General features: G+C 47.3%; 65 protein-coding genes and 1 other annotated feature (1 of these 66 only partly in view). Of the genes, 9 read left to right on the top strand and 56 right to left on the bottom strand.

The genetic code is table 11. The features are described from left to right. The 11 genes from minD to copZ all read right to left on the bottom strand — a co-directional run. Positions 1 to 569, bottom strand: the 5' portion of a protein-coding gene (minD, locus tag AN618_RS05795; RefSeq protein WP_066353086.1) for a septum site-determining protein MinD. It extends 238 nt beyond the left edge of the window; the window shows 569 of its 807 coding nt (coding positions 1–569); it begins with the start codon at positions 567 to 569; its stop codon lies off the left edge, out of view. Positions 570 to 600: 31 nt separating this feature from the next. Then, complete coding sequence (gene minC / locus AN618_RS05790; RefSeq protein WP_245628420.1) at positions 601 to 1242, bottom strand: septum site-determining protein MinC; 642 nt, start codon at positions 1240 to 1242, stop codon at positions 601 to 603. Positions 1243 to 1309: 67 nt separating this feature from the next. Beyond that, entirely contained in the window at positions 1310 to 3400 is a 2091-nt protein-coding gene (mrdA, locus tag AN618_RS05785; RefSeq protein WP_066353084.1) for a penicillin-binding protein 2, read from the bottom strand. Between the two features lie 18 nt (positions 3401 to 3418). Beyond that, complete coding sequence (mreD, locus tag AN618_RS05780) at positions 3419 to 3931, bottom strand: rod shape-determining protein MreD (protein WP_187694889.1); 513 nt, start codon at positions 3929 to 3931, stop codon at positions 3419 to 3421. Further along, on the bottom strand, positions 3924 to 4772 hold the full coding sequence (mreC, locus tag AN618_RS05775) for a rod shape-determining protein MreC (RefSeq protein WP_066353079.1): 849 nt from the start codon (positions 4770 to 4772) through the stop codon (positions 3924 to 3926). The genes mreD and mreC overlap by 8 nt, the downstream gene beginning before the upstream one ends. 15 nt (positions 4773 to 4787) lie before the next feature. Continuing rightward, positions 4788 to 5822: a rod shape-determining protein gene (locus AN618_RS05770; RefSeq protein ID WP_066353075.1), complete on the bottom strand. Its 1035-nt coding sequence runs from the start codon at positions 5820 to 5822 to the stop codon at positions 4788 to 4790. 41 nt (positions 5823 to 5863) lie between these two features. Further along, complete coding sequence (gene radC / locus AN618_RS05765; protein WP_083515078.1) at positions 5864 to 6556, bottom strand: RadC family protein; 693 nt, start codon at positions 6554 to 6556, stop codon at positions 5864 to 5866. A gap of 15 nt (positions 6557 to 6571) precedes the next feature. Then, positions 6572 to 7162: a Maf family protein gene (locus tag AN618_RS05760; RefSeq protein WP_066353074.1), complete on the bottom strand. Its 591-nt coding sequence runs from the start codon at positions 7160 to 7162 to the stop codon at positions 6572 to 6574. A gap of 7 nt (positions 7163 to 7169) precedes the next feature. Then, positions 7170 to 7700, bottom strand: a complete 531-nt coding sequence (locus tag AN618_RS05755; protein WP_066353073.1) for a Gx transporter family protein — start codon at positions 7698 to 7700, stop codon at positions 7170 to 7172. Between the two features lie 23 nt (positions 7701 to 7723). Then, positions 7724 to 8107, bottom strand: a complete 384-nt coding sequence (locus tag AN618_RS05750; protein WP_066353072.1) for a NusG domain II-containing protein — start codon at positions 8105 to 8107, stop codon at positions 7724 to 7726. A gap of 135 nt (positions 8108 to 8242) precedes the next feature. Then, the gene (gene copZ / locus AN618_RS05745) at positions 8243 to 8452 is read right to left on the bottom strand and encodes a copper chaperone CopZ (RefSeq protein ID WP_066353070.1); all 210 of its coding nucleotides are present in this window, start codon (positions 8450 to 8452) and stop codon (positions 8243 to 8245) included. A gap of 192 nt (positions 8453 to 8644) precedes the next feature. Between copZ and AN618_RS05740 the strand changes: the two genes are divergently transcribed. From AN618_RS05740 to cysK (AN618_RS05730), 3 genes are all read left to right on the top strand, one after another. Next, positions 8645 to 9202, top strand: a complete 558-nt coding sequence (locus tag AN618_RS05740) for a biotin transporter BioY (protein ID WP_066353069.1) — start codon at positions 8645 to 8647, stop codon at positions 9200 to 9202. 169 nt (positions 9203 to 9371) lie between these two features. Beyond that, on the top strand, positions 9372 to 10703 hold the full coding sequence (locus tag AN618_RS13065; RefSeq protein ID WP_187694888.1) for a HesA/MoeB/ThiF family protein: 1332 nt from the start codon (positions 9372 to 9374) through the stop codon (positions 10701 to 10703). Between the two features lie 30 nt (positions 10704 to 10733). Beyond that, on the top strand, positions 10734 to 11672 hold the full coding sequence (cysK, locus tag AN618_RS05730; protein WP_066353068.1) for a cysteine synthase A: 939 nt from the start codon (positions 10734 to 10736) through the stop codon (positions 11670 to 11672). A 22-nt stretch (positions 11673 to 11694) separates the two neighbouring features. Here cysK (AN618_RS05730) and AN618_RS05725 read toward each other — a convergent pair whose 3' ends face one another. Beyond that, the gene (locus AN618_RS05725) at positions 11695 to 12912 is read right to left on the bottom strand and encodes an MFS transporter (protein ID WP_066353066.1); all 1218 of its coding nucleotides are present in this window, start codon (positions 12910 to 12912) and stop codon (positions 11695 to 11697) included. A gap of 401 nt (positions 12913 to 13313) precedes the next feature. On the opposite strand from AN618_RS05725, the gene AN618_RS12635 reads away from it, so the two are divergent. The 3 genes from AN618_RS12635 to AN618_RS05715 are packed head-to-tail and all read left to right on the top strand — an operon-like array spanning position 13314 to position 14366. Beyond that, a complete protein-coding gene (locus tag AN618_RS12635) occupies positions 13314 to 13490 on the top strand; it encodes a spore coat associated protein CotJA (protein ID WP_083515077.1) in 177 nt (58 codons plus the stop codon). 26 nt (positions 13491 to 13516) lie between these two features. Then, the gene (locus AN618_RS05720) at positions 13517 to 13774 is read left to right on the top strand and encodes a spore coat protein CotJB (RefSeq protein ID WP_066353064.1); all 258 of its coding nucleotides are present in this window, start codon (positions 13517 to 13519) and stop codon (positions 13772 to 13774) included. A gap of 16 nt (positions 13775 to 13790) precedes the next feature. Beyond that, on the top strand, positions 13791 to 14366 hold the full coding sequence (locus AN618_RS05715; protein WP_066353062.1) for a manganese catalase family protein: 576 nt from the start codon (positions 13791 to 13793) through the stop codon (positions 14364 to 14366). 131 nt (positions 14367 to 14497) lie between these two features. Here AN618_RS05715 and AN618_RS13310 read toward each other — a convergent pair whose 3' ends face one another. From AN618_RS13310 to AN618_RS05705, 3 genes are all read right to left on the bottom strand, one after another. Continuing rightward, complete coding sequence (locus AN618_RS13310) at positions 14498 to 14653, bottom strand: LDCC motif putative metal-binding protein (protein WP_187694887.1); 156 nt, start codon at positions 14651 to 14653, stop codon at positions 14498 to 14500. Between the two features lie 14 nt (positions 14654 to 14667). Continuing rightward, the gene (locus AN618_RS05710) at positions 14668 to 17067 is read right to left on the bottom strand and encodes a heavy metal translocating P-type ATPase (protein ID WP_066353060.1); all 2400 of its coding nucleotides are present in this window, start codon (positions 17065 to 17067) and stop codon (positions 14668 to 14670) included. Between the two features lie 133 nt (positions 17068 to 17200). Beyond that, complete coding sequence (locus tag AN618_RS05705) at positions 17201 to 19444, bottom strand: spermine/spermidine synthase domain-containing protein (protein ID WP_066353059.1); 2244 nt, start codon at positions 19442 to 19444, stop codon at positions 17201 to 17203. A 229-nt stretch (positions 19445 to 19673) separates the two neighbouring features. On the opposite strand from AN618_RS05705, the gene AN618_RS12630 reads away from it, so the two are divergent. Both AN618_RS12630 and AN618_RS13965 read left to right on the top strand, forming a co-directional pair. Then, positions 19674 to 19850: a YHS domain-containing protein gene (locus AN618_RS12630; protein WP_083515076.1), complete on the top strand. Its 177-nt coding sequence runs from the start codon at positions 19674 to 19676 to the stop codon at positions 19848 to 19850. A gap of 206 nt (positions 19851 to 20056) precedes the next feature. Next, positions 20057 to 20236 carry a four-helix bundle copper-binding protein gene (locus AN618_RS13965; RefSeq protein ID WP_083515075.1) on the top strand — a complete coding sequence of 60 codons (180 nt, stop codon included), beginning with the start codon at positions 20057 to 20059 and terminating at the stop codon, positions 20234 to 20236. Between the two features lie 66 nt (positions 20237 to 20302). Here the strand turns inward: AN618_RS13965 and AN618_RS05700 are convergent, their stop codons facing one another. From AN618_RS05700 to AN618_RS05635, 14 genes are all read right to left on the bottom strand, one after another. After that, a complete protein-coding gene (locus AN618_RS05700; RefSeq protein ID WP_222926345.1) occupies positions 20303 to 20560 on the bottom strand; it encodes an SHOCT domain-containing protein in 258 nt (85 codons plus the stop codon). Between the two features lie 98 nt (positions 20561 to 20658). Then, positions 20659 to 21402 carry a prolipoprotein diacylglyceryl transferase family protein gene (locus tag AN618_RS05695; RefSeq protein ID WP_066353058.1) on the bottom strand — a complete coding sequence of 248 codons (744 nt, stop codon included), beginning with the start codon at positions 21400 to 21402 and terminating at the stop codon, positions 20659 to 20661. A 14-nt stretch (positions 21403 to 21416) separates the two neighbouring features. Further along, positions 21417 to 22157, bottom strand: coding sequence for a cytochrome c biogenesis CcdA family protein (locus AN618_RS05690; protein WP_066353052.1), 741 nt, complete (start codon positions 22155 to 22157; stop codon positions 21417 to 21419). 9 nt (positions 22158 to 22166) lie between these two features. Next, complete coding sequence (locus tag AN618_RS05685) at positions 22167 to 22667, bottom strand: hypothetical protein (RefSeq protein ID WP_066353050.1); 501 nt, start codon at positions 22665 to 22667, stop codon at positions 22167 to 22169. Further along, positions 22660 to 22917 carry a DUF2933 domain-containing protein gene (locus AN618_RS05680; RefSeq protein ID WP_066353049.1) on the bottom strand — a complete coding sequence of 86 codons (258 nt, stop codon included), beginning with the start codon at positions 22915 to 22917 and terminating at the stop codon, positions 22660 to 22662. The genes AN618_RS05685 and AN618_RS05680 overlap by 8 nt, the downstream gene beginning before the upstream one ends. 108 nt (positions 22918 to 23025) lie before the next feature. After that, positions 23026 to 24174, bottom strand: coding sequence for a bifunctional cystathionine gamma-lyase/homocysteine desulfhydrase (locus tag AN618_RS05675; RefSeq protein WP_066353047.1), 1149 nt, complete (start codon positions 24172 to 24174; stop codon positions 23026 to 23028). Between the two features lie 2 nt (positions 24175 to 24176). Beyond that, positions 24177 to 25106, bottom strand: coding sequence for a cysteine synthase A (gene cysK, locus AN618_RS05670; RefSeq protein WP_066353045.1), 930 nt, complete (start codon positions 25104 to 25106; stop codon positions 24177 to 24179). A 29-nt stretch (positions 25107 to 25135) separates the two neighbouring features. Beyond that, on the bottom strand, positions 25136 to 26143 hold the full coding sequence (locus tag AN618_RS05665) for a uroporphyrinogen decarboxylase family protein (RefSeq protein WP_066353043.1): 1008 nt from the start codon (positions 26141 to 26143) through the stop codon (positions 25136 to 25138). Continuing rightward, positions 26140 to 26856: an ATP-binding protein gene (locus AN618_RS05660; RefSeq protein WP_083515074.1), complete on the bottom strand. Its 717-nt coding sequence runs from the start codon at positions 26854 to 26856 to the stop codon at positions 26140 to 26142. The genes AN618_RS05665 and AN618_RS05660 overlap by 4 nt, the downstream gene beginning before the upstream one ends. Next, positions 26820 to 27485, bottom strand: coding sequence for a 2Fe-2S iron-sulfur cluster-binding protein (locus AN618_RS05655; protein ID WP_245628422.1), 666 nt, complete (start codon positions 27483 to 27485; stop codon positions 26820 to 26822). The genes AN618_RS05660 and AN618_RS05655 overlap by 37 nt, the downstream gene beginning before the upstream one ends. Next, positions 27406 to 28122, bottom strand: coding sequence for a uroporphyrinogen decarboxylase family protein (locus AN618_RS13690; RefSeq protein WP_066353037.1), 717 nt, complete (start codon positions 28120 to 28122; stop codon positions 27406 to 27408). The genes AN618_RS05655 and AN618_RS13690 overlap by 80 nt, the downstream gene beginning before the upstream one ends. A gap of 74 nt (positions 28123 to 28196) precedes the next feature. Continuing rightward, a complete protein-coding gene (locus AN618_RS05645) occupies positions 28197 to 28421 on the bottom strand; it encodes a hypothetical protein (protein WP_066353035.1) in 225 nt (74 codons plus the stop codon). Further along, a complete protein-coding gene (locus AN618_RS05640; RefSeq protein ID WP_066353033.1) occupies positions 28411 to 29439 on the bottom strand; it encodes an MtaA/CmuA family methyltransferase in 1029 nt (342 codons plus the stop codon). Before AN618_RS05640 ends, AN618_RS05645 begins: the two co-directional genes overlap by 11 nt. An 11-nt stretch (positions 29440 to 29450) precedes the next feature. Next, the gene (locus tag AN618_RS05635; RefSeq protein WP_083515072.1) at positions 29451 to 30113 is read right to left on the bottom strand and encodes a corrinoid protein; all 663 of its coding nucleotides are present in this window, start codon (positions 30111 to 30113) and stop codon (positions 29451 to 29453) included. 157 nt (positions 30114 to 30270) lie between these two features. Between AN618_RS05635 and AN618_RS05630 the strand changes: the two genes are divergently transcribed. Next, on the top strand, positions 30271 to 30897 hold the full coding sequence (locus AN618_RS05630) for a class I SAM-dependent methyltransferase (protein WP_066353032.1): 627 nt from the start codon (positions 30271 to 30273) through the stop codon (positions 30895 to 30897). Between the two features lie 66 nt (positions 30898 to 30963). Here AN618_RS05630 and AN618_RS05625 read toward each other — a convergent pair whose 3' ends face one another. From AN618_RS05625 to AN618_RS12605, 27 genes are all read right to left on the bottom strand, one after another. Then, entirely contained in the window at positions 30964 to 32001 is a 1038-nt protein-coding gene (locus AN618_RS05625) for an RnfABCDGE type electron transport complex subunit B (protein ID WP_066353031.1), read from the bottom strand. 25 nt (positions 32002 to 32026) lie between these two features. Beyond that, positions 32027 to 32611, bottom strand: coding sequence for an electron transport complex subunit RsxA (rsxA, locus tag AN618_RS05620; protein WP_066353030.1), 585 nt, complete (start codon positions 32609 to 32611; stop codon positions 32027 to 32029). A 15-nt stretch (positions 32612 to 32626) separates the two neighbouring features. Then, positions 32627 to 33241 (bottom strand): electron transport complex subunit RsxE, encoded by a 615-nt coding sequence (gene rsxE / locus AN618_RS05615; RefSeq protein WP_066353029.1) that lies wholly within the window; start codon positions 33239 to 33241, stop codon positions 32627 to 32629. Then, positions 33241 to 33783 (bottom strand): RnfABCDGE type electron transport complex subunit G, encoded by a 543-nt coding sequence (locus tag AN618_RS05610; RefSeq protein WP_066353028.1) that lies wholly within the window; start codon positions 33781 to 33783, stop codon positions 33241 to 33243. The genes rsxE and AN618_RS05610 overlap by 1 nt, the downstream gene beginning before the upstream one ends. Then, the gene (locus AN618_RS05605) at positions 33780 to 34703 is read right to left on the bottom strand and encodes an RnfABCDGE type electron transport complex subunit D (RefSeq protein WP_066353027.1); all 924 of its coding nucleotides are present in this window, start codon (positions 34701 to 34703) and stop codon (positions 33780 to 33782) included. The genes AN618_RS05610 and AN618_RS05605 overlap by 4 nt, the downstream gene beginning before the upstream one ends. Before the next feature lie 82 nt (positions 34704 to 34785). Continuing rightward, positions 34786 to 36102, bottom strand: coding sequence for an electron transport complex subunit RsxC (gene rsxC / locus AN618_RS05600; RefSeq protein ID WP_066353025.1), 1317 nt, complete (start codon positions 36100 to 36102; stop codon positions 34786 to 34788). A gap of 254 nt (positions 36103 to 36356) precedes the next feature. Next, entirely contained in the window at positions 36357 to 38108 is a 1752-nt protein-coding gene (locus AN618_RS05595; protein WP_066353024.1) for an NADH-dependent [FeFe] hydrogenase, group A6, read from the bottom strand. A gap of 20 nt (positions 38109 to 38128) precedes the next feature. Continuing rightward, entirely contained in the window at positions 38129 to 39922 is a 1794-nt protein-coding gene (nuoF, locus tag AN618_RS05590; RefSeq protein WP_066353022.1) for an NADH-quinone oxidoreductase subunit NuoF, read from the bottom strand. 30 nt (positions 39923 to 39952) lie between these two features. Next, on the bottom strand, positions 39953 to 40318 hold the full coding sequence (locus tag AN618_RS05585) for a (2Fe-2S) ferredoxin domain-containing protein (RefSeq protein WP_066353107.1): 366 nt from the start codon (positions 40316 to 40318) through the stop codon (positions 39953 to 39955). 12 nt (positions 40319 to 40330) lie between these two features. Then, positions 40331 to 40879 (bottom strand): ATP-binding protein, encoded by a 549-nt coding sequence (locus AN618_RS05580; protein WP_066353021.1) that lies wholly within the window; start codon positions 40877 to 40879, stop codon positions 40331 to 40333. Positions 40880 to 40884: 5 nt separating this feature from the next. Next, positions 40885 to 41373 (bottom strand): NADH-quinone oxidoreductase subunit NuoE, encoded by a 489-nt coding sequence (gene nuoE, locus AN618_RS05575; protein WP_066353105.1) that lies wholly within the window; start codon positions 41371 to 41373, stop codon positions 40885 to 40887. A gap of 61 nt (positions 41374 to 41434) precedes the next feature. Next, positions 41435 to 42190, bottom strand: a complete 756-nt coding sequence (locus AN618_RS05570) for a PHP domain-containing protein (RefSeq protein ID WP_066353020.1) — start codon at positions 42188 to 42190, stop codon at positions 41435 to 41437. Beyond that, entirely contained in the window at positions 42184 to 42534 is a 351-nt protein-coding gene (locus AN618_RS05565; protein ID WP_066353019.1) for a DRTGG domain-containing protein, read from the bottom strand. The genes AN618_RS05570 and AN618_RS05565 overlap by 7 nt, the downstream gene beginning before the upstream one ends. A 21-nt stretch (positions 42535 to 42555) precedes the next feature. Beyond that, positions 42556 to 43875, bottom strand: coding sequence for a [Fe-Fe] hydrogenase large subunit C-terminal domain-containing protein (locus AN618_RS05560; protein WP_245628418.1), 1320 nt, complete (start codon positions 43873 to 43875; stop codon positions 42556 to 42558). 24 nt (positions 43876 to 43899) lie between these two features. Beyond that, positions 43900 to 44709, bottom strand: coding sequence for an ATP-binding protein (locus AN618_RS05555; RefSeq protein WP_066353016.1), 810 nt, complete (start codon positions 44707 to 44709; stop codon positions 43900 to 43902). Further along, complete coding sequence (locus AN618_RS05550; protein WP_066353015.1) at positions 44706 to 45338, bottom strand: redox-sensing transcriptional repressor Rex; 633 nt, start codon at positions 45336 to 45338, stop codon at positions 44706 to 44708. The genes AN618_RS05555 and AN618_RS05550 overlap by 4 nt, the downstream gene beginning before the upstream one ends. A 107-nt stretch (positions 45339 to 45445) precedes the next feature. Continuing rightward, the gene (locus AN618_RS05545) at positions 45446 to 46477 is read right to left on the bottom strand and encodes an FAD:protein FMN transferase (protein ID WP_066353013.1); all 1032 of its coding nucleotides are present in this window, start codon (positions 46475 to 46477) and stop codon (positions 45446 to 45448) included. A 116-nt stretch (positions 46478 to 46593) separates the two neighbouring features. After that, complete coding sequence (locus AN618_RS05540; RefSeq protein ID WP_066353011.1) at positions 46594 to 46830, bottom strand: DUF2508 family protein; 237 nt, start codon at positions 46828 to 46830, stop codon at positions 46594 to 46596. Between the two features lie 65 nt (positions 46831 to 46895). Then, positions 46896 to 48197, bottom strand: a complete 1302-nt coding sequence (locus AN618_RS05535) for a glutamate ligase domain-containing protein (RefSeq protein WP_066353103.1) — start codon at positions 48195 to 48197, stop codon at positions 46896 to 46898. Between the two features lie 36 nt (positions 48198 to 48233). Next, positions 48234 to 50882, bottom strand: coding sequence for a valine--tRNA ligase (locus AN618_RS05530; RefSeq protein ID WP_066353009.1), 2649 nt, complete (start codon positions 50880 to 50882; stop codon positions 48234 to 48236). A gap of 325 nt (positions 50883 to 51207) precedes the next feature. Then, positions 51208 to 52896, bottom strand: a complete 1689-nt coding sequence (locus AN618_RS05525; protein ID WP_066353008.1) for an IS200/IS605 family element transposase accessory protein TnpB — start codon at positions 52894 to 52896, stop codon at positions 51208 to 51210. 6 nt (positions 52897 to 52902) lie between these two features. Then, a complete protein-coding gene (locus tag AN618_RS12620; protein ID WP_083515069.1) occupies positions 52903 to 53043 on the bottom strand; it encodes a MerR family DNA-binding transcriptional regulator in 141 nt (46 codons plus the stop codon). Positions 53044 to 53154: 111 nt separating this feature from the next. Beyond that, positions 53155 to 53368: a binding site (T-box leader), on the bottom strand. Positions 53369 to 53469: 101 nt separating this feature from the next. Next, the gene (locus AN618_RS12615) at positions 53470 to 53784 is read right to left on the bottom strand and encodes a HEPN domain-containing protein (protein WP_222926343.1); all 315 of its coding nucleotides are present in this window, start codon (positions 53782 to 53784) and stop codon (positions 53470 to 53472) included. Continuing rightward, complete coding sequence (locus AN618_RS05515; RefSeq protein WP_245628417.1) at positions 53756 to 54118, bottom strand: nucleotidyltransferase domain-containing protein; 363 nt, start codon at positions 54116 to 54118, stop codon at positions 53756 to 53758. Before AN618_RS05515 ends, AN618_RS12615 begins: the two co-directional genes overlap by 29 nt. Positions 54119 to 54351: 233 nt before the next feature. Further along, positions 54352 to 55701: an alkaline phosphatase gene (locus AN618_RS05510; protein ID WP_066353006.1), complete on the bottom strand. Its 1350-nt coding sequence runs from the start codon at positions 55699 to 55701 to the stop codon at positions 54352 to 54354. Between the two features lie 210 nt (positions 55702 to 55911). Next, complete coding sequence (locus AN618_RS12610) at positions 55912 to 56388, bottom strand: CPBP family intramembrane glutamic endopeptidase (protein WP_083515068.1); 477 nt, start codon at positions 56386 to 56388, stop codon at positions 55912 to 55914. A gap of 89 nt (positions 56389 to 56477) precedes the next feature. Beyond that, positions 56478 to 56580, bottom strand: a 103-nt coding sequence (locus AN618_RS12605) for a transposase (RefSeq protein ID WP_157081637.1), incomplete at its 5' end; no start/stop codon positions are given.

Raw genomic sequence — 56580 nt, 5'->3', positions numbered from 1 at the left:
TCGTCAATATCCATCATGTCGCCGCGTTTTACCATATCGGGCCTTATGCGGTTAATTATCAGCTGAGGTTCTTCAAAGCCTGCAGCCTCAAGAAGTCCTATGACTCTGTCGGCGTCGCGAACGGCAGAGACTTCCGGCGTCGTAACTATAATGGCTTTCTCCGCCCCGGCTATTGCATTTTTAAAACCTTGCTCAATACCTGCAGGACAATCCACCAGCACATAATCGAATTCTTCCTTCAGTTGGTCGCACAAATTTTTCATCTGCTCCGGCGAAACCGCCGTTTTGTCCTTCGTCTGGGCAGCAGGCAAAAGGTAGAGGTTTTCAAAGCGCTTGTCTCTTATGAGAGCCTGTTTTAGCCTGCACACACCTTGTACCACATCGACGAGATCGTACACGATGCGGTTTTCCAATCCCATAACCACATCCAGATTCCTAAGTCCAATGTCAGCATCGATCATCACTACCTTCCTGTGCTTTAAAAGAGCAAGACCCGTCCCTATGTTGGCAGTCGTGGTGGTTTTCCCCACGCCTCCTTTCCCAGAAGTAATTACAATTACCTGACCCATTGCTTCCCCTCCTGTCAATCATAAACCGTCTTTAATGTAAATAATAGGGTTCGATAACTATGACACCGTCTTTCAAACGGGCCACTTCCGGCACCTGGGGAACGGCACTTTTCCCCTCCGGTGGCCTTGCAATCACGCCGGCTATCCTGAGCTGAGTAGGCTGCAACCTGTACGCCGCTACTATCGAGTTTGCATCTCCTTCCGCTCCTGCATGGGCCATACCCCGCAGCGCCCCGAAAACCAGGATATCCCCTTTTGCTATTACTTCGCTTCCCGGATTTACGTCGCCTATTACGACCACATTGCCGCCATACGAAATCCTCTGTCCCGAGCGCAGGGTTTTTTTCAAAATTAGGGTTTCTGGCAGCGGGGGAGTCGGAAAAGGAATGGTATAAAGCGGATGGTCTTTCTTAAGATTTAAGCCGTATTCCTTCAACATCGTTTCCAGCTGTTCCATCTCTTCCTGGCTTATGTGCCCTTCTTTGACTAACAGGCGCGCCTCGCCACCTTTGAAAAAGTCGCCTCCCTTTTGGAGTTTTTCAAGGATGGTATTCCTTATGGTTTCAAAATCCGAACGGCGGCGCAATATTATTGAAATTCCATCTCTTGTACCTTTTATTACCACCATCTTTTGACTCATCGAAGTTCCCTCCGCAGCTTCGTCTTTTATCAATATTCTTCAAAAAAAAGCCAATTCCTGCTTGTTAAAACAAAAAAACCAGAATCTTACAGATTCTGGTTCATTCCCCAACTTCCTGATGTGCCGTCTCTTTTTCACCGTCATCTTCCAAATCCAGATTAAAATAGGCACTCAATACGGCCTTAGCCACGGGACCCCCCGTGGTTCCCCCAGACCCGGCCTGCTCTATGAATACCACAACAGCCACCTCGGGGTCCTCAAAAGGTGCGAAAGCCACAAACCAGCCGTGAGGCGTCTTTTTTACATCCCACTGGGCTGTTCCAGTTTTCGCTCCGATAGCAACGGGGAAATCAGCAAAAACCGAGTAAGCCGTCCCTCCCGGCAGCACGACCCCCCTCATACCCCTTTTTATGATTTCAAAAGTCTTCTTCGACACCTGAACTTTACCCGCAACCTCGGGTTTCCTCTCATAAATCACATTTCCTTTTGAGTCCACAATGCTTTTCACAAGGTATGGCTTCATCCAGTAACCCTCATTGGCAATGGCAGAAATATAAGTCGCTATTTGAAGGGGCGTGTACTGGTGGTAACCCTGACCTATCGCCGCATCCAGGGTTTCGGCAGGATACCATATCTTGTCCTCGGCTCTATTGAAGACCTTTTGCTTGTATTCCCTGCTTGCCACGTTTCCCGCTTTTTCACCGGGAAGTTCTATGCCGGTCGGTTTCCCCAAGCCGTACATTCTCGCGTATTTTTCTATGGTATCGATGCCGAGCCTCCTTCCCATTTCGTAAAAATAAATGTTGCAGGATTCGGCAATGGCCTTTACCATGTCGACGATGCCGTGCCCTCCGGGTTTCCAGTCTTTTTTCGGCGCTATCGTCCAGTATACTCCCCGGTCGCGAATCTTCTCATTTTCATCGGTCACCTTTTCCTCCAACGCTGCTGTGGCCGTGACCATTTTAAAAACCGAACCGGGCGGGTATACTTCCGATATAGCTATATTTAACATGGGCCTCAAGGGGTTGTTGGCCAGGCTTTCCCACTCCTTCTGGGTTATCCCCCTAGCAAACATGTTGGGGTCAAAGCTGGGGTAGCTGGCCATGGCCAGCACTTCTCCCGTTTTGACATTCAATACCACAACGGCCCCTCTTTTGGCGTTGGGCAGTGGATTTCTTTTGTTCGTCTGAAGCTTTTTAAGCTGTTCCTCCAGAGCCTTTTCCGCCACTTGCTGCAGTTTCAGGTCGATGGTGAGATTAACCGTGGCCCCCGGAGTCGCCGGTTTTTCTCCGAGGGTGCGTATGGGTTTTCCCGTCGCCGTTACCTCCACCTGCCGGCCCCCATCCTCGCCTTTTAAATACGGCTCCAATACCTTTTCCAGCCCCATCTTGCCCACCAGATCCCCGGGCCGGTACCCCTTATCCCTGAGGGCTTTCAGCTCTTCCTGATTTATTTCTCCCACGTAACCGAAGACGTGGGCTGCCAGACTTCCGTAGATGTAATTCCTTATAGGTTCCACTTCGATATAAACGCCAGGAAGCCGTCTTTCCTCGATTTTGGCCACCGTCTCCATGTCTACGTTGGTCTTCAGCCTGACCGGCATGTACTTTTTATATCCCAGGTCCCTTATTTTATTCTTCAGGGTGTGATAAGAGTATGAAACGAGCACCGTCGCATCTTTAGGGGCATCGAGAATTACCTTGCCGGTGGAGACCTCGATGCTCTTTATGCCGACGCCTTTCTGTGTTCTTTCGTCAATCACTTCAATGTCGCCCGCATCCACCTTTCCGTCGCCGTTTACGTCATGCAGCGGGAGCTTTTCCAAAACTATTTCTCCATTTTCACCCACAGTGTACTTTTCTTTTACCACATGGGTGATTTCGGGGATGTTTAAAATCTCACTCAATACTTTGAATACCCTTTCCTGTTCTTCAGGGGTTGAATTTACGTTCATGTAAGAAACAGTATAGCTCGGTTTGCTGTTAACCAGTTCATTCCCGTTTCTGTCTTTAAAAACTCCTCTCGGCGCCGTGACAGGCACTATCCTGATTCTATTTTCCTGAGCGAGTTTTTCGTACTCAACACCGTGGACTATCTGGAGCATGAACAGGCCTATGCTTAGAAAAAGGAAAACTCCCACCGCAACCCACGTGAATATGTGCAACCTTTTCTCCATTTTCTTAACATCCACGGCAATTCTCCCCTGGATTTAATATTTCGTCTCAAAATAAAAATTCAGAAATTTTTCCAACCTCATAACAGCCGCGTACATAAAAGGAGCTATCAGCGCGTTATAAAAGGCCGAAGATACCGCTTTCGGCACCAAAAGGCCGGTGGTGTACCCGGGGACGAAAACCCAGCACGCTACCAAAAATATCAGATTGTAAAGCAGCGTCCCAACGAAAACAAAGCCCATGGTCAACGCCACGGGACCTTTAAATAAATCTCTCGTTCCGTAACCTACCACATAACCGGTCAGGAACTTTATCAGTGCGTTAAATCCGAGAAAATTTCCGTAAACTATATCCTCGAGAAGTCCTATTGTAAGGCCGTATACGGCTCCCGCATTCTCTCCCTTAATTAACGCCACGCAAAGCACCAATACCAGTACGAAATCGGGTTTAATGGTGCCGATTTGAAAAAGCACCCCCAGGGTGGACTGGGCTGCCATCAGCAAAACAGCTATCGCGAAATAGGCAAGTACTCTCAAGCCGCTATTCACCCCCCGGCACGGCCCTTTGCCCTTTGATGACGAAAACTTCTTCCAACTTTTGAAAATCCACCGCCGGCTTTACGATTGCGTACTGGGTCAAATTATCCGATTCTTTTTTTACTTCCACTACTTCTCCTATCAATATACCCTTGGGCACTATGCCTCCCAAACCAGAGGATATGACCACATCCCCTTTCACGATGCGGGCGTCGGCCGGCAAAAAAACCATTTTGGCGCACCCGGGCGGAGCCGGTGCGATATTGCCCTTGAGAATGCCGTTATCCCTTGTCCTCTGTATCATCGCGCTCACCGACATTCTGTTGTCCAAAAGCATGAGCACCTTAGCCCAATCATCCCCCACGTCCATCGTGTATCCTACCAGGCCCCTTTCGGTAACGACGGCCATATTTTCCGTTACACCGTTTTTCCTCCCTTTATCGATGATTATTACGTTAAACCAGTTGCCGGGGTCCCTACCTATTACTTCAGCAGCCACCATATCGTACTGAGAATTTTTTTCCCTGAATTCCAGCATCCTTCGAAGCCTTGCATTTTCTGCGCTGTATTCCAGAAATTTGTGTTTGTATTCCAAAAGCTCTTGTAGCTCTTCCTTTAAAGCCTCGTTTTCCCTTTTAAGGTAAAACAGCTGGGAAACCGAAGTCACGGTTTCCCTCACCCTGTGAGATATCCATGAAAAAGCTTCATGAACGGGTTTCACCACGAAAATCACGGGATGCTCCAGCACACCGAATAAAGACCTGTTGTGCACCGTAGCATTTACTGCAAAGCTCAGGGCAACCACTATCAATATCAGAAAAAAAGCTTTTTTATATCTCCTAAGGTGCAGCAAAAAGCACCACACCCTTTAAACAACTTTTTTCGATAAGACCTGCACGCGCTTTAAAAGGTCCAGTTCCTCAAGGGCTTTTCCCGTTCCTAGCGCCACACAGTCCATGGGATTTTCGGCAATATGAACCGGCATTCCCGTTTCGTGGTTTACCAGCTTGTCAAGGCCGTAAAGCAGCGCACCGCCGCCCGTCATGACGATTCCTCGGTCCATTATATCCGCGGCAAGTTCGGGAGGACTTTTTTCAAGCGTGACCTTTATCGCGTCCAAAATGCTGTTTACTGGTTCCGCCAGGGCCTCCCTTATCTCCTCGGAGTTCACCTTTATCGTCTTTGGAAGGCCCGTCACCAGGTCTCTTCCCCTTACCTCCATGGTCTCTTCTTTGGGTTTGGGAAAAGCAGACCCAATTGTTATTTTGATTTCTTCCGCGGTTCGCTCACCTATCATGAGGTTGTATTCTTTTTTGATGTAGTTTACTATTGCTTCATCCATCTCGTCTCCGCCCACACGGATGGACTTGCTGGTCACAATGCCTCCAAGGGATATGATGGCAACTTCCGTAGTGCCGCCGCCGATGTCCACTACCATATTGCCTGTGGGCTCCTGCACCTCGAGCCCCGCTCCTATGGCCGCCGCCATGGGTTCTTCGATGAGATATGCTTCCCGGGCTCCTGCCTGCAGCGTTGCGTCTATGACGGCCCTCTTTTCCACTTCGGTAACACCGGAAGGTATACCGACTACCACGCGGGGTTTCACGAAGCTCCTCGTCTTTAAGGCTTTCGAGATGAAATGCTTCAACATTGCCTGGGTTATATCGAAATCAGCAATTACGCCGTCTTTCAGCGGGCGTATGGCCACTATGTTTCCGGGGGTTCTACCTATCATGTGTTTTGCCTCTTCGCCCACCGCTAAAATGGCTCCCGTATCCCGCTGAATAGCAACCACCGACGGCTCTCTAAGCACTATCCCTTTTCCCTTCACATGCACGAGCGTGTTGGCCGTGCCAAGGTCTATTCCTATATCTTTCGAAAGAGCTTTGAAAAGTCCAAACATGTACTGCTACTCCTTTCCACTTTTGGTTGAATTTTTCTTTTTTAAAGAAGCCCCTTTTCTTTGAAACTAAGGTAATCCGGGTTGCCGAAAATTATGTGGTCCAACACGTCTATCCCGAGGATTCTGCCCGCCTCCACCAGCCGGCGAGTTATTTCCACATCTTCCCTGCTCGGCGTGGGATCTCCGCTAGGATGGTTGTGGACCAATATAACGGCCGCACTGCTCCTTTTTATGGCAGGCTTGAACACTTCTCTCGGGTGAACGATAGATGAATTAAGACTGCCTATCGAAATATTTTCCACCGATATGACGCGGTTTTTCACATTGAGCAGGACTATTTTGAAATGCTCCCTATCTAAAAAACGCATCTCTTCCATTAATAATTTTTTCACGTCAGCCGGTGAGGATATTACTATATCATCCTCCCTGAAACAGGATGAAATCCTGCGCCCCAATTCGACGGCCGCTTTAATCTGCACTGCTTTTGCAAGGCCGATTCCCTTAATTTTCGACAGCTCCTCGATGCTGGCTCCGGCCACAAATTCCAGCCCAGCTTTTCCGCCGTCGCCCTTTAAAACCCTTTGAGCCAGCACCAAGGCCGATTCGGCTCTGGTGCCGGTCCTTATCAGGAGGGCAAGAAGTTCCGCATCGCTCAAGGCAGCGGCCCCGTATTTTTGCATGCGTTCCCGCGGCCTTACCTCTCGGGGCAGGTCCTTTATCTTCAAAGATGACACGAAAATTCCTCCCGGTCAAAGAATTTTCACGCCAAAATGCGAAAGTACAAGGCTCAACCTGAAAAGCGGCAGTCCCACGATATTATAATAGCACCCTTCTATCTTCTCTACAAGCAATGCCCCTTTTCCTTGAATTCCGTAAGCCCCTGCTTTATCCATGGGTTCGCCGGTTCTTATATAATTTTCTATTTCAACCGAAGAAAGGTTTTTAAACTTCACCCGGCTCTCTTCATAGTCCGTAACTTTTTTTGAGGACGAACTGTCGATCACCGCGATGCCCGTAAAAACCCGGTGCCACCTGCCGCTGAGTCTTTCGAGCATCTTCCTTGCTTCCTCCTCATCCTTCGGCTTTCCCAAAATGCTATCGTCCAAAGCGACCACGGTATCGGCGGCTATTACTATGCCATCCTTCAGGCGACGCGCCACATCGATAGCTTTATTTTCGGCCAGTTTCACCGCTGCTACATCCGGTGCAACCCCGGGCGGCACTGTTTCATCGATGGAACTCGGGATGATTTCAAAATCGAGCCCAATCTGTTTTAAAAGCTTTTGCCTTCTTGGAGAAGCCGAAGCCAAAATCAACCTCGGACGAAAGTTACTGCACACCTGCGACTCATCTCCTCCTGTCAACCGTTTCCATAAGGCCGAGACTTCCGGAAAGCTTGTCCTTTGCAAAATTTGCCGCAAGCCCGGTGAAGACCCCCGTGAAAAGTCCCACCACCATTAAAAAAGGCAGGTAGGAATATAGTCCGAAGGTGGAAAGGATGACGCTTGCCACAGTCACCTGGGCAAAATTATGGGTTACGCTCCCTAATATGCTCACGCCGACGAGGCTGAAGACATTTTCAAAGTACTTAACGGCTATTCCCATTACCAGAGTACTTGATACTGCTCCCGAAAGGCTGTAAATCAGGCTTGACATCGAACCTCCCAAAAACGAACCTATGAAGCACCGCAAGATATTTACCTCCAACCCTTCTCTAGTTCCGTAAAGAACTATCGCCAGCAGAGAAATAATGTTGGCAAGGCCGAGCTTTGCGCCGGGCACGGGAAACGGTACCGGTATCATGCTCTCTACCATGTGGAGGGCAACTCCTCCGGCTACCAGCAACGACAGATATACTATTTTTTTGGTTTTAGCCATAAACATCATCCTCTAAATAATGCTTAAAAGCTCACGCCATCCAAGTCGCTCGTGGATTCCCGGTTTTCTATCTTTACAACGACTCTATTGGGAAGGCACACCAGCGTTTGTCCCGGACGGGACACCCAACCCTGCCGAATGCAATCCTTGTCAGGGCAGTCCGAAGATACCACCCTAACCCTGTCCCTGTCAATTTCAAGCACAACGTCACCGATAACTCCCGGTACCTTCAATTGCATTTTCGGGCCATCTTTTCCAAGAGTAATCTTTTGATATTCTTTTCCATTTATTTCTATAACAGCATAGGTTTTCCCGCCAGTGAAGCCGTAAATTTGAAATCCCGTAAAAATTGCAAAGGCTAACAAAAGTACCGTTGCAATTAAAATCTTATCGCCTTTGGTCAGCATAAATACCGCCTTCCTTCACATTATTTATAGTGTACCATATTTATTCGGAGCAAGACAAGTGGAAAATACCCCTAGTTTTAAAGCAATAAAAAAAGATTTTATGCCCCGAAAGGAGCATAAAATCCGAACCGTCAATTACCTTTCCACATCGTACCCCGCATCCTCGATGGCGGACGTAATTTGTTCAAGGGAAACTTTTGAAGGATCAAAGGAAACTTCCACTTTTCCTTCCTCAACCTTAGCCTCCACTTTCTCTATTCCGGGCAGGGCCTTCACCGCCGATTCGACGGCGTGTTTGCAGTGCATGCAGGACATGCCCGAAACCTTCAAAGTTATATCCAACATTTTCAATTCCCCCTTTGAGTTTTCTTTAGAAACCCTCTTTTTATTTTACCTTATTTTAATTATTTCTAACAGGGATTACATAATCAATTATACAATACAATATGTCAACTATTACTTTCATTTAGGTTGACATTTTCTGTAGCATATATTAAAATATCCTTAAAAATACCGGAGAAAGGAGTTAAGAACTCTATGAATAAAGGACTTTCGGCAGCGGATATGGTCCTTTGCTCTCTCTTTGCCGCGCTCACGGCGGTCTTCAGCTACATACGAATTCCCCTCCCTTTCAGTCCCGTTCCCATAACATTGCAGACGCTGGCTGTCATGCTGGCAGGAAGCCTTTTACCACCTAAAACTGCTTTTTTAAGCATGCTGGTGTATATACTTATGAGAGTTGCCGGGTTGCCATTTTTCGCCCCGGGTCCTGCCGGGTTTGGAGTACTGCTAGGTCCTACCGGCGGGTATATAATGAGCTGGCCTTTTGCGGCATATATAATAGCTTCTTTGCTCAAAAAAGGAAATCCAACTTTGACGAAGCTGTTACTTTCTAATATATTGGGAGGCATTGTCCTTGTCGACGCCGTGGGCACTTCGTACCTTGCATTCGTAACCGGTATGGATATGATTGCCGCTATAACCGCGGGGATGCTGCCTTTTATCCCCGGCGACATTGCAAAAGCAGTGCTTGTATCTCTCATCGCCTTTTCTTTGAGAAAAAATAATCTCTTTCAAAGGTTTTTGAATAATTAGCGAACTATTCGAGAACCTTCCAAGCAGGTTCTCTTTTTTTGTTTGACAACGCATCTAGCTAACTATATAATTAAAGTATAATTTTATCAGTTTACCCGGAATTATTTTGAGGGGTGGTGCTGTGATCCTCCCAAAGGAACAAATAACAAGGTACATGAGACATATTATCATGCCTGAAATCAGCGGCGCCGGGCAAAAAAAACTGCTGGAGTCGAAAGGTATAGTGGTCGCCGATTCCGTTGAAGAAATCCTTTCCCTGCTTTATTATCTGGCCGCATCAGGAATAGGGCATCTCCACGTGATTTTGAAGAAAAAAGAAGACTTTTCCGAACTCAAAGCAGGCCTGCTGGACCTAAATCCTGACCTGGAATTGGAGTTTTACAGCGATATTCCGAATTTTAAAAATATGGAAAAAATCGAGTTTGCGGTCTTTGCGGACGGCTTTGAGGAATCGGAGCATTTAAAAGGAGTACCTAAAATCTTTAACCTCATCCGGCCCTGGGCTGGATGCTTAATGACGGCAAGAGACACCGAAAGTAATAAGCTTGCTTTCTCCCAAAAAATGAAAGGTCCTTACGAAAACTCTACGGGCCTCGTATTTTCCCGCTTTTTTGCGGGGACAATTTCGGCCATAGAGGCTATAAAAATTTGTTTGAACCTGGGAAAGGTATTGGAAAACCCTCTTTATTACAACCTGCTCGACATGGAATTTAAATCCATAAAAGACTTTGAAGCCGTTGGAGAAATAGCGATGGAAGACCCCCTTAAGGGTAAAGACCTTTCCACTTTGAAAGTCCTCATAATCGGCAGCGGCGGACTCGGCTCGCCGGCGGCTTTTTCCCTCGCGTTGGCGGGGGTTAAAAATATCGGGCTTGTGGACAGCGATATTGTAGAGATGAGCAACCTGAACAGGCAAATTCTTCATTCCACTTCCCGCATAGGAATGCCGAAAGTTGAATCCGCTGAAATGTTTTTGAAAAAAATAAATTCCGGAATCGATATTGAAAAGTACCACATACGGTTCAGCAATAAAAACGCCCTTGAAATAATAAAGGATTATGACATCATAATCGATGGCGTCGATAACCTACCTACCCGCTACCTTTTAAACGACGCCTGCGTCCTTGCAGGAAAGCCTCTCGCCGAAGCTGCCGTTTTGAGATTCGAAGGAATTGCCATGACCATCTTGCCGGGCGAAGGTCCGTGCTACCGGTGCGTTTTTCCGAAAATGCCGCAAGCCGGCGCCGTTCCCTCCTGCTCTGAAGCGGGCGTGTTAGGGCCCGTACCCGGGGTCATGGGAACGCTGGAGGCTGCAGAAGCCATAAAAATTTTCGGAGGCTGTGGAAGGCTTTTGTCCGGGAGGTTCTTGATCTTCGATTCTCTGGAACTTAACTTTATGACCCCCGTTCTTTCGAAAAATGAAAAATGCCCTGCCTGCGGCGAAAATCCCTCTATAAAAGACCTGAGCGGAAATTACGATTTTATATGTGAAAATACCTGATAAACTGAAAAATGGAAAGGATGAGGACTTATGGAACGGGCATACCGCATATACGATTCCATTCTCGACCTTATCGGAAGCACCCCTATGGTGAGACTGTCGAAGTTATCACCCGAAGGCGGCGCCACCATCGCAGCAAAGCTCGAATCCTTTAACCCCGGGGGGAGCGTAAAGGACCGAATAGCCTACAATATGATATTAGATGCCGAAAAAAAGGGGATCTTAAAACCCGGCTCTACCATAGTGGAACCCACCAGCGGCAATACGGGCATCGGCCTTGCCATGGTATGCGCCGTCAGGGGCTACCGATTGATACTGGTGATGCCGGCCTCAATGAGCGTAGAGCGGCGCAGGCTTTTGAAGGCCTACGGCGCCGAATTTGTCCTAACTCCTCCGGAATTGGGCATGAAGGGAGCGGTAGAAAAGGCCTTGGAACTAACAAGGGAAATCAAGGACTCCTTCATGCCCCAGCAATTCGAGAACCCGGCCAATCCTGAAATACACGAAAAAACTACGGCATTAGAAATATTAGAGCAAACTGGAGGCAAACTCGACGCTTTCGTAGCAGGGGTAGGCACCGGAGGCACGATAACCGGTGTTGCCCGGGTATTAAAAAGAGAAATTCCCAACCTGAAGATAGTGGCGGTAGAACCGGCATCGTCACCGGTGCTGTCCGGCGGAAAACCCGGAATCCACAAAATTCAGGGAATAGGCGCCGGATTCATACCGAAAGTATTGGACCTCGACCTGGTAGATGAAATTATAACCGTTACCAACGAAGAGGCCTTCGAAACCACCCGCGAACTTTCAACAAAAGAGGGAATTCTGGCCGGGATTTCCGCCGGCGCTGCGGTTTTTGCAGCCCAGAAAGTGGCCCGGAATTTAAAACCCGGCAATCTGGTAGTAACGGTACTTCCGGATACAGGAGAACGTTATTTGAGCGTTGAAGGGCTCTTCCCTGCCGAGTGAATAATTAAAAAAAAAGAGGGATTCATCCCTCTTTTTTTATTAACTGGAAAGTATTTTTTTTTGGCACCATAAAAATTGCTGTTAAAACAAAAGCTATGAGACTTATAGCGCCTGCAGCCAGAACGACAGTTTTAAGGCCATACCTTTCGGAGAAGGCATAAACAGGGGGTGCCACCGCAACCCCGAAGAACCTTAGACTGCCGTAGAGGCAGGTTATGATGCCCCTGCGTTTTACGCTGCAGGAGCCGGTCACCAGGGCATTTACCGGCGTCATTATAAGGCCCACTCCCGCTCCGAGAATCAAGGCTGAAATAAAATGCATCCAGAATTCCAACACCAGCGAAAACATAAAATGCCCTGCCGTTATCAGCATGAGTCCCGCAAGTATAAATATTTTTAAACCTTTGTTCTTCCATTTTTCAAGAAGTATACCCAGTACAAACGAAAGCAAAGCCATTACAAACACGGGCCCTGAAATAATGAATCCTTTTTTGAGCCCGAAAATGTGGTAATTTTTTTCAAGTATGTCCGAGTAGAGGGAAAGGATGCCAAAAAGTGAAAACAGCGCCGCCATCCCGTCAAAAAAACTGCAAAAAAGACCTGCCGCTTTTTTTTGGAAAATAGCCTTTACCGCCCGGATATAGTCTTTTACGGATTGTCTTTTAAATTTTTCCTTTTCTTTGATAAAAAAATAAAGGATTATACCCACCGGTATGGCAAGGATACCGTATGCGAAAAAAGGAAAGAACCATGCAATCATCGCAAGGCCGGCCCCCAGTATGGGGCTTACAACTTTGCCCAGGCCGTTAGAGGCTTCTAAGAGTCCTAAGGCCTTGCTCCTCTCTTCGGAAGAAAAAGTGTCCCCGACTACCGCCATGGCCAGCTGGTACGTGCCGCCTGCGCCAATTCCCTGAATCATCCTTCCTGCAAGAATCCCCCAATAAGGATTCTCTGAAAAAACCGAACTTAATCCGGCCACCACCCCTCCCAAACCGTATATGATGAGCGCCGGAGCCATTACCTTCTTTCTACCTATTTGGTCCGACAGCATACCAGCCAGAGGAATCACAAGCCCAGCCGGTATCGAAAAGGCCGTTATGAGAAGACTCACCCAAAACTGACTGATGCGAAGGCTTTCTTTTATCCTCGGCAGCACCGGAATCAACATGGAATTACCCAGAACCATTATAAAAGGAACAAGGCTTAAAAGGGCAAGCTGGATGCCTGTACTTTTTTTCACGGTCTTTAAACCCCTTTCAAACTCAGCGATATAAAGATAAAAAATCTCCTGAATAATAGTATTTATAAAAAGCCCAGCTCTTATAATCGCTTTCCTGTAACCTGTGCAACATCGCCCACATATAATGGTATTGAAAATCAAGGCAAGGAGGGATATAAATGGGAGAAATAGCCGGAGGCGGTTTCTTCGATGGCCGTGATCGCCGCGACCGCCAGGCTTTTATAGTATTTTTGATACTGATACTCCTGCTTATGGGAGACTGGTGGTTATAAACCGGAATGTTAAAGCCGTGCCTTAAGGCACGGCTTTAACGCTTTTTAGTAACGGAAAGTGTAAAACGTTCATAGTATAATACCGAAACAATACAAAATCGAAAAAACTCCCTTAGGAGGTAATAATAAATGACCAGAGCAGAAAATATGTCCAAGGGGTATCAAGGTGGAATGAGGCTTGCAGAGGTTTATATTCCGATTCAAACTTACGGCGAAACTTTCGACCTGAAAAACGCTCTGATGTACGGAACCATTTTCCCCGAATTATACAGGCCGTACCGGCCCGTTCACAGGAACCCACAATAATCAGCGTTATTGCGAGGTGAAGTGGGATGCATGATTACAGGTCAATGGTGGAGTTGCTCAAGGAAATCCAGGCACTGGAATTTGGTGTTTATGAACTTGCCCTGTTTTTGGATACCCACCCGGGCGACAGGAGAGCATTAGAAGACCACAACCGACTCGTAAGTAGATTAAATCAGCTCAGAAAAGCTTTTGAAGATAGATACGGGCCGCTTAGACTCGACTCCGAATCTCCCTATCCCTATCGCTACATCAACGACCCGTGGCCCTGGGAAATCCAATATTGAGCAGGAGGTGGCAAAAATGTGGTTTTACGAGAAAAAACTGCAGTACCCTGCCAACGTGAGGCGCTGCGATTTAGCCATGGCAAAATTCCTCTTCGCCCAGTACGGCGGCCCTGACAGCGAACTTTCCGCCGCGGTGAGATACCTCACCCAGCGATATACGATGCCGATACCCCAGGCTAAGGCCCTCCTTACCGACATCGGAACCGAGGAGATGGCTCACTGGGAAATTATAGGTACGCTCATATATAAACTTACCGAAGACGCCACACCCGAGCAGTTGAGAGAGGCCGGCCTTGGGGACCATTTCGCACAGCACGACAAAGCCCTTTATCCCCATGACGCTGCCGGAGTGCCCTGGACCGCCGCCTATATCCAGGCTACGGGAGATCCAATAACCGATCTCCACGAAAATTTGGCTGCCGAACAGAAAGCCCGCACAACATACGAACACCTTATCTCCCTCACCGACGACGACGGGGTTATTGCAACGCTCTCCTTCCTCAGGGAAAGGGAAGTAGTCCACTTCCAGAGATTCGGAGAGGCGCTGATGCAGGTCCAGGAGCACTACCAGCACAAACACATATTTTGCTAGCCACGGCGCAAAAAAAAGGCCTCTTTTGCAAAAAAGAGGTCGTTTTTTTAGCGAAAAAGAGCCCCTTTTTTTAAAGAGGCTCTTTGACACGCCGAAAATAAATTTATAACTTACAGCTCCGATATAATGAATCATTTTTTATTCTTATTATTATGCGCCGTGTTATTATGCACCGGGCGTTTTTCCTGAGTTCGATGTAACTCACAGCAATCCATCTTCTTACCGGCGAATTCTCTTTCACTGGCTTTAGCTAAATTCTCCAGAAACCTGCTTATCCATCCCACCATTGTAACACACCTCCTTAGGGTTTAAATTTTTTCAGCCTCAGAGCGTTAGTCACCACGGAAACCGAACTGAATGCCATGGCGGCTCCTGCTATTGCGGGGCTTAAATATCCGAGGGCAGCAAACGGAATACCAAGGGTGTTATAGATGAACGCCCAGAATAAGTTTTGCTTTATGTTCCTCATGGTGGCGCGGCTGAGTTTTATGGCAGTTACAATCCCCTTCAGGTCTCCGCTCATGAGCGTTATATCTGCCGCCTCGATAGCCACGTCGGTGCCCGTACCTATGGCTATTCCGACGTCGGCCGCCGCCAGCGCCGGTGCATCATTTATGCCGTCTCCAACCATTGCGGTAATTTTGCCCTGTTTCTTCAGCTTTTCCACTTCTTCGGCCTTATGCTCCGGAAGTACTTCGGCCATGACTTTATCTATTCCAACCTGCCGGGCTATGGCCTTGGCAGTGCGCTCGTTGTCTCCGGTTATCATCCAGACTTCGATACCCATTTTCTTCAGCTCGTCGATGGCTTCTTTGGAATTTTCCTTTAGAGTATCGGCTACAGCCACAATACCTTCAAGAGTCCCGTCAATAGCCATAATCATCGCAGTTTTACCTTCATTTTCAAGCTTCGTCAGCAGATCTTCTACACTTTCCGTGGAAATATTTTTTGCCTTCATGAGTCTGCGGTTACCTAGGTACACTTCCCTACCTTTGATTTTTGCATATATGCCGTGGCCGGGTATAGCCTCGAAATTTTCAGGATCGGGAAGTTCAACCCCTTTCTCTTTAGCTTTATTTACAATGGCTTCACCCAAAGGATGTTCGGAATTTTTTTCTGCTATAGCCGCAAAACTTAAGATTTCCTCTTCCATTAAATTGCCGGTTGGAATAATATCGGTAACCTCCGGTTTTCCTTTAGTAATGGTTCCAGTCTTGTCGAGCACGATAGCTTTGATCCGGTGCGCTCTCTCCAGGTGTTCACCGCCCTTGATAAGCACGCCGTACTCGGCGCCCTTACCAGTTCCTACCATTACCGAGGTAGGCGTCGCAAGACCCAGGGCACATGGACACGCTATTACCAGCACCGCTACGGCGTTTATGAGGCCTGCGGTAAAGTTACCATATACGAAATACCAAACCGCAAAAGTTATGAGTGCAATGGCAATGACCACAGGTACGAAAACCCCCGATATCTGGTCGGCCAGCTTTTGAATCGGCGCCTTGGACCCCTGGGCTTCTTCCACCAGTTTCACGATCTGGGCAAGCACGGTATCCTTGCCGATTTTAGTAGCTTTAAACTTGAAGGTACCAGTTTTATTGATGGTGGCACCTATTACTTCGTCTCCTACTCTCTTCTCCACGGGGATGCTTTCCCCCGTGAGCATGGATTCATCCACTGAAGAATAACCTTCAATGATGACACCGTCTACCGGTATCTTCTCGCCGGGCCTTACCACCACGATATCTCCCACTTCTACCTGTTCGACAGGTACCTCTATTTCTTCGCCGTTTCTTATCACCCGAGCTGTCTTGGCCTGCAGGCCAAGTAATTTTCTTATAGCTTCAGACGTCTTGCCTTTAGCTACTGCTTCCAGGTACTTGCCCAGGGTAATGAGAGTAATGATAACCGCCGATGCTTCAAAGTAAAGGTAGTTGTGAATCATTTCCATGGGAAGAGTGAGGACATTATACAAACTGTAAAAGTACGCTGCGGTGGTACCCATGGCGATCAGCACATCCATATTGGCCGATCCGTTCTTCAGAGTATGATAAGCCCCACGGTAATACCTGTAGCCGATTACAAACTGCACCGGTGTAGCAAGTCCTATCTGAAACCACGGATTGTCAAGGATACCTCCATACCAGCCCATAACCCTGTAAATCATCGACAGTACCAGTGGCGCAGTGAGGATAGCTGAAATTACCACCAACCTGCCCAGAGACCGGATTTCCCTGTCTCTTTCCTGTTTTTCCCTATCAACATCCATTTCGGTCTTTTCGTAAGCATCGTAGCCTATGTCCCGAATAACTTTGATGAGGTTCTTCACATCGGTCAAGCTGCTTAAATATTCGACCGTGGCGGTCTCAGCGGCGAAATTCACCGAAGCTTTTAAAACTCCCGGAGCCCGAGATAGGGCCTTTTCTATGCGGGCGGCGCAGGAGGCGCAGCTCATATTTTTTAGCCCCAGCTCCACCTTGTCCGCCAAGATGTCATAGCCGAGATCCCTTATTTTTTGGACAAAATCCAGTACTGAAACCTCTTTGGGATCGTAAGTGATGCTGGCCTTTTCAGCTGCAAAGTTTATATTTACCTCATGAACTCCGGCCATCTTCGAAAGGCCTTTTTCAATGCGGGCTGCGCAAGAAGCGCAGGTCATTCCTTTTATATTCAATGTTGCTTTCTTTACAGCTTCCGGCATATCTTATCCCCTCCTAATTTCCCCCCAAATATATACCCTATGGGGGTATCTCAATTCCATTATATTCTTCAGCGAGTAAAATGTCAACATTTTATTTATAGTATCTGCCGATTCTAGAAAGTGATGCTTCTTGTCACATCCACATATCCCGGATAGAAAAAATTAATAGAGAATAAGCGGCAGCGCTTAATAACATAGAATAAGTAAAACCGAAAAGCCCCGCAATTACAATAGCTAGAGTAGAGCCCAACAATGAAGCAACGCCGTTTATTCCCCACATCAACGGTATTAGTGAAGGTTTCCCTAACTGCCGGACCTTTTCAATTCCAGCAGGGAAGAAGACGCCCATGAGAAAGCCTATGGGAATCAAGATCAAAGTCACAATAGATAGCTTAAAATAAAAGGATTTCCCGAGAAAACCCGGAAACACCGCTCGGTACAAGATCGCCATCATGACTATTCCACCGGCCAAAACAAGGGGCAAATCTTTTCTTAAACTTTTAAACTTTTTGCTAGCCAAACTCCCCAAGCTGCATGCTGTTATTAGGATGCTAACCGTTGTCAGAAAAGCCGTAGAAGGGTGGCCTAACAAAAGGATATTTTTTTGCACAAGAGAGATTTCCAGAGCCATAAAACCGATACCTATCAGGAAAAAATAATAGGCAAGGCTTCTCTCTTTCTTATCCATTTTTTTATAATGAGGTGCGAAATATACCAATAATACGTAAATAACCAAAAGCAGCACAGCCTTTGCTGAATTCGGAACACCGTAGGAGAAATCGTAAAAAAACGGTCTATCGTCGGTGGTCGGCCTGGTATCAACGCTGCTGAATTTTACAATATCACCGATTCCCGTGAATTCTGTCAAAGGAAACTTATCACCCTCATAACTCCATGGAATAAAGACAGGCTCAAGAGTATATTTCAATGCCGTTTTCAAGTACTGTGCACCTTGTTCCGGAGTAAAGGGTTTTTTCCGGATTACAATAGCAGGGTAATGAAAGTGCTTGCCGTCACTATCGTGATCCTCAAACCGCATTGACACTATGCCGATGTGTTTGATCGCGTCCCGATATGGGATACCGAGGCTGTCAAAAACCGCAAGTGCTGTTGTAACGATTCGCGTCATATCCCGCTCGTCGTGAGCCGTAAAAACCAACTGCCCCTCCTCCGTCAGGCGCTCAAAATACTTCAAAATAGCTTCTTTGGTATAAATATAATTTTCCGTAAGGGCAAGGCCGCCTGACCCGGCAGCTTCTGTCATCACTAGCGACAGGAAAATAGTATCGTATTTTTCCTTCTTCTGCTCGATGAAGTTTCTCCCATCCCCTGCATATGTCTTTACCTGCGGAAGATTATAAATATCGCCTGTGAAAGGAGCAAATGCTTTAACAGCCTGAATACTGCTTTTATTGATCTCTACGGCTGTTATATCCTCACTCCCGGCCAGGAGGGCAAGAAGGATATCCTTACCGCCACCTGGGCCTATGACCAAAGTTTTGGGCTTCTTTTGCAGGGTAAAGGGCAGGAAGCCAGGGGTACTTCTTAGCCACGATATTGACTCCAGATTACCGTCAAATCTGTACATTTCTGAAGCAGCACCGCCGTCTATAAAAATAATTTTGCTCTTTTCATCTCCAGTATCGACTACATCGGTTCTCGAAAAGGAATCCCACTTCGTATACTCTATTCTGGTTTTTCCGTCTTTTTCTATGCTGTAAAGCTTTACCTTGTTCATGGCTAAGAGCTCGCCAAAACGCCGCTCAAAGCTAGTCAGGTTTAATGTCGAGGCAGAAATAGCCGCTGCTACCAGCAATGCCGATAAAAGGAATATTTTTATATTTTTGTATGCATACGAAAACAGCATTTGGATAATAAAAAGTGTCATCAATAGGAATAGTAAGGTGACTATCATGCCATTCTTATCGAGAATTAAAAAAGTCAGCAGTCCAAAGGTAATCGCACCTATTAAATCAGTAAAATAAAGCGCGTGAGCATAATGCGACATGCGAACATAAATAGTCGACATTATAGCTCCTCCGACGGCAAAAGGTATAATGCTCAATAACATATATACCATGGGAAAGAAGTTAAATAAGTTAATGTAAAGGAGCAGTATGATCGCTCCATAAGCCAGTAATAAAACCCACTGGAGCCGAATTAAGGATATGGAGTTCAATTTATCTTGATTATCGGCCAGCCTTTTCTGAACCCATAGACCGCCCAGCCCCAGGCCGAGGATAGCCGTTGAAATTATGATAAATGCAAAATGATACCATACGAGAAACGAAAAAATCCGCGTAAAAAGAAATTCCAGTGAAAATAGAAAGCCAGAAAGCATAAACGTCGCCATGAAAAATGGTAAACGCGCTTCCATCGCCGATCCCCCACATAAAATTTTATGAAAATGACTATACTTATACCCCTTATGGGTATATATTATAAATAATTATAAACACTCTGTCAATCAAACACCAGAAATATCATATTCTTGTTTTAGATAATCTTTTTGAAAAGATATATTGACATTCAAAAATAAAAATGATAAAGTAATAGAAGACGTTATACCCCTAAGGGGTATATTTACTAGTGCAGGAGGTGAAAATATGGCTATCGATCCGGTATGCGGCATGAAGGTAAATGAGAATGACGCTTTTGCCACATCTACTTACAATGGCCAAACCTACTATTTCTGCTCCAAACACTGCCAAATAGCCTTCGACAAAAATCCTGAAAAATACCTGAAAAATAAAGAAGATAAAGGCCATACTCACTGTTGTTAGTTCTAGTGAAAATAGATGGGCAAATGTAGAAAATGTGAAAAAGCACAGGATTATTCACCGAACGACAAAATAATTGCTATTGATAAACTTTGTTCCTAAATAAAATAAGCACCGATTCTAAGGTGCTTATTTTTTGTCGCCAAAAAAGCAACAAGAGTAGTATAACTCTAAAAATGTTTTCAAATAATATCTAATGATTTAAAAAATTGGCTTCCCAGTTTATGGCAAGAGGTAGTGCTTTTGCAAAACAAATCTGCTCTCTATGTGCAGACATCTGCGAAGCCTGCGCCAGAGAGTGCGAAATGTTTAAAGATGCACATTGTCAGCAGTGTGCCGATATCTGCCGCCAGTGTGCTCAGGAATGCAAAAATTTAGCGAATATGTGATAACAAAGAGGCGCCTTAACAAAGGCGCCTCTTTAATCATTCTCCATAAAATCATTCTCCATAAAATCAGGTCCTGTTCAGATCCTCCTTTATCTTTTCAAACTCTTCTTTTGTTATTTCTCCCGCGGCATAGCGCTTTTTAAGAATGTCCAGCGGCGTTTCGGTGAAATTTCGCCTTTCCGATGCCCCATTTATTGGAATTAACTTTATCAATCTGAATATAAAATATATCACAGCCGCCCAAAACAAGACCCACAGGAACATCCCCAGATACATTATCATGCCTCCATCGTAACCCCACCCGGGGTAGAACCAGTGCATCATTTATTGCCACCTCACTTTTATTCGAGAATGGAGCACATCTATACTCAGGATTATTATTCCCTAATATACATGATAAATCCGGTACAATTTAGCTTTATTTATCCTCTAAAAGAATTTGCACACTCCTCGCTGCAAAAATAATAAGTTTTTCCGTTTATCTGCTTGGTGATAGCGTTCCTCTTTGACACTCTCATGCCGCAGACAGGGTCCACGGCATATTCGTCACTGCCGTCTGACCTGTGATGGTCATGACCACCGGCAGAATGACCTCCATGTCCGCCATGGCCTCCACAGCACCCGCCTCCTCTCATCATTAAAAAAAGCAGAACTGCTCCGATCAATAGCAGTAATATATTAGATAAAGCGGAATAAAACTGAACCGGATGCCTGGGTATCCCATCCACCGTCACGGCCCATGGCACTTTTGTAGCTTTTCCATAGATATCGCATCCTATACGTCCTATGGAATATCCGAGAGCAAGGCCAGGAGAAACTACGTCCGACAGCTTAAAGAAGGACACCTTTTTGTACCGGGCGTATATTATCCCAGCCAGCAATCCACCGAGCACTGCTCCGTGAAAAGAAAGCCCTCCTTCGGATACACGCCAAATCATGCTCGGATTTTTTATATAATAAGGCAAATTTAGCAGCACGAAAAGGAGCCTAGCGCCCAAAAATCCTGCAATGACTATAACCTGAGCAAATGTTAGTATTTCGTCTTCTTTTATTCCCTTTCTGCTGGCCTCTTTCATAGCTATATATAACCCCGCAAGAAGCCCTATAGCTGTAAAAAATCCTAATTTATAGATGTTAAGAGGGCCTATTCTGAAAAGTACTTCCATTTATACCCCTCTTTTCACATGCCGAAGGGCAATTTATACGGCAAAATCTCGTACAAAATTCTCGTTATTTTCGTAAAGTTTCCGGTCAATATGGCAATTCCCAAAACTACCATTGTAACCCCCAGTACTATCTGCGGGATTCTAGTCTTCATAAAAGCCTTCAATTTATCAAAGTACTTTTCAAAGGCCAGAGCCAGGACAAGATAGGGTATTGCAAGTCCTATAGAAAAGATAAACATCAGCATCATTCCCTGGCCTGCGGCGGTCATAGTCCCCGCCAGCATCAAAAACGAATAGAGAGTTGGTCCTATACAGTGGGAACAGGCTACGGCAAAAAATATTCCTACCAGGAATGCCCGCAAATAGCCAAGGGGTGGTAGTTTCAGGTTTAAGAGTTTGTGGTTAATATGAAAGGACGGCATATTTGTTGGGCCGAGCATTCTAAGACCAACTAAAACAATAAACGCACCGCCCAAAACATTTAAGACTCTTATATTTTCCTTTATCAAACTCCCGATTGTACTAGATGCCCCACCGGCAAGAGTGAACACCAGCGTAAAGGCAGCTATAAAAAAGAGGGTATTTGCTAATATTTTTTTCTTCAGACGTCTGGATCGAACCGATTTTAGGTCTTCTACGCTCATTCCGGTGATGATCGAAAAATACACAGTCACCATGGGAATAAGGCACGGGGAGAAAAAGGATAAAAGTCCCCCCAGAAAGGACAAGCCGTATAAAGCAATCAGCGAACTCATGTGGTTACTCTACCTTCCCCAGTCTGTTTTATCCCACCGGTACTTCCTGTCCGGCACTCCTGCAATACCCCTGAGGTTCAACTCAATATAATCGGTATTTCTGTCAAAGATGCCATTGTTTTTAACCCTTAAAATTCCGCTCCGGTGATGTCCGTCGTCTTGGATAGGCTCCCATTTAAATCCATCTTCTACGGTTGTCTTGCCGTTAGTCAGGACTGCTAGTTTTTCAATTTCGTAAGAAGTCAGATCTACGGTGTGGGTATTTAAAGCGATGTAAAAGAGCAGATCCTTCTCATCGGGTTTCAGTATATTCAGGAAAGCCACATCGACGGTCACGGCACCTCCTTCTGTGCGCCGGGTTATGGTAAAGAGCTGACTCTCGGATATACCTTCCAGCGGATCTTCTTCGGGTAAGGGTTTTGATTCGGTTAATCCATTTTTAATATAAAAAAAAGCTAATGCCGCAAGAATCGCAGCGAAGGCAACTAACCACGTGCCGTATTTATGCATTTTCCTTCAGCCCTTCTACTTTATCTCTATTTAGTCTTTCGTCCTCGTGGCCCGCGTGTTTGCCATGGCCGCCGTGCATGCCCAGCATCATGAATACGTGCATCAGCGGGCACAGCAATACAAGCGCGTAACTTAGAATATTTCCGGCTGTTCCGAACCTCCTCGCCAAAAGTGCAACCGCCACGATCATAAAAACGCAGCCGAGTGCCATTAAAAAACCGTGAAGGAGCCCCCTATTGTTTTTGTTCATAAGTTCCCTCCTCTGTATACCTATACGGGGTAATGGTTATCTGCTACATTTATTTTATAACATTTACCTCTCAGTGTCAATTATGCATAGAGCATTCTCATAAAATCCTCACAAATTTCCCGCTTGTTGGATCGCCGTCAGGATATCTTCTTTCAAATCGTCCACGTTTTCTATGCCGACAGAAAGCCGCACCAGGCTGTTTTTTATACCCCGCTTCACGCGCTCCTCTTCGGGTATCGAGGCATGGGTCATAAGAGACGGTATGCTTATAAGGCTCTCGACAGCTCCAAGACTTTCTGCCAGGGTTATGAGTTTTAATTTTCGCACCATCCGTTCGGCCACTTCTCCCGATTCCAGCTCGAAGGAAATCATGCCGCCGAACCCGCCGGCCTGATTTTTGTGAATTTCATGGCCCGGGTGCTCAGGAAGGCCCGGGTAATACACTTTTTTTACTTGCGGGAGGGTACCAAGCCAGCGGGCAAGTTCGTTTGCATTCTTTTCATGACGCTCCATCCGGATTCCCAGCGTCTTTATCCCTCTCATCAAAAGCCACGAATCGAAGGGGCCTAGAACGCCGCCGGTGGAATTTTGGATGAAGTGAAGCTTTTCCCCTAGGTCAGGGTCCTTCACTGCCACAAGGCCTGCCACTACGTCGCTGTGCCCGCCAAGATATTTTGTGGCGCTGTGGATCACAATATCGGCCCCCAGCGCGAGTGGTTTTTGCCAATAAGGCGTCATGAAAGTGTTGTCGACGACGAGCAAAAGCTCCCGGTCTTTGCACAATTGGGCCACGGCTTTTATGTCGGTTATCCTGAGCAGGGGATTGGTAGGCGTTTCAATAAATACAGCCCGTGTATTTTCCTTGATTGCTTTTTCTATATTTGCTACCTCCGAGGTATCCACGTATGAAACCTCAATGCCCGCCCTGGAAAAGACTTTGCTCAACACCCGGTAGGTCCCTCCGTAGACGTCCTCCGAGACCACCAGGTGATCTCCTGCAGAAAAAAGCGATAGTACCGCCGATATGGCGGCCATTCCTGAAGAAAAGGCAAATCCCCTTATACCTTCCTCAAGGCTCGCTATTATGTTTTCCACAGCCTCTCGAGTCGGATTCCCAGTGCGGGAATATTCGTACCCCATGTGTACCCCTGGACCTTCCTGCCTGTAAGTTGAGGTCTGATAAATCGGATAGCTTACAGCCCCGGTCCTTACATCCATTTCGAAACCCGTATGGAGAACTTTTGTATCGGGCTTCACGGTTAAATTCCCCCCTGGTAAATTTTCTTGCTCAGGTACCTCTCGCTGCCATCGGGAAATATAGTAACGATATTGGCCGGACCTTTTATTTTTTTCGCGATCTGATATGCCGCAAAAAAGGCCGCCCCCGAGGAACTGCCCACCAGCACTCCCTCCCTGCGGGCGAGTTCCTTCACCATTTCAAAGGCATCTTCGTCCATTACAGTGACCACTTCATCGATTAAGCTCACATCCAGCGTTTTCGGTATAAATTCAACACCGATTCCCTCGGTCTTATGCGGTCCTTTCGGACCTCCACCCAAAATCGAACCTTCGGGCTCTACAGCTACGGCTTTTATCGCCGGTTTTTTCTCTTTGAGGTACCGGGCCACACCGGAAAAGGTGCCGCCGCTCCCTACCCCGGCCACAAAATAGTCTATCTTCCCCCCAAGCTGCTCGTAAATCTCAGGACCCGTTGTTTTGTAGTGAGCCATGGGGTTTGCCATATTTTCGAATTGGTTTGGTATAAAGGCTCCGTCTATTTGTCGGCTTAGTTCCAGGGCTTTCTCAATAGCGCCTTCCATGCCCGCCTCAGTAGGTGTGTGAACAATTTCCGCACCCAGGGCTTTCATAAGCTCCTGCTTTTCTACGGAGAATTTTTCCGGCACTACAAATATAATCCTGTAACCCCTGCCCAGCGCGGCCATTGCAAGACCAATACCGGTGTTTCCCGCGGTAGGCTCTATTATGGTTCCACCCGGCTTTAAAACCCCCGCCTTTTCAGCTTCGTCCAACATAAAAATGCCTATCCGATCCTTCACACTTCCCCCCGGGTTAAAGTACTCCAGCTTGGCGTATATGTTGATCCCTTCTGGAATTGGAAAACGGGTTATCCTTAAGAGAGGAGTATTGCCTATGAGCTGTTTTATATCGTCGACTACCGGTCCTACCATTTCCATTACCTCCCCTATAATGCAATTTTTTATGCACCATGACCGACTGTCAGGAATGTCTTTATATTTTCTATCGGTGTATTAGGAGAAATCTCGCATCCTGGCAAGAGCAAAAACTTTCGATTCCCGGCCTTCTCAATGCATTCTTGCGCCTTCCTTTCAACTTCCTCCATGCTTCCGTATTCCATTACCTCTGACGGGTCCACATTGCCGGCAAGGCAAATCTCCTCGCCCAAGACCTCACCGGCCTTTTGCAAGTCCACCTTGTGGTCGACCGACATTATGTCCGGGCCGATTTCCCTGATAAGGTCCAAGCGGTCGCCGATATCCCCGCAGATGTGAAGCAGCACGGGAACCCCTTTTTCTCTTATAACCGACACTACCTTTTTGAGGGTAGGTAAAACGTATTTTTCAAAGTGCTTGCGGGATATAAGGTCGCCCGAAGCAGTGGGGTCCGAAATATAGATCATTTCCACTCCGTTTTCGATAAATGGAAGCCCGTATGCCATAAATATTTCAGTTGATTTTTCAATGAGTTCAAATACGTATTTTTCATCTTTATGCAAAAGCCTCATGAAATTTTCTGGCTCCACCATCTGAGCCGCCTGGGTAAAGGGCGCCCTTACGTTTACTGCTACCACTTTGTCTTTTAAAATCCGGCTTAATTTTCTCGCCACTTCCCAGATTTTTTTCACCCTCTCATCCACGGCTATTTTCCCAAGGTCGAGGTCTTCAAGGTCACCCGGGTCTCTTACAATAGGTGTTTCGGAATAGGGCGCCCCCTTTTCGGGAAATTCATACCTCGCACCCAGGGCCAACATAGGAAGGCAGGTCAACCCTGCCAAGAAGAAAAATATGTCGGAATCGATACTTTGGGCTTCTTGGACAATCAAGGGCAACATCCCATCGGGGTCTTCCAAAAACTTTTTTAAACTGTAGCCCCGCCGGTTTAAAGCCCAGAACTCGGTAGCAAAAACGGAGCAAGCCCGAATGCGCTCGCCCTTTAACATTTTAAAAACTCTTTGTTTCCCGTTCATGGCCTATCTCCTTCCGGAAATCTCAAGCTATCCGCAAAAAGGCGGTCAAACCCTTCCAAAGTGGAAAGTTCAAGGCACCTTACCTTTTGCGCTATCCTCTCTGCTTCTTCTCTCACCGATCTCGAAAGCAGGCACATTAAAGCTCCACCTTTAGAGGTGTTTCCGGCAAAAACCAGGCGCTCTTCCCATTCAGCAGCTATCATCCCGATTCGGGAAAGACTTTGAGGGCGAAGGTGAGCTCCAAAAGCTCCTGCCACGTAAACCCGGTCTATATCATTGGACGAAAGTCTTTTCTCCTTAAGGAGAGCCCTTATACCCGCCCAAACGGCCCCTTTAGCCAGCTGAACCTGGCGGATATCCCGGGCTGTTATATAAACATCATCCCCATGCTCTCCGCCGTAGGCCACCACAAAAGCTATGGACGTTCCTTTTTCAACCAAGCGGCGAGCCAAATCTTCTCTTATGATTTTTTGCGCTTTAGCCGGAGGCAGCATTCTGCCGCTTTGTTCTACAAAACCGACCTTTAAAAGTTCCGCCACCAGGTCTACTATGCCGCTACCGCATATTCCCTTGGGTCTTTCATCGCCAATGGTCCTTACAAATACATCATCTTCTATTTTCACTTCATCGATGGCACCGCTTGCTGCTCTCATGCCGCAGCTTATGTTGACCCCTTCTAGAGCAGGTCCTGCAGCACATGAACATGCCACCATTTTGCGTGGGAAATGCGGGACAGCACATCCTGGCCAAATTCCTTCTGGGGATTTAGGGCGGAGACCACGGCAAGCTCTTTTCCTGTTATCATATCTATCAGAGACAGAACTACAGTAGTGGTGCCTATATCTATGGCAGCACCGTAAATTTCGCCGGTAGTATCGCCGTCTTCAATACCGACTATCCTGCCATTTTTTATTACTGCCGTCCCCTCTTCAGACGAGCGCCGGGATAGTAACCGCAGCACTTCCAGCCTGCACTCAGGCTCTATTGGAAAACCCACTGCCCTGGTCAGCTGATCTTCCAATGGCAAAGTTTTTAGCGAACTTTCTATTAAAAACCGCCGCTTTTTTACCGGCGGATCTATGTCAAAACTAGTCATAATGCCTTGCTCTAAAACTTTAGCCTCCTCTTCCTTGAAAGCCACTTCCAGTTCTACGTCGGAGTTCACCTTAAAAAGGCAGGCGAGACGTATACCTTCCTTCAATTCAGATTCCGGTATGTGCTTTATCTCTTCCTCCTTTGGTGGCTCTGCCTTTGAAATTATTTTAACCCGGCATTTGCCGCAAGCTCCGCACCCTCCGCAGGGAAAATCCATCTTCACTCCGGCCCGTCGTAACACGTCCATAAGGTTTTCTCCAGCCCTTGCCTTTATTTTCATGCCATGAGGCCTTACGGTTACAAGTGCGTCGAGCATTTTTCCCCTCCCAGCACTGGTGAAAATATTGGTAAAGTAAAACCAGATTTTCAATGGCACCGGGTGTAAAACCGCCGTCACTAGAAAAGATGTAGCCGGTTTTTTCAAAAAGTTCTGCCACACTTTTCAAGTTTGCCAGCAAAGATTTTATGTCATCATTTTTAAAGTGCAGGCTAAAATTGCCCATAAAGGCCGCTTTGCCGTCGATTATTTCCCTTACCTCTTTTAAGCCTGCAAGATCCATCCCGTCAAACCCGTGAATCACGTCAACCCCCAGGTCAATTAAATCCGCTAGAATGGGTTTTATATTCCCGTCGGAATGGAAAAAAATTGGTTTGCCCATCTGTTTTACCATTCGGATAAGCTCCTCAAGTTCAGGCAATATGAATTTCCTGAGATCACCGGGCGAAATAAATGGCCCATTTTTCCCCGCCAAATCATCTAAAATGAAGACCCCGTCAACACCAAGGGTTTCCAATCGTTCCAAAACCATTTCTCGCCACTTTCTTATATTTTTCAGGAGCCGGTAGTATTTTTCCGGGACTTTTTTAATCAGCCGGACCGCCACTTCAAGAGATATCTCTTCGATGCTCTGCCAGAAAAGCCCCGGCAGGCCAGCAATTACAAAATAATCCGTATGCTCTATATAATATTATAATATTTCAGCTCGTCAAGACCGGCGTAGAATCTCTCATTTCCCGGGAAATCGGGGTAAAGGTGCACCACTACCAAATCGGCTCTTAAAGCGCCGAGCAATTCCATCCTTTTCTCGAAAGATAGGTCCATCAGAGCTATTTCACCGCAGGGAGGCATGTCAAGGAGCCGGCCTTCTAAAGCGGCCTTTACCCTGTCTTTTTTAGCAATCACCGTAATCTCCTTTCACCACCCTTGCCATTGCCCGTATGTTTTCCAAGGGCGTTAGAGGACTTATGCCGCAAGCAGGAGCTAAAATGCCAGCCCCCTGTTTGATTGACATTTTTGCAGCTTTAGCTACCTTCTGAGGATCCGCTTTTCCCAGAAGGTAAGTGCTTACGTTTCCCATGATCACCTTTTCGGGAAGGTTTTCCTTCACCTTCCGAAGTGCGGTAACGGCGTCGATGCTCAAAACCGGCGCTTCTAATTTTTTAAGCTCGGGAAGCACCGGCGATAAGCGACCACAGATGTGCACAATAGCGTATCCTGAGGAAGCATGGATAGCCTCGGTAATTTTGTTGAGGTAAGGCACCACAGCTTCTGAAAAAGTCTCGGGGCCCAGGATTTCACCGGTACCGCTGGGGTCAGCGATGTTTATTATATCCGCCCCAGCTTTGAGCATTGCTCTGGCAAAGACTATCAAGTTTTCGGTGACAAAATCGAGAAAATCAAGAGCGACTTTTGGTTTTCTCCTGAGGGCTCTGAAAAACACCATTGGTTCAATCAAGGATGTGGCAAGGCTTATGGGCCCGGTAATGTTTCCTATCACTGGGGTTTCCGGGCATCTCTCCTTCAGTATGCTTATTGCCTCCAGAACCACCGAAACTCTGTAATGGTTTTCAGTCAGTGAAGGTAACTTTTCCCATTCTTCAATTTGCTGAATTGGATAACTTGCTACCCGCGGTTCTGTTGTTTCGGTGCCGATATCAATTTGCGCACCCATCGCTTCCGCTTCGACAGTCATACAAAAGGGTACTCCCACATTTTCAATCTCCGCGAGATCCCTCACCCCCAGGGAAAGCATCGCCATATCCTTGGGGTAAAGATGGGCTTTCGGCCATGCGTACCCTGTCGCCATCATTACCTCGAGGACTGCCATATTCATCATACCTCCGGGGCATATGACTGGCACCCGGTCTACCGGTTTGCCTTCCAGCACGTTTATGAGCCTGGTCTTTTCGCTGAGAGCCATAGTTATCCCCCTTACGACGCCCTTGTCTGAGGTATGCCAAGCACTTCTTTTGCAACCCTTACAGCCCCTGCAGCATTTTCACCGTATCCGTCCGCACCGATGGACCGCGCAAAGCTAGAAGAAACGGGTCCACCTCCAACCAGTACTTTTACATTACCTCTGATCTTTTCCTCTTCCAATAAGTCAATAACTTTTTTCATTTCTCCCATGGTTGTCGTCATTAGAGTAGAAAGGCACAGAAGGTCTGCTCTGGTTTCCTTTACCTTCTCAACAAAGGTCTTCGCCGGTACATTCCTGCCCAGGTCGTATACGCGAAAACCCGAGGCTTCCAGCATCACCTTTACCAAATTCTTACCAATATCATGGGTATCTCCTTCCACAACGCCGATCACGACTGAACCATAATATAGATTCTCTTCCCTTTTTATATGTGGGGTTACCACGTTTAATCCTGCATACATAGCGTCAGAGCAAAGCAGCAGTTCGGGCACGAAATACTCATTTTCTTCAAACAGCTTCCCGGCTTGGTTCATTCCAGCTATTAGGCCTTCGTTGATTATTACCATTGGATCTATGCCGGCTTCCAGTGCTTGTTTTACGTAGTTTGCTGCAGCTTCTTCATCCATGTTTAAAACGCTATCCGCAATGGTTTTTAATAACTTTGCGGTTTCCAAATTTGACCCTCCAATTCCTAGTATTTTGATATGAATAATAGGGTTTACTATAATAATATAAAACCGCAAATCATTTGTCAAGCTTAGATATATTGACCTATAAAAAAAGCAGTTTTATAATCGATAAAAAAACAAGAAACTATAAGGGAGTTTTTTGATGGACAGGTTGCTGACAGAATTGATAAAACACAGATTTGAAAGGATAGCCCCCTTGTATGATTTAGTAGTAGAAGGCCTTTTCGGGCATACATTGAGAAAGTGGAGGAAAAGGCTCTGGGATGGAACCTCAGGCAAGATTTTGGAAGTGGGTGTTGGAACCGGAAGCAATATGGAATTTTACCCCGCGGGAGCCGACATTACAGCGATAGATTTCAGCCCTGTTATGCTCAGAAGGGCAAGGAAACGAGCTAAAAAACTCGGGATAAATGTAAAGATAATGGAAATGGATGTCCAGAGGCTGCAGTTTGAAGATGATACCTTCGATACAGTGGTATCTACTTTCGTCTTCTGCACGGTTCCGGAGCCTATCCTGGGCCTTAAAGAGCTGCGAAGGGTGACAAAGCCCGGGGGCAAAATTTTATTTATCGAGCATGTAAGGAGCGAAAGGCCGCTGGCCGGTCGTTTGATGGATTTATTAAATCCCTTGCCGAGGTTTTTGATCGGCGATAATATAAATAGAAAAACAGTAGAAAATATATTGAGAGCCGGCATGAAAATAGAATACTCTGAAAACCTAGCCAGCGATATCATTAAAATGATCATAGCATCTCCGAACAAAGAGTAGCCATCCCGGAAGAGCAAAAATAAAGAAAAGTAAAAGCGGGAGGAGAAACCTCCCGCTTTTTAAAACCTATTTCGCCTCAGCGCAATCGCCACAGCTGCCGCCGTTTTTGTTATATTTTTCGCGAACCATCACTATCGCATCCTTGGGACATTTTTCAGCGCAGATGCTGCAGCCTATGCAAAGCTCCTGATTTACCTCGTGCTTTTTCTTTACCTCGCCCGATATGGCGTTTACCGGACAGTTCTTTGCGCAGATGGTACATCCTATGCAGTTATCGTTTATAACCGCTTTTTTCCTTGCTGGGAAAAGAGAAGTAATGGTCTTGGTCGGACATTTTTCGACGCACAGCATGCAATTACGGCATTTATCATAATCTATTACTGCCACGTTATTGACCACGTGAATGGCATCGAAGGGACATACCTTTTCGCATTGCTTGCAGGCAATGCACCCCACTTTACAGACATCCCTGGTATCCTTGCCCTTCAGGGTGGCTCTGCAGCGCACGTGAACTTCATTTCTCTCCGGCGAAAGGGATATCACCATCTTTGGGCATTCTTTTACGCAAAGTCCGCAGCCCGTGCACTTTTCTTCATCTATTACGGGAAGGCCGTTTTCGCTCATCGTAATGGCCCCTACGGGACAAACCTTCGCGCAATCTCCGAATCCTATGCAGGCAAAGGGACACGCCTTAGGCCCACCGTTTACCATGGCCGCGGCCCTGCAAGTTTTTACTCCGTGATAATCCGCCTTGAATTTAGCTTCATTGATCCCACCCTGGCATAATACCCTTGCAACCTTCTTTTCCTTCGTATCTTCTACGGCAGAAACTCCCATAATCTCAGCTATCTTTTGCGCAACGGCGGGCCCACCCACGAGACACGCGTTGACTGGTGCCTTTCCTTCAACTATAGCTCCTGCAAGGCCCGAACATCCGGGGTAGCCGCAGGCACCGCAGTTTGCTCCCGGCAGCACTTCATTTATTTCATCAACTCTCGGATCCGTTTCGACGGCAAACTTTTTCGACGCATAGGCAAGCCCCGCTCCCAAAAGGAGGCTCAGCCCTCCCATGCTAAGCACTGAAACAAGTATAACATTGGCCATGACTTTCACCTCCTCATCGCGACTATTACATCGGAATTAATCCTGAAAACCCTAAAAATGCCATGGACAATAGTCCCGCCGTTATTAAAACGATAGCGGCTCCCTGCAGAGCTTCAGGAATATCGGCGAACTCCATTTCCTCCCTAATCCCTGCCATTAACGCCATTGCTAGCGTAAAGCCGATACCGGCCCCGAGCCCAAAAGCAACGCTCTGTATTAGGTTGTAACGCTTTATAGCGATCAACAGCGCAAGACCTAACACCGCGCAGTTGGTGGTTATAAGGGGCAGGTAAATGCCCAGTGCCTTGTATAGAGCGGGACTTGTCTTCAATATGACCATTTCCACCAGCTGTACCAATGAGGCTATTACCAGTATGAAAGATACGATCTGCAAAAAGCGGGACAGTCCAAAGGGTTCCAGAATATAAAATTGTATGAAATAGGTTGCAACCGATGTCATTGTCAGCACGAAGGTCGTGGCAATACCCATGCTGACGGCGGTTTCCAGCTTCCTGGAAACACCAAGAAAAGGGCACTCTCCAAGGAATCTCGATAGCACAAAATTGTTAACAAGCACAGACCCGGCTATTATAAAAAACAGTTCCTTCACACGATTCACCCCCTATCAGTGGCATTGGGTATCCCTGACGTTTTTGCGCGTGATCACATTCATGATGCCGAGGAGAATACCCATTGTTAAAAAGGCACCGGGTGGCAGAAGCATTATGACCCAGTGGGTTGCATTTTCGCTCAGCACATGATAGCCGAACAGGGTGCCAGAACCCATAAGCTCCCTTACGGCTCCTATCAGGGTAATAGCCCAGGTGAAACCGATACCCATACCCAGAGCATCGGCTATTGCCCTCAGCGGTGTCACCTTTGACGCAAACGCCTCAGCCCTTGCCATTATTATACAGTTTACCACGATTAACGGGATGTAAAGGCCAAGGATTTTATACATTGCCGGGAAATATCCCGCCATAAAAAGGTCCACCACAGTAACGAAAGTGGCTATGACAATTATATAGCACGGTATCCTGACCTTTGCCGGGATAAAGTTCCTGAGCAGCGAGATCAAGAGACTTGAAAACATGAGGACAAAGGTCGTAGCAAGACCCATGGCTATGCCATTCATGGCAGCGGTGGTAACCGCCAGCGTGGGGCACATACCTATTATCATCCTGAATGTGGGGTTCTCGTTCCACAAACCATTAAAGAAATCCTTAACCAGCTGGTACATCAATAGTCGCCTCCCACCGGGTATATTTTAGTGACCTTTTCCAGTGCGGATTTTATTCCGCTGGCAACTCCCGCCGGTGATATGGTTGCACCCGTAATAACCTGAACGTCCTTTTTCGGTATGAACGGGTCATTTACGGACTTGCCCTTGAACTGTTCCGTAAAGGCCGGCTCCTTTATCCTGGCGCCGAGGCCTGGCGTTTCTGACATTGAAAGGATTTGGAGTCCGGTAAGTTTTCCTTCTTTGGGATCATATCCCACCATCATCTCGATGGGTCCTCCGAACCCTTGCCCCGTAGCTTTAAAAGCTATCCCTTTTTTGTTCCCCTGATCGTCAAGGCCAATGTAAAAGGTAATGCCCTCTTTTTCCACCTGCTCGTACTTCGTTATTCCTGGAAGCACGTTTTTTATGGAAGCTTCCAGGTCTTTCTTTGCCTGTTCCTGAATCTTGGGATTTGCTATCTCATAGGAAAAACCAAGGACCGCACCCGATAATACCGAAAATATCAAAAGAACAACTATCATTCTTGCGTACTGGTTCACCTGGTCTTCACCTCTCCGTAAATCCTGGGAATCGTGAGCCTATTAATTATGGGAGTAAAGGCGTTCATCAAAAGTATCGAGAAGGAAACTCCCTCCGGATATCCTCCGTAAAGTCTAATTAGCACAACAAAAATTCCGGCTCCTATACCGAAGATTATTCTTCCAAGTTTTGTCACTGGTGTTGTCACCATATCGGTAGCCATGAAGAAGGCTCCCAACATCAAGCCTCCGGCCAAAAGGTGAAATATCGGGTCTTTCCCAAGGATAAATGATAAAACCGCCACGGTGCCAAGATAGCTTGCCGGAATTCTCCAATCCACATAACCCCTGTAGATGAGGTAAAGCCCTCCAAGTATGATCGCAAGAGCAGAGGTCTCGCCTATGGACCCTCCCACATTTCCGATAAAAAGCCGAACATAATCGGTGGATATTCCCTGCATCTTCATAAGTGCAAGAGGTGTAGCTCCCGTCGTACCATCTACGGGATTTATCCAGGTGGTCATCTGCACGGGAAATGTTACGGTAAGAAAGACACGCCCTACCAGTGCCGGATTAAATGGATTCATCCCCAATCCGCCGTAAATCATCTTCCCAAGGCCTATGGCAACGACTGATCCTACCACTGCCATCCAAAGCGGCAATCCCGGCGGCAGGTTAAGTGCCAAAAGTATTCCGGTTACGATAGCACTTCCATCCCAAATGGTTACCGGCTTTCCCCTTAGTACCTGAAAGATAGCCTCAGTGGCCACAGCCGCCAAAGTTGTAGTTAACACCAGGATGAGGGCTCGAATCCCAAAAAAGTAAACTCCGGCTATAGTCGGCAGGAGTAACGCTCCGGCTACGCTGAACATTATTCTCTGCACGCTTTCTCCAGAATGAATGTGCGGAGAAGACGTGGTCAAAAACTTATATTCTCCCATCGGAAAAGACCTCCTGACTTAAGCTTTTTTACCAGTTCGGTGCTTTTTGTTTTAAGTTTTCGCAATAAAACTATATTACCTTTTACTTCTTTTTAGAAGCCAATATGCGGTTCTTGGCAAGCCTGATGAGCTGGGTAAGCGGAATATTCGCCGGGCAAACATAGGCACAACAACCGCATTCGATGCAATCCAGTGCGTGGTACCGCTCGGCTTCGTCCCACATGCCTCTTTCTGCGAATTTGGCAAGATAAGTAGGCAAAAGATGTATTGGACATGCATCCACGCACCTTGCGCACTTTATGCAAGGCATCGGCTCTACAGCCTTCACCTCGGATTTTTGAAGCACCAGCACCCCTGACGTTCCCTTCATCACGGGCACTTCCAGCGAAGATTGGGAAATCCCCATCATCGGCCCGCCCATGATGACCTTGCCGGGCTCGCCCGCAAATCCGCCGCATTGCTCTATTAATTCTCCCACAGGAGTCCCTATCCTCGCCAGCAGATTCTTGGGTTCTTTTACTCCGGCCCCCGTAACCGTCGTTATCCTCTCGATAAGTGGCATGCCGGTTTTTAAAACGTTTGCAATAGCGGCACAGGTACCGGCATTATCCACTATTACGCCGACATCCATGGGAAGCCCTCCAGACGGAACCTCCCTACCGGTTATGGCGTTTATCAGCTGCTTTTCTCCCCCCTGAGGATACTTTGTAGCAAGCGGAACCACCTCGATATCGCTAAAGCCTTTTACAGCCTCTTTCATAGCTTCGATGGCATCGGGTTTGTTGTCCTCTATTCCGATGAAAGCTTTGCTTACCCCGGTCGCCTTCATTATGGCCCGAAGTCCTAGCACCACGTCCTCGGGCCTTTCCACCATGAGCCGGTGATCTGCGGTAAGATAGGGCTCGCATTCGGCGCCGTTTACGATTATCGTGTCGATTTTCTTATCCGCAGGCGGCGAAAGTTTTACCTGGGTTGGGAAACCCGCTCCGCCCATTCCGACAATCCCTGCTTCCCGAATGAGATTTTTTATCTCATCGGGCGTGAGTTCTTCTAAAGGTTTCGGCGGCTTTACACCTTCGTATACTTCATCCATGCCGTCGGACTCTATTACGACAGACAAAACATGCGCACCGCTAGCGTGGGGCCTCGGTTCGACAGCCACCACTTTCCCGGAGACGCTAGCGTGGACTGGAGCCGACACAAAGGCTTTTGCCTCGCCGATTTTCTGGCCGACTTTAACATGGTCACCCACTTTAACTACGGGTTCGCAAGGCGCCCCCACATGCTGGCTCATGGGAATGACGACTTTTTGCGGTAGTTTTGCCTTTTCCACCGGTTTGTGCTTTGTCAATTCCTTGTTGTAAGGAGGATGAATGCCTCCTTTAAAAGTTTTTAACATGCTTCACCTCTCCCTCCGGTATGAGAAAAACCTAATAATAATTCTACATTTTTTCCTCAAACCCTTTTAAAGCAAAAAAAATAATTTTTTCACAAAGTGTACAAAGTATACAAAATAGGCTAAACTGCTCATCAAAATTATACAACAAAATTACGCTTTTTTCTATAATAATTATATAATTATCGCCTGTTAAGTTTATACTGACAATTTAATTATTCAAAGATAAAAGCCCGGTGAAACTCACCGGGCTATTTTTACTCGGCTTCCGGATATCTCGGCCTTGGCGTATAATGAGTGTGCAAGAGTTCGTGGGATTTTTCGCTCAGCGGCTTACCCAAAAATTCCTTATAAAGCTGCTGAACCGCTGGATTTTCGTGAGACTTCCTCAACGGCATCTTCCGATCTACTTCATAGATGGCGTTGCCGCGAATGGCACGGTAGTCCACATCAAATCGCTCGTCGGCACTCAATATCGGCTGGCCACCTCCGCCTACGCATCCTCCGGGACAGGCCATAATTTCGATGAAGTGGTATTCAGCTTCTTTATTTTTTACCCTGTCCAAAAGTTTTCTTGCATTCGCGAGGCCGTGAGCAACCGCCACTTTTATTTTCATGCCGTTTATTTCAACGACGGCCTCCTTTATCCCCTCCACTCCCCGAACGCCGGTAAATTCGATATTTTCTAGTTCCTTTCCTGTCACGACTTCGTAGACCGTCCTCAGAGCTGCTTCCATCACCCCGCCGGTGGCGCCGAATATTGCTCCCGCTCCCGTGGAAATGCCGAGGGGCTCGTCGAATTCCTCGTCCGGCATCGCCGCAAGGTTTATGCCGGCCTCTTTGAGCATCCTGGCTATCTCGCGGGTGGTGAGCACCGCATCCACATCCTGGTATCCGCTGGACCTCATCTCGGGCCGCTGGCACTCGTACTTTTTGGCAGTGCAGGGCATGATGGACACCACGAAAATCTTGGATGGGTCTATTCCCATCTTCTGAGCGTAGTAAGTTTTTGCAACGGCACCAAACATCTGCTGCGGCGACTTACAGGTGGACAGGTTTTCCAAAAACTCGGGGTAGTAATGCTCGCAGAATTTTATCCACCCTGGGCTGCAGGACGTAATAAGGGGGAGTTTCCCTCCATGCTCTAACCTCTCCAAAAACTCGTGCCCTTCCTCCATTATTGTAAGGTCGGCACCAAAATCAGTATCGAAAACTCTGTCGAAACCGAGTCTCCTGAGGGCTGCCGGGATTTTTTTGGTGACTATGGCTCCCCTTCCTAGCCCGAATTCCTCACCCAAGGATACCCTTACAGCCGGTGCTATCTGCACTATGACGTGCTTTTCGGGGTCCTGCAAGGCCTGCCAGACTTTGTCGGTATCGTCCTTTTCCTTCAAAGCTCCCACCGGACACGCCAGTATGCACTGGCCGCAGTTTACGCAAGCCACTTCCGCCAGACTCATGTCGTAAACCGGAGCCACCATAGTCTCAAATCCACGGTGGTTGGGCGAGATTACCCCGACGCCCTGCACGTTGTGGCAAGTGCTAACGCAGCGGCGGCACAGGATGCATTTTGAAGTATCCCTTACAATAGACGGTGAGAAATCATCGTATTTCGCTTTGTGTTTTTCGCCGGTAAACCGAATCGACTTTATTCCCAGTTCCTCCGCCAGTTTTTGGAGTTCGCAGTTCAGGTTGCGCACGCAGGTCGGGCACTCGAGATTGTGGTCGGACAAAAGCAGTTCCAGCGTAACCTTCCTTGCTTCCCTTACCGCCGGGGTGTTGGTATACACCTCCATGCCTTCCGATACGGGGTAAACGCAGGCCGCCTGGAGGGCTCTCGCGCCTTTGACTTCCACCACGCACATTCGGCACGCGCCGATTTCGTTTATACCTTTGAGAAAACAGAGCGTGGGAATTTTTTTGCCTATTTTTCGGGCAGCCTCAAGGACGGTTGTACCTTTCGGAACCTGAACCTTTTCGCCATCTATCGTCAAATTGACCATTTCCATATTAATCCTCCCCCTTGCCCTTATTTTTTCACAATAGCTCCGAACGGACATCTTTCTATACAGCTGTTGCACTTTATGCATTTTTCTTTATCTATCACGTGCGGTTGCCTGCGCTCACCGGAAATCGCCCCAACCGGACAGACTTTGGCGCAAAGCCCGCATCCTTTACATTTTTCCGCTATTATTTCGTAGGTTATAAGTGCGCGGCAGGCACCTGCTGGACATTTCTTTTCCTTTATGTGGGCTTCATACTCGTGCCTGAAATACCTGAGCGTCGAAAGCACTGGGTTCGGTGCCGTCTGACCCAAACCGCATAGTGCCGAAGCCTTTATATTCTTGGCCAATGTCTCCAAAAGCTCGATATCTCCTTCTCGACCTTCGCCATTGGTTATCCTCTCTAGAATTTCGAGCATCCTCTTCGTGCCGATCCTGCAGGGCGGACACTTGCCGCAGGACTCGTCCTGGGTGAACGTTAGGAAGAACTTGGCTATATCCACCATACAGGTATCTTCGTCCATCACTATCATACCGCCTGAACCCATCATCGACCCGGCCTGCGTCAAAGTATCGTATTCTATCGGCATATCAAGGAGTTCTGCCGGTATACAACCTCCCGAAGGTCCACCGGTCTGAACTGCCTTGAATTTCTTGCCGTTCGGGATGCCACCGCCGATATCGTATATTACTTCTCTAAGAGTCATCCCCATTGGGATTTCCACCAGTCCCGTGTTGTTTATCTTTCCGCCTATTGCAAACACCTTTGTACCCTTGCTTCTTTCGGTTCCAATGCTGGCAAACCATTCGGCACCGTTTAGTATTATCGGCGGGATGTTGGCGAAAGTTTCCACGTTGTTTATCAAGGTCGGTTTGCCCCACAGCCCTTCTATCGCCGGGAACGGGGGCCTTGGCCTAGGCTCGCCCCTCCTACCTTCAATCGACGCCAGTAGTGCAGTCTCTTCACCGCACACAAATGCTCCAGACCCAAGCCGCAGGAAAATATCAAAGTCGAATCCCGTTCCGAGGATGTTTTTGCCCAAAAGTCCCCTCTCTCTCGCCTGTTCAATGGCAATTTCAAGCCTCTTTACTGCCAGTGGGTATTCAGCGCGGACGTATATATAACCTTCTCTTGCCCCTATGGCGTACCCAGCAATAGCCATTGCTTCCAGGACCGTATGGGGGTCTCCCTCGAGGATGCTCCTGTCCATGAAAGCACCGGGGTCTCCTTCGTCTCCGTTGCATACCACGTATTTTACGTCTCCTGGCGCGTCTTTCGCAAACTGCCATTTTTTACCCGTCGGGAAGCCTCCGCCTCCTCTGCCCCTGAGACCCGATTTTGTAACCTCGTCGATAACCTGCTGAGGCGTCATCTCTGTTAAAACCTTGGCAAGAGCCATGTAGCCGTCGTTTGCTATATATTCTTCTATGACTTCGGGGTTTATAAGGCCGCAGTTTCTAAGAGCGATTCTTTTTTGCCTCTTGTAAAAGTTTATGTCGGTTAGGGCCCTCATCCTCTCCTCTGCCGTGCGCTCTTTATAGAGGAGCCTCTCCACTATCCTGCCCTTTACCAGATGTTCCTCGACTATTTCCGGTACATCCTCTGCCTTTACCTTACAATAGTAAGTGCCTTCCGGATAAATTATGATATTAGGCCCGAGTTCGCAAAGGCCCAGACAACCAGTTAACAACACCTTTACCTCTTTTGAAAGACCCCTTTTTTCTATCTCCTTTTCAAAGGCTTCCATAACGGACTCGCTTCCGGAAGCCGTGCATCCGGTTCCCCTGCAAACGAGCACATGCGCCCTATAAAACTCCATTTTAATCCCCTCCGAGTGTAAAATATTTTTTTATATATTCGGAATTACCCATTCGTCGATGACCTGGTTGTTTACCACGTGCCTTGCCACTATTTGCCTTGCCTTTTCGGGATTTACGTTGACGTAAGTGACTTTGGGCTGGTTGGGCTTTATGACATCCACCAAGGGTTCAAACCTGCACATGCCTATACATCCGGTCTCGGTGACCACGACGTCCGTAAGATTTCTCTTTTTTATCTCATCCAAAATCGCCATTAGGACTTCTCTTGCTCCCGCCGATATGCCGCAGGTACCCATCCCTACCACTATCCGAGTTTTATTCTCGTTGTCCTTCCTCAGATTTATCAGCTCGCGGGCCTGGTCTCTAATTTTTTCAAGTTCTTCTATGGATTTTATAACTCCCATCCCTTACGCACCTCCGCTCAACTTGTTCAAGCTTTCCTTTAAAAATCTTAGAATCCAGTCAATTACTAAAGGATTGTTTATCGGCACTTCCTGAAGTCTTTCTTTCAACTCTTTTGTGCTGAAGCAAAACACCCTATCTTCTTTTACGTGGGTGTATATAAAATCCACTTCAGGGTGAAGTGCCACCAGGGCCGATATCGTCTTCGCCATGTCCCCTAAAGGCTGCAGGTCGATGTGGCTCTTTTTAAACCACGCCCTTACAGTGGTTCCCTTGCTGGGAGTTGATTGTATGGCAATGCCACCTCCGGCGGCTTTCGCGGCTTGTGCCAGCAATGGAAGACCGAGTCCCACCTTTCTTTCAGTTCTCGTAGTGAAAAATGGGTCGATTGCTTTTTTGGCGGTTTCTTCGTCCATTCCCCTGCCATTATCTTTTATTTCAATCGACAAGACATCTTTCTTAGAATCCTCCACTATTTTTATCTCTACTTCTGTGGCACCCGCCCTCAGGGAATTTTCTACGATGTCAAGCACATGTAAGGACAATTCTTTCATCTTGCTCACTCGTAGTTTTTCAGAATTTCTGGCACCTTGTCCGGCGTCATCCGGCCGTAAACATCGTCGTTTATAATGACCACCGGCGCAAGCCCGCAGGCACCGACGCACCTGCATGCATCCAATGAAAATTTCAGGTCGTCGGTGGTATCCCCTACCTTTATGCCCAGTTCCTGCTCCAGCCTTGCCAAAACTTTGTCCGCCCCTTTTACGTAACAGGCAGTGCCCAGACAGACTCTTATCTGATATTTTCCTCGGGGTTTTAAGTTGAAAAACGAATAAAATGTAACTGTGCTGTAAACTTCGCTGAGCGTTACGTTTAACGCCTCAGCCACCAGCTTTTGCACTTCTATGGGAAGATACCCTACAATTTTTTGGGCTTCCTGTAGGACCTGCAAAAGCGCACCCTTTTGCCCTTTGTATTTTTCCAGCATCTTTTCGACTTCCCTTAGTTTTTCTGCCAACTCCGTATCCTTTTTGGCCGCAAGTTCCATGGCCATCAACCCTCCCGCATTAAATTAATGTTATTGTTTATACTTTCACATAGCCTCGTTGTTAAAATTTGTCCTTAAGGACAACCATCCTTCCACCCCAGCCTTTGAAGGCCCTCTTTACTTCTTCAAAGGTCGGTTCTTCTAAGAGAAAGTAAGTTTTTTTAAATACCATATCTTTAAGGCAGTGGGCGTCTGAAGAAAATACAACCGGGTATTTTGCAAATATATCCGGAAATCTATACCTTGCTTCATCAACCGATACGTTTTTAGAAAATTCCACGGCGTGTACTTTCATGTCCTCCGGTATGAAACCCAGCTGCCCGATTATGCCAAAACTCATCCTCTCCACGTGGGCAGGTATAAAAATCCCGCCGAAATCAAAGACTTTTTCCGCCACCTCATCCACAGAAAGGTCAGCGGATGCAATGAGCAACCTCTCTTCCTCACCGGTCACGTTCCCCATTTTATCCACCAGATACTGACGTCCCAGCCGCCTGGGGTCGTTTTTCTTAGGCGGAAGGTGTTCGTATATGAAATCCTGGAATTCCATTGCCACTTTCAAGCTTTCAAAATAGCAAAGGACGTGTACTTCTTCCCTGGTCTGCACCTCAATTCCCGGGAGTATCAATCCGTCAAAGCCGCAGGATGCTTCCACCATAGCAGGTAAGTTTTTTGCAGAATTATGGTCGGCTACCCCTAAAATTTTAATACCCATAAGCCTTGCCATATTTAAAATATTGGGAGGAACCATCTCATCTTCGGCGCATGGAGAAAGGCACGTGTGCACGTGAAGGTCTGCGGGAAATTCTTTCAGCATTTTCCCATGCTCCTGGACAATACATTATACAGTATTCCGCAAATTTCGAAAACAGGCCTTTTCGTGGAAAATATAGGTATATTTTCCTCTTCAGCTTTTTTTACTGTATTTTCTTCTATCTCCACGCCCTCCGCAACTATTATCCCAGCGAGACCGAGGAGGGCGGCCACAGCCACTATGTTGGGGTGGCTCTGCACCGTAATCCAAACCTGATTTTCAGCCGCGTGCCCCATAACCCAGCTGAGGAGGTCCGATGCATACGCGCCCGCAACGACTCTTTCGAGATTCGTTCCCTTTGTCACAAGGTTTAGTGAAAGCTCCCTCCTTATCTCCTCTAGAGTCAACACCCTCACCTCCTTTTCGACTTACCCTTCCATCGTAGGGGGCAATTTCTGGGATAGTTCCATCACTTCCTCCACGAGCTGCCTCACCTTTTCTCTGAGTTTGAAAACGCAGTCGGTTTCGCTGGCCCTACCCTGCACTATGTCTTCCGCCAGCGCCCTGCAGTTGGGCGAACCGCAGCTTCCGCAATCAAGTCCGGGCAATTCTTCCAAGATCCTTTCCAAAAGTTCCATCTTCTTAATGGCCTTGGCCATATCTTCGTCCAGCTTCATCGCAGGAACGGGTTTTATCTCTTCTTCCAAAAAGTGGTAACCTCTTTTAAAGTCCTCTATTACTGCCGCTTCATTTATCCCCGTTTTACTTGCCAGCTTTTCTGCCAACTTTTTCAATCTCACGCCGGCAATAAACCTGTTTTCGGGTGCGAGCACCCCGCCCACGCATCCGCCGCTGCATGCCTGCAGTTCCAGATAATCTATATCGGTGAGCCTTCCCAGTTCCACTTCTTCCAGAACTTCAATGCAATCGTGTATACCATCGACAGACAGGCGGTTGCCGAAATCCAACGCCTCGTTTTCTCCTCCCGCACGTCCCCATCCAACCCCCATTTTGCCGGAAGTTCCAAAAATAGAATGGTGTCTCCCTTTGCCGATGTTTTTCAGCACATTTGCATAAACCTTGCTCATTGAAAGTACCCCGTCAACATAAGACTTAGAAGTGCCGATGGGCTGCTTTACCGCGGTCACTTTTGCTGGGCATGGACTTATGAAGAAGGCTCCTATTTCCCGCTCCTGCAGTCCGTACAGTCTTTTTACGGTTTCCTTGGCTCTTTTGGCGGCTATTTCCACCGGAGCCTTTACCGGCACTATATTCCTTATGAGTCCTGGAAATCGAACTCTGATCAGACGCAAAACCGCCGGACATGATGAAGAAATAAAGGGCCTTATGTCCCTGTTTTTCTTTATATATTCCCTTATAGCGGCGGTAACCTCCTCCGCCGCCAAAGGAACTTCATAGACTTCATCAAAACCAGAAGCCCTTAAAGCGGCGTTGATGGCCTCTTTGGACGTCCCTTCTTTGAATTGGGCGTAAAAACTTGGAGCTGGCAAGGCAACCGTGAACTTGTACGACTTTAACTTTTCAATGTCATCCGTTACAGCAAACTTCGCCTGGTTAGGACAGATTCTTATGCACTCGCCGCAGTCGATGCATTTTTCCTGCATTATAAAGGCCTTGCCGTTTCTCACCCTAATGGCCTCCGTGGGACATCCTTTTATGCAGTTGGTGCACCCTTTACATTTTTTTATGTCCAGCGTCACCGAGTGGTAAAAATTCAATGGTGCCACCAGCTTTCTAAAAATAAAGCCTCACTATAAAAAGATTTTCATTTTTACTTTTGTGCCTTTTCCAACAACGGAATTGATTTCGAACTCATCCGAAAATTTCTTCATGTTCGGCAGCCCCATACCCGCACCGAACCCCATCTCCCTGATGCGTTCCGGAGCTGTAGAATATCCCTCCTGCATGGCCAGCTCTATATCCTCTATGCCGGGCCCCTCATCCTCAGCGGTAATTTCTATGTGAGAAGGAGTTATATCGAAAATCAGCTTCCCATTGTACGCATGAATAACGATGTTCATTTCCGCTTCATAGGCCACTATGGAAGCCCTTCTCATCACGGAAGGGTTGACGCCCAATTGCTTCAAAACCTTTTTCGCCTGTTCCGTAGCCTTCCCAGCCGTATCAAAATCTCCGCCGTGCACCTCATATACTAGGCGCATAGTGCCCGGTATCTTTTCTTCAACGTTTTGTCTTTCCTGGACTTTCCTTGCTATAATGTCTCCTTTCAACCCTGCCTCATACAAGAGGCCACAACTTTCGTAAAGGGGAAAGTCGGTTCGAAGAAGGGGAAGGCCGCTTTCCCTCGCCAGCTCTATTACATCGCTAGTCGGGCACTTCCCCCTCACGAAAACTATGGCAGCAAACTCGGACATGCTGGCAGTCTGTATTATCTGCCGGTGCGTAAGACCCGTCAGCAAAACTGCGTTCTTTTTCATATCCGCCAGTATGTCGCTGATGAGGTCAGCACCACAAGCGTTCGTCACTTCAACTTCTAAAGCTCCATCATCCCCTGTTAGAACCTCGGCCCGCAGAATCTCCTTTATTTTCTTCAGTTTCATCGGGATTCACCCAAATGGAATGTCAGGTATTCAAGCTGCGAAGCCAAATCTACCCTCCTCAACACCACACCTTCAGGGACCGAAACGTTTACCGGCGCAAAATTTATAATTCCCCTAATTCCAGACTCCACCATGAAATCCACCACTTCCTGTGCTGAAGCCGCCGGTACCGCCACTATCCCCAATTTTATCGAAAGCTCCTCTACCTTCTCTTTCAGCTCTTCAAGCGGTCTTATTTCTATATCGCCGATTTTATTTCCTATCTTTGCAGGGTCAACGTCGAAGATGCCGACTATGTCAAAACCTCTTTCAGCAAACCCCCCATACATGGCGAGGGCTGCTCCCAGGCGCCCTGCACCTATTATTATCACGGGCCAACGCCTGTCAAGCCCGAGAATTTTCATGATGTAGTTGTAAAGCTCCCTGGGATTATAACCTACACCTCTCGTGCCAAATTCCCCGAAGTAAGCCAGGTCTTTCCTCACCTGGGCGGGAGTAACTCCGGTCGCTTTTGCTATCTGCTGGGAAGAAACGGTTGAGATTCCTTTTTCGTCAGCTTCTTTTAAAAAACGGGAATACGCCGTAAGCCTTCCTACAGTAGCTTCAGGTATTTTAAATTTTTTGAACAAACTCAACCACTCCTTGCAATTATTTTAGCACAATGCACTCATTTTTACAATATTAAAAGAGAAAAAAATCACAAGTTTGTTAATTTTTTAACAAAATGCCTTGCCTATTATTGTTTAAGAGTAAAAGAATCGTCGATTATTTTGAAGTTATACGCATTTACGCCGGATGACACGTACACTTCTTTATCCTTCGTCACAAAAATCGCCTCTATATCTGGCAAGTTTTCAACTAGTTCCATGCCGCGCTGTAAACCCAACGAAAAAACGGTAGTAGAAAGTGCATCGGCATCTATAGAACTATCTCCTATTATTGTTACGCTAACCAGGCCGTTTTCGACTGGATATCCCGTCGAAGTGTCGAGTATATGATGGTATCTTTTGCCTCCCTGCTCGAAAAACCTTTCGTACACTCCGGAGGTGACCAGGGTCTTGTCTTCGGCTTCGATAGTGGCAAAGATTTCGCCCCTTTGTTTAAAGGGATCCTGTATCCCTATCTTCCACGGCTGACCGTTCGGCTTTTTCCCGAGCACGTATACGTTGCCGCCGAGGTCTGCTACTGCACTTTTTATTCCCCTTTCCTTTAACACCCTTATAACTTCATCCGCTGCATACCCTTTTGCTATGCCCCCTAGGTCTATCGCCATTCCGGGCTTTTTTAGCATCACAGTTTTTTCGTTCTCATCGAGCAAAACATCCCTATAATTTATAAGCTTAAGGGCTTCTATTATTTCGCTTTTCTCGGGTACGCGCGCCTTATCGGTGCCGATACCCCACAGATTCACTAAAGGTCCGACGGTTATATCAAACTTTCCACCGGATAGTTCCGAAAAGTAAAGTCCCCTTTTTATCACGAAAAAAGTATCAGAGCTGACTTTTACGGGATTTTTACCCGCCGCTTCATTTACCGCCGTAACCTCGCTGTCGCTCGCCCTCGCGTTCATCTTTTTGTCTATCTGTTCGATCCTCTCAAAAGCAGCGTCAATCGCTTCCGATGCCCCATCGCCGTAGGCCGAAATTTTGATAAGTGTATCAAGCTGAAAATTTGTTTTCACCACCGGCTTGTCCTCGGGCCGGCTACAAGAAGTTACAAGGAAAATCAGCGCAAAAATGATGATGCATGTTACAATTCTCCTTCTCATCTGCACAAGGCGACAATTCTTGTCGCATCCACCCCCTTTTTCACAACTTCTTACACTATTATATCAATAAATTGATATCCTTCAAATATTCAATCAAATATTTTTTTGTACCAATATCATTGAGGCCAAATCTCTTTTTTTATACCCATATCTTTTGCTTTTCTGATGAGAACATTATACCGGATCATAGCCGCTTCCAGGCGTGCAATGGCGGCATCTATTTCTTCCGGCTCATTTTTTGCCCACTGAAAGGCTTTTTCAGCTATTTGGAGTTCCTCTTTCGCTTCCTCAATTTCCTTCAGGATGGATTTATCGTCCTTTTTAGGACGATCACCGTTACACTTTTTTGCCATAAAAAAGCCCCCTTCTATAATCCATATATATTCACCGAAGGGGGCAAAACTTCAACCAACTTCGACTAATTCTTCAAAAGACTTCTAACTTTGCCTATCAGGTAAAGCGAACCTGCGAAAACCACTACGTCATCGGGAGCCGCCATATTCAACGCCACATCGACGGCTTCTGCTATATCGTCGCTGATATATATTTCCGGAATTTTTTCAAAAGGCAGTCGCTTTATAGATTCCGCAAGCTCCGCCGCCGACAATGCTCTTGGACTGTCGGGTCTCGTCGTAATTATCGAGTCTGCTATTGGAATTATCTCACTCAACATATCCACGTAGTCCTTATCACTTAAAATGCCTATCACGAGTATAATCCTCTTTGCGGGGAAATATTTCAATAGAGCTTCTTTCAGCACCTGAATCCCTGCAATGTTGTGGGCACCGTCAATCAACACGTAAGGATTTTCTTTCAATATTTCTAATCTCCCCGGCCAGCGGGCTTCTTCAAGGCCTTTTCTCACCGCTTCTAGAGGTATTTCGATGCCGTAGCGCTGCAGGGCTTCCACCGCAACCACCGCCGTGGCTGCGTTGTCCAACTGATGGTCACCCAAAAGCCTTATCTTCAGCCGGTCGTATTCGCGCTTTGAAGTCTTGAGGTCAAAAGTCTGGCCTTCCACCCCCCAATTTATGAGGCGGTAGTGCGCCTCTTTTTCAACCTTCACCAGCGGTGAGTTCAGCTTACTGCACGTTTCTTCGATAACCTTCATGGCCTCCTCATTCTGCGGTGCAGTTACCGTAACTCTGCCGGGTTTGATTATTCCGCACTTTTCCCTTGCTATCTCTGTCAGCGTGCTGCCCAGATACTGCTGGTGGTCGTAGCTTATGGGTGTGATGGCGCTGACAAGAGGAGTTATCACGTTTGTCGCATCGAACCTTCCACCCATGCCCACTTCCAGCACCAGGAAATCTACCTTTTGTTCCTTGAAGTAAAGAAAACCGAGAGCCGTCACTGCTTCGAATTCTGTGGGTGCACCCCAGCCATTTTTTTCCATCTCTTCGACCGCGCTTTTCACCTTTTCAGTGAGCCTTGCGATGTCATCGTCGGGGATATTTCGGCCGTCAACCTTTATCCTCTCATTGAACACTTCCAGGTAGGGCGAGGTATAAAGCCCTACCCGGTACCCTGCCGCCCTCAAAATGGAATCTATCATAGAGCAGGTAGAACCTTTGCCGTTGGTGCCGGCCACGTGTACTATGTTGATTCCTTCCTGGGGATTTCCCAGTATTTCAAGCAGCTTTTTTATTTTCTCCAGGCCAAGTCTTATCCCGAACTTGGTCATCCCGTGGATGTACTCCAGAGCCTCGCGGTAGCTCAGCATAAGAATAGCCCCTTCCCATAATTTTGATACGTATTAACTCTTGGCGGTCAGGAGTTGTAATCTAGCCTCTATGCGCTTTAGCATATCGATGTAGTCCTTTTCCTTTTGCTTTTCCTTTTCCACCACGTCCTTCGGAGCTTTAGCGAGGAAATTGTGGTTTGAAAGTTTTTTCCTGACTGCCGTAATTTCTTTTTCCAAATCCGACTTTTCCTTTTGTAACCTTGCGACTTCCGCTTCCAGGTCCACCAGCCCCTCCATGGGGATGAATATTTCCGCACCCCTTATGACGCAGCTCATGGCTTTTCCGGGGGCAGGATTTCCTTCAGGGATGAAATCTGCTTCGGAAACTTTCGCCAGAGCCTTTATTATCTCAATGTTTTGCCTAAGCAGCTCGTGGGTTTTTGCATCACCAGTTCTAACCACCGCTTTTGCCTTTTTGGATGGAGGCACGTTCATCTCCGCCCTGATGTTTCTGATGCCTCTTACCGCATCCATGAGGATTTGCATATCCCCCGCGTCTTCAAACCTCCAATCGGCCCTGTATTCCGGCCAAGCTGACACCATTATGCTCCTTCCCTCATGTGGCAGGTGCTGCCATATCTCTTCCGTGATAAAGGGCATGAAAGGATGCAGCAGCCTCAAAACCCTCTCCAGCACCGTATACAGCACCTGCTTGGTTCTCATTTTCGCCGATTCGTCCTCGCCGTAAAGGTCTATTTTTGCCATTTCGATGTACCAGTCGCAAAACTCGCTCCAGAAAAAGTCGTAGACCTTCTGGGCCGCCATCCCGACCTCAAATCTTTCCAGAAATTCCGTAACTTCTCTCGTTACATCGTTGAGCCTTGACAAAATCCAGCGATCCTTCAGTGACAGCTTATCAATTTCTACCTCTCCCGGTGTGAAATCTTCCAGGTTCATCATGACGAAGCGGGAAGCATTCCATATTTTGTTGGCAAAATTCCTGCTGTGCTCCGCTTTCTCCCACGAAAACCTTATATCGTTTCCCGGAGTGTTGCCAGTGCAAAGTGCAAATCTTAGGGTATCGGCGCCGTATTTTTCTATGACCTCCAGCGGGTCTATGCCGTTGCCCAGAGATTTGCTCATCTTGCGACCCTGAGCGTCTCTCACAAGGCCGGTTATCGCCACGTATTTAAACGGTTCTCTTTTCATGAACTCCATCGCCATAAATATCATGCGGGCCACCCAGAAGAATATGATATCGTAACCGGTGACCAGCACCGTGGTCGGATAAAAATACTTAAGGTCCTCCGTTTCATCGGGCCAACCCAGGGTGGAGAAAGGCCATAGGGCTGAACTGAACCAGGTATCCAAAACATCGGGGTCCTGTTCCAGAGAAGTTCCGCCGCATTTTGTGCATTTTGCAGGGGTTTCCCGAGAAACTATGGTTTCTCCGCAATCCTGGCAATACCAGGCGGGAATCCTGTGACCCCACCAGAGCTGCCTTGAGATACACCAGTCGTGGATATTCTCAAGCCAGTTAATGTAAATTTTAGTGAACCTCTCTGGAACGAACTGCACCCTGCCCTGCTTTACCACTTCGATGGCGGGCTCCGCCAGAGGCTTCATCCTGACGAACCATTGCTTTGAAACCATTGGCTCTACAACGGTATCGCACCTGTAACACTTGCCGACGCTGTGGGTTAGGTCTTCTATCTTTGCCATGAAGCCTTTTTCTTTCAATTCTTCTACTATTGCCTTCCGGCATTCGTACCTGTCTTGTCCTTTAAACTTTCCTGCGCTTTCGTTCATCCGCCCTTCTTCATCCATCACCTTGATTATGGGCAATCCGTGCCTGAGGCCTATTTCAAAGTCGTTGGGGTCATGGCCAGGGGTTATCTTCACGGCACCGGTGCCGAACTGCATATCCACGTACTCGTCGGCGATTACAGGAATTTCCCTTCCCACCAACGGCAGTATCACTGTCTTTCCGATATACGCCCTGTACCTTTCATCGGCGGGATTTACTGCTACCGCCGTATCGCCCAAGATGGTCTCGGGCCTGGTGGTCGCCACGGTTATGTGCCCCGAACCATCGCTAAAGGGGTATTTCACGTAATAGAGCTTATCCTGCCTTTCCTCGTGTTCCACCTCTATATCGGAAAGAGTGGTCTTGCAGGTGGGGCACCAGTTTACGATATAGTCGCCCCGGTATATCAGGCCCTTTTCGTAAAGCCTCACGAATACTTCCCTCACGGCACGGCTCAGCCCTTCGTCCAAAGTGAACCTGAACCTGGACCAGTCGCAGGAAGCTCCGAGTTTTTTCAGCTGGTTTACTATGGTGTTGCCGTACTTTTCTTTCCAGGCCCAAACCCTCTCGAGGAACTTTTCCCTTCCAAGGTCGTATTTGGAAAGCCCCTCCTCCGCCAGCTGCTCCTTCACCTTAGCTTCCGTAGCAATTCCCGCGTGGTCGGTGCCGGGCAGCCACAGCGTCGGATATCCTCTCATTCTTTTATACCTTATCAGGATGTCCTGTATGGTATTGTTCAGAGCATGTCCGAGGTGTAGGTTCCCTGTCACATTGGGCGGAGGGATAACTATGGTGAAAGGTTCCTTCTCCGGCTCGATCTTCGCCCTGAAAAACTCGTTTTCTTCCCAGAACTTGTACCATTTATTCTCTACGCTCTTGGGATCGTAAACAGAAGGAATATCTGAAAAAGCCATTATGACACATCTCCTGGTTCAAAAAACTTGACTGTTTTTATCTCCAGCCAAGCCGGCCCCCAGACCAGGCTTTCGCCTCCTTTCCGTAATATTTGATTTGCCCCCCGAGGGGCAGGGCGACAGGGGGCCTAGGCCCGGGAGTCCCACCCGGAGTCCGGACGGAGCAGTCAATCCTACCCCCATACCCCAGGCTCGCCTGCTCGGACTGGCGGGGCGCAAAACACCCGCAGGTCGGAGTAAACTGGAGTAGAGGCGGTGTGCTCACCGCCGCCCGGACCGCCCTGTTAGGGCGCCTACCGGTTTGTCCGACACCGGCTAAACGGGGTCACCGTAAGGACAGGGCAAGTTCCTTGAGGTCGTGCCAGACGGAGTAAAACGCCTCCTGCTGCCACCGGGTAAGCCCGTTGTGCAAAAGGAGCTTTTCCTCCAGCCGCCTCAAGCAGGCCCTGACCTTGCGGGTCATCCCTCTTCCTTCCCTCGGTGTATGAGGATCGACCTTACAGGTCAGCTCTTGCTTGATCTGAACTATTAGTTGTTTAAGTTCTTTAGTTACCCGTTCCTCAAAACCCATCGCCCGGCGGCCTATGCTCAGAGCCGCAGCACAGTGCACCGGAACGGCATAGCGCTTCGTATACTTCCAGTAACCTATAGTAGATGTGTGCCGGGCAGATACGAGCTTAAATGGCACTCCTTCCTTGACTGCCCTTCTGCACACCGCTTCCACCATCCTGGCAAATGGGAAGTTTGAAGCCATTCGGTTAAATTTTTTGTTGGTATCCAGCCTGTCTTTGTTAAAATTGAGTTCCTCCATGGCAATGGATTTGCCCAGGAAGAAGGCTATGTCTATTACTACTTTGGCTAAAACGCCTATCAGGTAGTCCCTCCGGAAGCCACAAGTATAGGCCAGGTCGGGTATGCTGATGTAGAGAAAGCCGTTCGGGTAGGTGATAACTTGAAACTCTCCTTCATACTTGCCCAGGTTGCCGGGGCAAGGGATTTTAAAATCTTCCGGCCACGGCTCAGGCTGGCCAAAAGCACTTATATTGCATAAGGCTATCCCGTCAGGGTTGATGTCCAGGGCTAAACAGCCTTTAGTAAAATCAGGTTCCTTCATCCCGCCCAAATCTAACGTCAGATGCGCTATATAGCGGTCCTCCGGGGTGCGGACCAGCTCTACCGTATAGGGCAGTTTCATGGCCAGCCATATCCGCACCAGGTCCCGGTGATTCTCCGGCAGCCACAACTTTCCTTCTACTCTCGGGGCTTTGCTCATCTTCGGGCGGCCAAGTTTATCCGTGCCTCGCTGTTGGGAAAGGTGGGATATGGATACAGCCAGGCGGAAGTCCTGCCCGTCAAAGGATACCTTGATGTTAGGGTTGCCGCCTTTTGTCTCGTCTCCCCGGGAGTAGAGGCGGTTTTTGCGGGATGATTGCCACTCATCCCGCGCAGCCAGCCCCTTGCAGACCTTTTCCCATAGCTTTCTGCCGCCAAAGACTACCTTCGGTATCGTGCCATTCTTCAGATGTACTTCAAGTTCGGCCAGCTTTTTCTCCAGAGATGCTACCCGGTTGTTCTGCCCCTTGACTGCCAGGCGGAGTTTTTCTACAATATCCGGGGCATTGCCTCTTTCTTCTGCCTTCGCCAGCTTTCTCATAGCTGTGCCGAGTTTCTTCCTCGCCCGGCTCAGCTTGTTTTTCGTCTCCTCAATCTCCAGCTCCAGCAGCTCTTTTTGGGAGTCCAGGAGGGCCTGTGCTTTAAGCCTGGCGTCGTCCGCATATCGGGAGTTGATTCCGAAGAGTTCTTGCCCCAATTTCTTTATTTCATCCCGGGATATACCCTCCAGCAGCCGGTTGAAGGCCCAGCGCATACATGAAGAAAAAAGGCGCATTTCCGTCTCAAGGGGGTCTTCCTCACCACGGCTCCATTTTTGCGAACGAAAGGCCGGGTAAACTTCCGGGAAGAACTCCCCGCATATCGTCATGCTAAATTTGTCCTTTTTCTGCTTCTTCGGCATTTCTTATCAGCTCCCGAAAATCGGGGATTCTAGCTTGCCGCCGGGCAGCCGCACGGGGTTGATCAGTCCCTGTTTTTCCCATGCACGAAGCCTGTTCGGGTGTTCGCCTAATCTTTTCGCTGCTTCTCCAATGGATAAGAGTACCATGCTTTCATGGTAGCAAAATAGTTAAGTAAAGTCAACTACAGTGCAGTTTCTTGAAGCTGCTGCAATCCTCCTTTCAATACTCGAGAAAAACTTTAAGGCCCTTCGCCCTGATTTAAGGACGAAAGGCCCCTTTCGCGGTACCACCTTAATTCCCGGATTTTCACCCGGGCTCTTGAAAACCTAACGGTAAAACCGGCTCCGGCTACTCTTTCGCCGAAGCGGCTCAGGGGCGACCTTCGAAAGCGCCCTTAAGAAGGCTTTCAGCCGGCGGCCTTCCTCTCTTTATAAGGGCGGGCTTCCTACTCCTCCCCGTCAACGCCTTTACAATCTTGATTTTTATGTATATTTTACCTTCAGGCTATTGCTTTGTCAAGACTACGGCTAACCCATCCATCTATTGCAGCTTTCCACTTTCTAAATCATTCATTATTCCTTCGACCGTATTAACCGCATCCTCCGCCAAATCCACAACTTCCGTCGCACAGACCATTTTTCGCACTTTTCCTCTATTTTTTCATTATATTGAGCGGCTTTCCGGGCTAATACGTTCACCGAATGGCCCGGGACGATTGTTTCCCCCATAGCGTACAAAAAAGCCTTAATTGCTTTTTCGGCCACCTGCTGGGCTAAAAAGCACGCGATATGGTAGCCGCCTTGTTCGGCGAGCATCCTTGCCCACTTTAAGTCTTCTTTTGCCTGTTCCAGCCATCTCTTACCCTCTTCCATCCCCGACCTTCTCATACAGCACCCTCCCCTCAGCTACAGCCTTCTTGAAAAAGGGCTTTTCCTTCACAGTTTCCCATTCTTCGGGCGTATAAACCAGTATATCCGCAGCTACTCTAGGAGCTATTTTCCTATAGATAAAACCTATCCGGTCGATAAAGGGCAAATCGCTCTTTAAAATAGCTATAATATCAAGATCGGTAAAAAGGTCCTCACGCCCCCGGGCATAAGACCCGAAGAGCAATATTTTTTCCGCTCCGAGCTTTTTTAGTTCTGCTGTAATCCTTTCCAGTTCACTTTTCAACAGGGCTTCGTATTCTTCTTTCTCCCTTTTTATGTCCATGTACATCATTCCATATGAGATAATGGTAGGAATTATTATTATGTTTCATATTAGCATAATGGAGAATTTTTGTAAATAAGCTGCTTTTTACCGCTGTAGATGGGTCAGATAACTTGCCTAAAATAAAAGAGCTATTAAACGAAACTGTGGTACATTACAAGCGGGATTATTGGGATGCCCGCGTTAATTTCGGCAGACATCTCTTTAAGAGAAGGATATAAAAAAGGAGCCGGAAAGGCTCCTCATCTATATATTTTCAATCCAATCGCCTGCACCATCAATTTAAAGATGTCTGTATTGTCTATGTGCCCTGTAAATGTCTCGGCGTACGGACCATAGGCCATTACGGGAACGTCCGCACCGGTATGGGCGGTGGAAGTCCATCCGAGCAGCGCCCGCTTGCTCATAATATCGGCTACTGCATTTACCACCGCGGACGGATTTTTATCTTTTTCTTTAAAGGCGTTTAACATAAGTATCATTTCGTCGATCGTGAGGTCTTCAATGCCAAGGTAGTTGGAGAAGACCTGCTTTATGTTGTCGGGGGTCAGTTTGGGAGCTATGACTTCTTCGATAGAATTCTTTTGCAACTTTAGCACCTCGGGCTCGAAGTTGTACTGGCCGTAGCCGCCAATCGACAACCCGCCGGTCTCGTGGTCTGCCGTAACTATTACCAGGGTATCATTGCGGCCTTTTGCGAAATCCAAAGCTACTTTAACTGCCTCATCGAAAGCTAGAACGTCCCTCGCCACCACCGCCCCATCGTGGATGTGGGATGCATGGTCGATTCGGCCTCCCTCTACCATGAGGAAAAAGCCGTCCTTATCCTTACTTAAAATCTCTATTGCCTTTTTCGTCATCTCAGCCAGGCTGGGTTCCCTACCAGAGTCTCTGTCGATTTCAAAACTGAGATGGCTCATTTTGAAAAGGCCCAGCAATTTACCCCGGGTCACTTTAAGCATTTCATCCCTGTTTTCAACAACCGTATAACCCATTTTTTTAGCTTCGGCTATTAAGTCCCGGCCATCTTCCCTCTTACCACCCTGTTCCTTGGAAATAAAGTGCTGCTTTCCACCCCCCAGGAGCACATCCACCTTATGATTCAGCATATCCACCGCTATTTCGTTTTCGGCGTCCCTGTCAACATTGTGAGCCGCAAACGCCGCTGGAGTCGCGTGGGTTATCCTTGTAGTCGTCACGAGGCCGGTAGCTTTGCCCTTCTTCTGGGCTATTTCTAAGATAGTCTCAACGGGCTTTTTATTAACATCGACGCTTATGGCGGAATTGTAAGTCTTTACTCCAGTGGCGATGGCGGTGGCGGCCGCCGACGAGTCGGTCACCCACTTTTCGACGGGATCGTTGGGATAAGTGGAGACGGTACCGTTATATTTGAACCCGTCCACGGTTAGCGCGTTCCCCTTGAAAATCCGTCCCAATGTTAAATGTCCGTAACCCATACCATCTCCGATGAAAAGAACCACGTTTTTTGCCGGAGGAGCAGCTTCGGCGACTGTTATGTACGAAGTCAGGATAAGCCAAAGGAGCATTACCACAAGCAGCAGTCCCAAGCCCTTTTTAAGAAACAGCCTCATAAATATCCCTCCCCGGAAATTTTTTGAGCTAGTACATTTTACTGCTTATCCAAAGATTATATAACCCACGAAGTAAGCTAATTTTCAATCCCATATGAAAAAAACTTAGGGGAAGTATTTATCACTAACCCTTCCCCTTATTTCAACCCTTCCCCTTATTTCATAAGTCAAAAAGATAAAGGTCGGGAAGGAGAAAAGATTTTTTCTTTTTCATAAACTGAAATCACCCAAAAAAATCGTACCCAATTTTCCAACGGAAGTATGCCAGATCATACCGGGAATTATGCTTCTTGTCCGTAGATATAAATATCCCCATATTAGACCTGTAGGATGTGTGAAGCTGACAACATTTAGAAATACGTATAAAAGACTGTAATTTCCTTTTATTACGATAGAAGGAATATGGAGTGCAGTAAAAATTATGTCAGAAATAACTAACGCATTTAGCGAATTCTTTAAAATAATTTCTAACCGCGGAAGTAAAAAACCTCTACAAAACAATTCCTCGGGTAAACCATTTACAAATGTCCCAAAAACAAATGAAATCATTTTATAAAGTAACATTTTGTGATTGAAATATTTATATAATCCACCGTAAATACCTAGGAGCACACTCAATCCTAAAAGAATAAATGTAAGTCTTAAGTACCTTACACTAAAACCCATTTCTTTGAATTTGTATCCCATTAGTAAATAAATCAGCAGGACCGGAACTGTAAGTAATATTGTGTGTATAACAGCAAGCGTTAATCTCTTTTTTACACAATTATACGGACTTAACTCAATGCCCCAATTAGACGTATAGCTGATTCGCGGTTGGGAAATATCCTAATAACCCTTTCACGTCGGCGTATCTCTTCGTTTAGCCGCTCTAAAGCA

This window comes from Fervidicola ferrireducens (genome assembly GCF_001562425.1).
Lineage (GTDB): Bacteria > Bacillota > Thermosediminibacteria > Thermosediminibacterales > Thermosediminibacteraceae > Fervidicola > Fervidicola ferrireducens.
This window is presented reverse-complemented; position numbering and strand designations above follow the sequence as displayed.

Excerpts from the sequence above, each read along its gene's own strand:
- AN618_RS05770 (WP_066353075.1), bottom strand. The coding sequence starts at position 5,822 with ATGTTTGGACTTTTCAAAGCTCTTTCGAAAGATATAGGAATAGACCTT.
- AN618_RS05755 (WP_066353073.1), bottom strand. The coding sequence starts at position 7,700 with ATGGCTAAAACCAAAAAAATAGTATATCTGTCGTTGCTGGTAGCCGGA.
- AN618_RS05750 (WP_066353072.1), bottom strand. The coding sequence starts at position 8,107 with ATGCTGACCAAAGGCGATAAGATTTTAATTGCAACGGTACTTTTGTTA.
- copZ (WP_066353070.1), bottom strand. The coding sequence starts at position 8,452 with ATGTTGGATATAACTTTGAAGGTTTCGGGCATGTCCTGCATGCACTGC.
- AN618_RS05740 (WP_066353069.1), top strand. The coding sequence starts at position 8,645 with ATGAATAAAGGACTTTCGGCAGCGGATATGGTCCTTTGCTCTCTCTTT.
- AN618_RS13065 (WP_187694888.1), top strand. The coding sequence starts at position 9,372 with ATGCCTGAAATCAGCGGCGCCGGGCAAAAAAAACTGCTGGAGTCGAAA.
- cysK (WP_066353068.1), top strand. The coding sequence starts at position 10,734 with ATGGAACGGGCATACCGCATATACGATTCCATTCTCGACCTTATCGGA.
- AN618_RS12635 (WP_083515077.1), top strand. The coding sequence starts at position 13,314 with ATGACCAGAGCAGAAAATATGTCCAAGGGGTATCAAGGTGGAATGAGG.
- AN618_RS05720 (WP_066353064.1), top strand. The coding sequence starts at position 13,517 with ATGCATGATTACAGGTCAATGGTGGAGTTGCTCAAGGAAATCCAGGCA.
- AN618_RS05715 (WP_066353062.1), top strand. The coding sequence starts at position 13,791 with ATGTGGTTTTACGAGAAAAAACTGCAGTACCCTGCCAACGTGAGGCGC.
- AN618_RS13310 (WP_187694887.1), bottom strand. The coding sequence starts at position 14,653 with ATGGTGGGATGGATAAGCAGGTTTCTGGAGAATTTAGCTAAAGCCAGT.
- AN618_RS05710 (WP_066353060.1), bottom strand. The coding sequence starts at position 17,067 with ATGCCGGAAGCTGTAAAGAAAGCAACATTGAATATAAAAGGAATGACC.
- AN618_RS05705 (WP_066353059.1), bottom strand. The coding sequence starts at position 19,444 with ATGGAAGCGCGTTTACCATTTTTCATGGCGACGTTTATGCTTTCTGGC.
- AN618_RS12630 (WP_083515076.1), top strand. The coding sequence starts at position 19,674 with ATGGCTATCGATCCGGTATGCGGCATGAAGGTAAATGAGAATGACGCT.
- AN618_RS05700 (WP_222926345.1), bottom strand. The coding sequence starts at position 20,560 with ATGATGCACTGGTTCTACCCCGGGTGGGGTTACGATGGAGGCATGATA.
- AN618_RS05695 (WP_066353058.1), bottom strand. The coding sequence starts at position 21,402 with ATGGAAGTACTTTTCAGAATAGGCCCTCTTAACATCTATAAATTAGGA.
- AN618_RS05690 (WP_066353052.1), bottom strand. The coding sequence starts at position 22,157 with ATGAGTTCGCTGATTGCTTTATACGGCTTGTCCTTTCTGGGGGGACTT.
- AN618_RS05685 (WP_066353050.1), bottom strand. The coding sequence starts at position 22,667 with ATGCATAAATACGGCACGTGGTTAGTTGCCTTCGCTGCGATTCTTGCG.
- AN618_RS05680 (WP_066353049.1), bottom strand. The coding sequence starts at position 22,917 with ATGAACAAAAACAATAGGGGGCTCCTTCACGGTTTTTTAATGGCACTC.
- cysK (WP_066353045.1), bottom strand. The coding sequence starts at position 25,106 with ATGGTAGGACCGGTAGTCGACGATATAAAACAGCTCATAGGCAATACT.
- AN618_RS05665 (WP_066353043.1), bottom strand. The coding sequence starts at position 26,143 with ATGAACGGGAAACAAAGAGTTTTTAAAATGTTAAAGGGCGAGCGCATT.
- AN618_RS05660 (WP_083515074.1), bottom strand. The coding sequence starts at position 26,856 with ATGGTGGCATGTTCATGTGCTGCAGGACCTGCTCTAGAAGGGGTCAAC.
- AN618_RS05655 (WP_245628422.1), bottom strand. The coding sequence starts at position 27,485 with ATGGACGTGTTACGACGGGCCGGAGTGAAGATGGATTTTCCCTGCGGA.
- AN618_RS05640 (WP_066353033.1), bottom strand. The coding sequence starts at position 29,439 with ATGGCTCTCAGCGAAAAGACCAGGCTCATAAACGTGCTGGAAGGCAAA.
- AN618_RS05630 (WP_066353032.1), top strand. The coding sequence starts at position 30,271 with ATGGACAGGTTGCTGACAGAATTGATAAAACACAGATTTGAAAGGATA.
- AN618_RS05625 (WP_066353031.1), bottom strand. The coding sequence starts at position 32,001 with ATGGCCAATGTTATACTTGTTTCAGTGCTTAGCATGGGAGGGCTGAGC.
- rsxE (WP_066353029.1), bottom strand. The coding sequence starts at position 33,241 with ATGTACCAGCTGGTTAAGGATTTCTTTAATGGTTTGTGGAACGAGAAC.
- AN618_RS05605 (WP_066353027.1), bottom strand. The coding sequence starts at position 34,703 with ATGGGAGAATATAAGTTTTTGACCACGTCTTCTCCGCACATTCATTCT.
- rsxC (WP_066353025.1), bottom strand. The coding sequence starts at position 36,102 with ATGTTAAAAACTTTTAAAGGAGGCATTCATCCTCCTTACAACAAGGAA.
- AN618_RS05595 (WP_066353024.1), bottom strand. The coding sequence starts at position 38,108 with ATGGAAATGGTCAATTTGACGATAGATGGCGAAAAGGTTCAGGTTCCG.
- nuoF (WP_066353022.1), bottom strand. The coding sequence starts at position 39,922 with ATGGAGTTTTATAGGGCGCATGTGCTCGTTTGCAGGGGAACCGGATGC.
- AN618_RS05580 (WP_066353021.1), bottom strand. The coding sequence starts at position 40,879 with ATGAAAGAATTGTCCTTACATGTGCTTGACATCGTAGAAAATTCCCTG.
- nuoE (WP_066353105.1), bottom strand. The coding sequence starts at position 41,373 with ATGGAACTTGCGGCCAAAAAGGATACGGAGTTGGCAGAAAAACTAAGG.
- AN618_RS05570 (WP_066353020.1), bottom strand. The coding sequence starts at position 42,190 with ATGCTGAAAGAATTTCCCGCAGACCTTCACGTGCACACGTGCCTTTCT.
- AN618_RS05555 (WP_066353016.1), bottom strand. The coding sequence starts at position 44,709 with ATGAAACTGAAGAAAATAAAGGAGATTCTGCGGGCCGAGGTTCTAACA.
- AN618_RS05545 (WP_066353013.1), bottom strand. The coding sequence starts at position 46,477 with ATGAGAAGGAGAATTGTAACATGCATCATCATTTTTGCGCTGATTTTC.
- AN618_RS05540 (WP_066353011.1), bottom strand. The coding sequence starts at position 46,830 with ATGGCAAAAAAGTGTAACGGTGATCGTCCTAAAAAGGACGATAAATCC.
- AN618_RS05530 (WP_066353009.1), bottom strand. The coding sequence starts at position 50,882 with ATGGCTTTTTCAGATATTCCTTCTGTTTACGATCCCAAGAGCGTAGAG.
- AN618_RS05525 (WP_066353008.1), bottom strand. The coding sequence starts at position 52,896 with ATGCCGAAGAAGCAGAAAAAGGACAAATTTAGCATGACGATATGCGGG.
- AN618_RS12620 (WP_083515069.1), bottom strand. The coding sequence starts at position 53,043 with ATGGTACTCTTATCCATTGGAGAAGCAGCGAAAAGATTAGGCGAACAC.
- AN618_RS12615 (WP_222926343.1), bottom strand. The coding sequence starts at position 53,784 with ATGAGAAGGTCGGGGATGGAAGAGGGTAAGAGATGGCTGGAACAGGCA.
- AN618_RS05515 (WP_245628417.1), bottom strand. The coding sequence starts at position 54,118 with ATGATGTACATGGACATAAAAAGGGAGAAAGAAGAATACGAAGCCCTG.
- AN618_RS05510 (WP_066353006.1), bottom strand. The coding sequence starts at position 55,701 with ATGAGGCTGTTTCTTAAAAAGGGCTTGGGACTGCTGCTTGTGGTAATG.
- AN618_RS12610 (WP_083515068.1), bottom strand. The coding sequence starts at position 56,388 with ATGGGATACAAATTCAAAGAAATGGGTTTTAGTGTAAGGTACTTAAGA.